Source organism: Telluria sp. LT1R51-2 (assembly GCF_059685775.1).
Genome location: NZ_JCASIM010000001.1, coordinates 225,123 through 282,793 on the forward strand (window position 1 = coordinate 225,123; position 57,671 = coordinate 282,793).

Annotated in this window: 50 protein-coding genes and 1 other RNA gene (2 of these 51 cut by a window edge); 32 read left to right on the forward strand and 19 right to left on the reverse strand. The window is 64.9% G+C overall.

The features are described 5' to 3' along the window. Positions 1-2,351 carry the 3' portion of a PAS domain-containing protein gene (locus AC56LH_RS01095; protein WP_499643286.1) on the forward strand. The gene continues 496 nt to the left of window position 1, outside the view, so 2,351 of the gene's 2,847 nt are visible here — the last part of the coding sequence; its start codon lies beyond the left edge, outside the window; the stop codon is at positions 2,349-2,351. A gap of 292 nt (positions 2,352-2,643) precedes the next feature. Here AC56LH_RS01095 and ggt read toward each other — a convergent pair whose 3' ends face one another. Beyond that, the gene (ggt, locus tag AC56LH_RS01100) at positions 2,644-4,410 is read right to left on the reverse strand and encodes a gamma-glutamyltransferase (protein WP_499643288.1); all 1,767 of its coding nucleotides are present in this window, start codon (positions 4,408-4,410) and stop codon (positions 2,644-2,646) included. Positions 4,411-4,412: 2 nt separating this feature from the next. Next, entirely contained in the window at positions 4,413-4,841 is a 429-nt protein-coding gene (locus tag AC56LH_RS01105) for a hypothetical protein (protein ID WP_499643290.1), read from the reverse strand. A gap of 177 nt (positions 4,842-5,018) precedes the next feature. Between AC56LH_RS01105 and pstS the strand changes: the two genes are divergently transcribed. From pstS to AC56LH_RS01135, 6 genes are all read left to right on the forward strand, one after another. After that, positions 5,019-6,047, forward strand: coding sequence for a phosphate ABC transporter substrate-binding protein PstS (gene pstS, locus AC56LH_RS01110; RefSeq protein WP_183557097.1), 1,029 nt, complete (start codon positions 5,019-5,021; stop codon positions 6,045-6,047). A gap of 90 nt (positions 6,048-6,137) precedes the next feature. Continuing rightward, positions 6,138-6,800 carry a winged helix-turn-helix transcriptional regulator gene (locus AC56LH_RS01115; protein WP_499575730.1) on the forward strand — a complete coding sequence of 221 codons (663 nt, stop codon included), beginning with the start codon at positions 6,138-6,140 and terminating at the stop codon, positions 6,798-6,800. Positions 6,801-6,821: 21 nt separating this feature from the next. Beyond that, positions 6,822-9,515 carry a bifunctional diguanylate cyclase/phosphodiesterase gene (locus AC56LH_RS01120; RefSeq protein WP_499643291.1) on the forward strand — a complete coding sequence of 898 codons (2,694 nt, stop codon included), beginning with the start codon at positions 6,822-6,824 and terminating at the stop codon, positions 9,513-9,515. A 108-nt stretch (positions 9,516-9,623) separates the two neighbouring features. After that, positions 9,624-10,193 carry a hypothetical protein gene (locus tag AC56LH_RS01125; RefSeq protein ID WP_499643293.1) on the forward strand — a complete coding sequence of 190 codons (570 nt, stop codon included), beginning with the start codon at positions 9,624-9,626 and terminating at the stop codon, positions 10,191-10,193. A 5-nt stretch (positions 10,194-10,198) separates the two neighbouring features. Next, positions 10,199-11,647, forward strand: a complete 1,449-nt coding sequence (locus AC56LH_RS01130) for a hypothetical protein (protein WP_499643295.1) — start codon at positions 10,199-10,201, stop codon at positions 11,645-11,647. After that, the gene (locus AC56LH_RS01135) at positions 11,641-12,186 is read left to right on the forward strand and encodes a hypothetical protein (protein WP_499643297.1); all 546 of its coding nucleotides are present in this window, start codon (positions 11,641-11,643) and stop codon (positions 12,184-12,186) included. Before AC56LH_RS01130 ends, AC56LH_RS01135 begins: the two co-directional genes overlap by 7 nt. A 53-nt stretch (positions 12,187-12,239) precedes the next feature. Here the strand turns inward: AC56LH_RS01135 and yghU are convergent, their stop codons facing one another. From yghU to AC56LH_RS01170, 7 genes are all read right to left on the reverse strand, one after another. Continuing rightward, positions 12,240-13,082, reverse strand: coding sequence for a glutathione-dependent disulfide-bond oxidoreductase (gene yghU / locus AC56LH_RS01140; RefSeq protein ID WP_499643298.1), 843 nt, complete (start codon positions 13,080-13,082; stop codon positions 12,240-12,242). A 267-nt stretch (positions 13,083-13,349) separates the two neighbouring features. Further along, complete coding sequence (gene rpoH, locus AC56LH_RS01145) at positions 13,350-14,240, reverse strand: RNA polymerase sigma factor RpoH (protein WP_499643300.1); 891 nt, start codon at positions 14,238-14,240, stop codon at positions 13,350-13,352. Between the two features lie 599 nt (positions 14,241-14,839). Further along, on the reverse strand, positions 14,840-15,760 hold the full coding sequence (gene ftsX / locus AC56LH_RS01150) for a permease-like cell division protein FtsX (RefSeq protein ID WP_499643302.1): 921 nt from the start codon (positions 15,758-15,760) through the stop codon (positions 14,840-14,842). Further along, complete coding sequence (locus AC56LH_RS01155) at positions 15,757-16,428, reverse strand: cell division ATP-binding protein FtsE (protein WP_499643304.1); 672 nt, start codon at positions 16,426-16,428, stop codon at positions 15,757-15,759. Before AC56LH_RS01155 ends, ftsX begins: the two co-directional genes overlap by 4 nt. Before the next feature lie 23 nt (positions 16,429-16,451). Continuing rightward, on the reverse strand, positions 16,452-17,594 hold the full coding sequence (gene ftsY, locus AC56LH_RS01160; protein WP_499643306.1) for a signal recognition particle-docking protein FtsY: 1,143 nt from the start codon (positions 17,592-17,594) through the stop codon (positions 16,452-16,454). A gap of 99 nt (positions 17,595-17,693) precedes the next feature. Then, a complete protein-coding gene (locus AC56LH_RS01165; protein WP_499643307.1) occupies positions 17,694-19,391 on the reverse strand; it encodes a thiamine pyrophosphate-binding protein in 1,698 nt (565 codons plus the stop codon). A gap of 158 nt (positions 19,392-19,549) precedes the next feature. Further along, complete coding sequence (locus tag AC56LH_RS01170; RefSeq protein WP_499643309.1) at positions 19,550-20,305, reverse strand: PEP-CTERM sorting domain-containing protein; 756 nt, start codon at positions 20,303-20,305, stop codon at positions 19,550-19,552. Between the two features lie 186 nt (positions 20,306-20,491). Here AC56LH_RS01170 and rnpB point away from each other — a divergent pair. The 6 genes from rnpB (at position 20,492) to AC56LH_RS01200 (ending at position 27,317) form a co-directional block, all read left to right on the forward strand. Beyond that, an RNA gene (gene rnpB / locus AC56LH_RS01175) (RNase P RNA component class A) lies at positions 20,492-20,839 on the forward strand. Between the two features lie 59 nt (positions 20,840-20,898). Next, entirely contained in the window at positions 20,899-22,392 is a 1,494-nt protein-coding gene (glpK, locus tag AC56LH_RS01180; RefSeq protein WP_499643310.1) for a glycerol kinase GlpK, read from the forward strand. A 176-nt stretch (positions 22,393-22,568) separates the two neighbouring features. Continuing rightward, positions 22,569-23,081, forward strand: coding sequence for a Csu type fimbrial protein (locus AC56LH_RS01185; protein WP_499648337.1), 513 nt, complete (start codon positions 22,569-22,571; stop codon positions 23,079-23,081). A 12-nt stretch (positions 23,082-23,093) separates the two neighbouring features. Continuing rightward, complete coding sequence (locus AC56LH_RS01190; RefSeq protein ID WP_499643312.1) at positions 23,094-23,825, forward strand: fimbrial biogenesis chaperone; 732 nt, start codon at positions 23,094-23,096, stop codon at positions 23,823-23,825. A gap of 14 nt (positions 23,826-23,839) precedes the next feature. Next, entirely contained in the window at positions 23,840-26,299 is a 2,460-nt protein-coding gene (locus AC56LH_RS01195; protein ID WP_499643314.1) for a fimbria/pilus outer membrane usher protein, read from the forward strand. Positions 26,300-26,303: 4 nt separating this feature from the next. After that, on the forward strand, positions 26,304-27,317 hold the full coding sequence (locus AC56LH_RS01200; RefSeq protein ID WP_499643316.1) for a Csu type fimbrial protein: 1,014 nt from the start codon (positions 26,304-26,306) through the stop codon (positions 27,315-27,317). Between the two features lie 19 nt (positions 27,318-27,336). Here the strand turns inward: AC56LH_RS01200 and AC56LH_RS01205 are convergent, their stop codons facing one another. Next, positions 27,337-29,631: a putative bifunctional diguanylate cyclase/phosphodiesterase gene (locus tag AC56LH_RS01205; protein ID WP_499643318.1), complete on the reverse strand. Its 2,295-nt coding sequence runs from the start codon at positions 29,629-29,631 to the stop codon at positions 27,337-27,339. Positions 29,632-29,903: 272 nt separating this feature from the next. On the opposite strand from AC56LH_RS01205, the gene AC56LH_RS01210 reads away from it, so the two are divergent. Further along, a complete protein-coding gene (locus AC56LH_RS01210) occupies positions 29,904-31,463 on the forward strand; it encodes a sensor domain-containing diguanylate cyclase (protein ID WP_499643320.1) in 1,560 nt (519 codons plus the stop codon). 155 nt (positions 31,464-31,618) lie between these two features. Further along, positions 31,619-32,026 carry a response regulator gene (locus AC56LH_RS01215; protein ID WP_499643322.1) on the forward strand — a complete coding sequence of 136 codons (408 nt, stop codon included), beginning with the start codon at positions 31,619-31,621 and terminating at the stop codon, positions 32,024-32,026. 48 nt (positions 32,027-32,074) lie between these two features. Here AC56LH_RS01215 and udk read toward each other — a convergent pair whose 3' ends face one another. The 9 genes from udk to AC56LH_RS01260 form a co-directional block, all read right to left on the reverse strand. Further along, complete coding sequence (gene udk / locus AC56LH_RS01220) at positions 32,075-32,716, reverse strand: uridine kinase (protein WP_499643324.1); 642 nt, start codon at positions 32,714-32,716, stop codon at positions 32,075-32,077. Between the two features lie 88 nt (positions 32,717-32,804). Next, a complete protein-coding gene (locus AC56LH_RS01225) occupies positions 32,805-33,572 on the reverse strand; it encodes an ABC transporter permease (RefSeq protein ID WP_499643326.1) in 768 nt (255 codons plus the stop codon). A 2-nt stretch (positions 33,573-33,574) separates the two neighbouring features. Then, entirely contained in the window at positions 33,575-34,801 is a 1,227-nt protein-coding gene (locus AC56LH_RS01230; protein ID WP_499643328.1) for an ABC transporter substrate-binding protein, read from the reverse strand. A 21-nt stretch (positions 34,802-34,822) separates the two neighbouring features. Continuing rightward, a complete protein-coding gene (locus AC56LH_RS01235) occupies positions 34,823-35,605 on the reverse strand; it encodes an ABC transporter ATP-binding protein (protein WP_499643330.1) in 783 nt (260 codons plus the stop codon). Beyond that, complete coding sequence (locus tag AC56LH_RS01240) at positions 35,602-36,735, reverse strand: acyl-CoA dehydrogenase family protein (protein ID WP_499643332.1); 1,134 nt, start codon at positions 36,733-36,735, stop codon at positions 35,602-35,604. The genes AC56LH_RS01235 and AC56LH_RS01240 overlap by 4 nt, the downstream gene beginning before the upstream one ends. After that, positions 36,735-37,289 (reverse strand): carboxymuconolactone decarboxylase family protein, encoded by a 555-nt coding sequence (locus tag AC56LH_RS01245; protein WP_499643334.1) that lies wholly within the window; start codon positions 37,287-37,289, stop codon positions 36,735-36,737. The genes AC56LH_RS01240 and AC56LH_RS01245 overlap by 1 nt, the downstream gene beginning before the upstream one ends. Positions 37,290-37,494: 205 nt before the next feature. Further along, positions 37,495-37,752 (reverse strand): hypothetical protein, encoded by a 258-nt coding sequence (locus AC56LH_RS01250; protein ID WP_499643336.1) that lies wholly within the window; start codon positions 37,750-37,752, stop codon positions 37,495-37,497. Between the two features lie 283 nt (positions 37,753-38,035). Then, complete coding sequence (locus tag AC56LH_RS01255) at positions 38,036-38,425, reverse strand: response regulator transcription factor (protein WP_499643338.1); 390 nt, start codon at positions 38,423-38,425, stop codon at positions 38,036-38,038. Between the two features lie 151 nt (positions 38,426-38,576). Then, positions 38,577-39,212 (reverse strand): response regulator, encoded by a 636-nt coding sequence (locus AC56LH_RS01260; protein ID WP_499643340.1) that lies wholly within the window; start codon positions 39,210-39,212, stop codon positions 38,577-38,579. Between the two features lie 504 nt (positions 39,213-39,716). On the opposite strand from AC56LH_RS01260, the gene mraZ reads away from it, so the two are divergent. The 17 genes from mraZ to AC56LH_RS01345 form a co-directional block, all read left to right on the forward strand. Further along, positions 39,717-40,145 carry a division/cell wall cluster transcriptional repressor MraZ gene (gene mraZ / locus AC56LH_RS01265; protein WP_499648339.1) on the forward strand — a complete coding sequence of 143 codons (429 nt, stop codon included), beginning with the start codon at positions 39,717-39,719 and terminating at the stop codon, positions 40,143-40,145. A 7-nt stretch (positions 40,146-40,152) separates the two neighbouring features. Then, positions 40,153-41,112, forward strand: a complete 960-nt coding sequence (rsmH, locus tag AC56LH_RS01270) for a 16S rRNA (cytosine(1402)-N(4))-methyltransferase RsmH (protein ID WP_499648341.1) — start codon at positions 40,153-40,155, stop codon at positions 41,110-41,112. Continuing rightward, a complete protein-coding gene (ftsL, locus tag AC56LH_RS01275; protein WP_499575782.1) occupies positions 41,109-41,381 on the forward strand; it encodes a cell division protein FtsL in 273 nt (90 codons plus the stop codon). Before rsmH ends, ftsL begins: the two co-directional genes overlap by 4 nt. Beyond that, complete coding sequence (locus tag AC56LH_RS01280; RefSeq protein WP_499643342.1) at positions 41,378-43,153, forward strand: peptidoglycan D,D-transpeptidase FtsI family protein; 1,776 nt, start codon at positions 41,378-41,380, stop codon at positions 43,151-43,153. The genes ftsL and AC56LH_RS01280 overlap by 4 nt, the downstream gene beginning before the upstream one ends. Further along, positions 43,153-44,685: a UDP-N-acetylmuramoyl-L-alanyl-D-glutamate--2,6-diaminopimelate ligase gene (locus AC56LH_RS01285; protein WP_499643344.1), complete on the forward strand. Its 1,533-nt coding sequence runs from the start codon at positions 43,153-43,155 to the stop codon at positions 44,683-44,685. Before AC56LH_RS01280 ends, AC56LH_RS01285 begins: the two co-directional genes overlap by 1 nt. Then, on the forward strand, positions 44,685-46,055 hold the full coding sequence (locus AC56LH_RS01290) for a UDP-N-acetylmuramoyl-tripeptide--D-alanyl-D-alanine ligase (protein ID WP_499643346.1): 1,371 nt from the start codon (positions 44,685-44,687) through the stop codon (positions 46,053-46,055). The genes AC56LH_RS01285 and AC56LH_RS01290 overlap by 1 nt, the downstream gene beginning before the upstream one ends. Before the next feature lies 1 nt (position 46,056). After that, on the forward strand, positions 46,057-47,226 hold the full coding sequence (gene mraY / locus AC56LH_RS01295; protein ID WP_499643348.1) for a phospho-N-acetylmuramoyl-pentapeptide-transferase: 1,170 nt from the start codon (positions 46,057-46,059) through the stop codon (positions 47,224-47,226). Continuing rightward, the gene (gene murD, locus AC56LH_RS01300) at positions 47,226-48,719 is read left to right on the forward strand and encodes a UDP-N-acetylmuramoyl-L-alanine--D-glutamate ligase (protein WP_499643350.1); all 1,494 of its coding nucleotides are present in this window, start codon (positions 47,226-47,228) and stop codon (positions 48,717-48,719) included. Before mraY ends, murD begins: the two co-directional genes overlap by 1 nt. Then, on the forward strand, positions 48,719-49,936 hold the full coding sequence (gene ftsW, locus AC56LH_RS01305; protein WP_499643352.1) for a putative lipid II flippase FtsW: 1,218 nt from the start codon (positions 48,719-48,721) through the stop codon (positions 49,934-49,936). The genes murD and ftsW overlap by 1 nt, the downstream gene beginning before the upstream one ends. Continuing rightward, the gene (murG, locus tag AC56LH_RS01310) at positions 49,933-51,018 is read left to right on the forward strand and encodes an undecaprenyldiphospho-muramoylpentapeptide beta-N-acetylglucosaminyltransferase (RefSeq protein ID WP_499643354.1); all 1,086 of its coding nucleotides are present in this window, start codon (positions 49,933-49,935) and stop codon (positions 51,016-51,018) included. Before ftsW ends, murG begins: the two co-directional genes overlap by 4 nt. Next, on the forward strand, positions 51,015-52,403 hold the full coding sequence (gene murC, locus AC56LH_RS01315; RefSeq protein WP_499643356.1) for a UDP-N-acetylmuramate--L-alanine ligase: 1,389 nt from the start codon (positions 51,015-51,017) through the stop codon (positions 52,401-52,403). Before murG ends, murC begins: the two co-directional genes overlap by 4 nt. Before the next feature lie 2 nt (positions 52,404-52,405). Beyond that, complete coding sequence (locus AC56LH_RS01320; RefSeq protein ID WP_499643358.1) at positions 52,406-53,395, forward strand: D-alanine--D-alanine ligase; 990 nt, start codon at positions 52,406-52,408, stop codon at positions 53,393-53,395. 5 nt (positions 53,396-53,400) lie between these two features. Next, complete coding sequence (locus AC56LH_RS01325; RefSeq protein WP_183557221.1) at positions 53,401-54,237, forward strand: cell division protein FtsQ/DivIB; 837 nt, start codon at positions 53,401-53,403, stop codon at positions 54,235-54,237. Positions 54,238-54,250: 13 nt separating this feature from the next. Beyond that, complete coding sequence (ftsA, locus tag AC56LH_RS01330; RefSeq protein WP_183557224.1) at positions 54,251-55,483, forward strand: cell division protein FtsA; 1,233 nt, start codon at positions 54,251-54,253, stop codon at positions 55,481-55,483. 163 nt (positions 55,484-55,646) lie between these two features. After that, the gene (ftsZ, locus tag AC56LH_RS01335; protein WP_499643360.1) at positions 55,647-56,846 is read left to right on the forward strand and encodes a cell division protein FtsZ; all 1,200 of its coding nucleotides are present in this window, start codon (positions 55,647-55,649) and stop codon (positions 56,844-56,846) included. A gap of 126 nt (positions 56,847-56,972) precedes the next feature. Next, entirely contained in the window at positions 56,973-57,476 is a 504-nt protein-coding gene (locus AC56LH_RS01340) for a peroxiredoxin (protein WP_183557230.1), read from the forward strand. 112 nt (positions 57,477-57,588) lie between these two features. After that, positions 57,589-57,671 carry the 5' portion of a DMT family transporter gene (locus tag AC56LH_RS01345; protein WP_499648343.1) on the forward strand. Its footprint extends 760 nt past the window's final position, so 83 of the gene's 843 nt are visible here — the first part of the coding sequence; it begins with the start codon at positions 57,589-57,591; its stop codon lies off the right edge, out of view.

Sequence of the window (57,671 nt, forward strand, 5' to 3'; positions counted from 1 at the left end):
ACGAGGCCGTGTTGCGCGAGCACGAAAGCAATTCGCGCATCGATGCCGAACGGGTGCAGCTGGCGCTGTCCGCCGGCGCCATCATCGGCACCTGGTTCTGGGATTTGCCGACCGACCGCTTTACGGTCGATGAAGCGTTCGCACGCGCCTTCGGTCTCGACCCGGCGCTCGGGCGCGTCGGCCTGAGCCTGGCGCAGATCGTCGCCACGGTCCACCCGGACGACCAGGCCGGTCTGGCACAGGCGATCAACACCGTCATCGCGCGCGGTGGCCATTATGCCCACCAGTACCGCGTGCGGCGCACCGACGGGCGCTACTACTGGATCGAGGCCAACGGCCGGGTCGACCTGGCGCCGGATGGCAGCGGGCTGTCGTTTCCGGGCGTGCTGATCGACGTCGAGGGCCGGCGCGCAGTCGAGGCCGAACGCGACCAGGCGATCCTGAAACTGCGGGCCCTCAACGAGCAGCTCGAGCAGAAAGTCATTGCCCAGGCGCTGGCACGTGGCCGCACCTGGCAGGTCAGCCCGGACATCCTGGGCGTGCTCAATGCCGACGGTTTCGTCGAGACATCGAACCCCGCCTGGCAAACCACGCTGGGCTGGACCGAGGAGGAAATCGCCAGCACGCACTTCATGGAGTTCGTTCATCCGGACGACCGGGCGCTGACCCAGGCCGTGTGGCGCGATGCACTCGAGCGCGACATCCCGGCGCTGCGCTTTGAAAACCGCCACTGTCACAAGGCCGGCGGCTGGCGCTGGCTATCGTGGGTGGCGGTCCCGGACGACGGCAAGGTGTATTGCTCGGCGCGCGACGTGACCCACGAAAAGGAAGCCCAGGCCGAACGTGACCGCATGTGGGACACGTCGCCCGACCTGTTGCTGACGATCGATTTCAATGGCGTGTTCCGGCGCGTGAATCCGGCCTGGACCCACTTGCTCGGTTACACGCCCGACGAACTCGTCGGGCATCACGCCAATGAATTCGTCGTGGCCGAGGACCATGCCCGGACGGTCGACAGCTACCTGTCGGCGGCCGCGGGTGAGCAGCCGCGCCTGGTCAACCGCTATCGCCACAAGGATGGTTCGATACGCTGGATTTCGTGGGCCGCTGCGCCGGCGGGCAGCGTGACGTATGCGACCGGCCGCGATATCACGGTCGAACGCGAGCGCCAGGCCGAACTCGAACGCGCCCAGGAGCAGTTGCGCCACTCGCAAAAGATGGAAGCGGTCGGCCAGCTCACCGGCGGTCTGGCGCACGACTTCAACAATCTGCTGGCCGGCATCGCGGGCAGCCTGGACCTGGTCAAGATCCGCATCGCGCAAGACCGCGTGGGCGAGGTCGACCGCTACATCGGCGTGGCGCAGGGCGCGACCCGGCGCGCTGCGGCGCTGACCCACCGCCTGCTGGCGTTTTCGCGCCGCCAGACGCTCGCGCCCACGGCCATCTGTGTCAATGCCATGATCGAGGGCATGCTCGACATGATCCGGCGCACGGTCGGCCCCGGCGTGCAGGTGGAGCCGCGCGCCGAGCGCACGCTGTGGGCCGCGCTGGTGGACCAGTCACAGCTTGAAAATGCGCTGCTGAACCTGTGCATCAACGCGCGCGACGCCATGCCGGCCGGCGGCTGCATCACCATCGAAACGGCCAATCGCCAGCTCGATCCCGCTGATGCATGCGTACTGGAACTGCCACCCGGCGACTACCTGATGCTGTCGGTGTCCGACGCCGGCACCGGCATGGCGCCGGACGTGGTGGCCAAGGCATTCGATCCGTTCTTCACGACCAAGCCGATCGGGCAGGGCACGGGGCTGGGCCTGTCGATGATCTACGGCTTCGCCAAGCAGTCCGGCGGCCAGGTGCACATCGATTCGGCGGTAGGGCGGGGCACCACGGTGGGCATCTACCTGCCGCGCCATCGCGGCCAGGCCGACGACGTCGATGCCGTACAGCCCGTGGCGCTGGCGTCACCCGACGGCCGGGGCGAGACGATCCTGGTGGTCGACGACGAACCGAGCGTGCGCATGCTGGTCGTCGATTTGCTGGAAGACCTGGGCTACCGCGTGCTGGATGCCGAGGACGGCGCCAGCGGCCTGAAGGTGCTGCAATCCACCGCGCGCATCGATCTCCTGATCACCGACGTCGGCTTGCCCGGGATGATGAACGGGCGGCAGATGGCCGACGCCGCGCGCGTGGCGCGGCCCGAGCTGAAGGTGCTGTTCATTACCGGCTATGCCGAAACAGCCCTGCTCGACAACGGGCAACTGGGACCTGACATGGCGATCCTGACCAAACCGTTTTCCATCGACACGATGGCGCAGCAGGTGCGCGACATGGTAGCGCGGCACGGGTGATAACCGTTCGCCTCAGCCGGGGTCACACAGCCGGGGTCAGGTCACACAGCCGGGGTCAGGTCTGACATTCGGACACGATCACATCAGCACAGCCGGGGTCAGGTCTGACATTCGGACACGGCCTCTACATTAGTTCGCCATTTCCCTCGCGTCGAATGTCACGGCTGCCTTTCCGTTCTACTGCTGTGATCGTGTCCGAATGTCAGACCTGACCCCGGCTTTTGAATGTCAGCCCCGCCGTGGCTACTGCTGTGATCGTGTCTGAATGTCAGACCTGACCCCGGCTTTTGCGTCAGTGCCCGCGCCGCTGCACCAGCGCCGTACCCGCGCCGTGGCGCTTGCTTTCGCTGACTGCGGTCACGGTGCCGTCGGCATTGAATACCAGGGCATTGGCGGCGCCGATTTCTTCGGGTGGTGATTCCCAGCGCTGGCCGAAGCGCGCGAGCGCCGTTGCCTGCGCGCTGCCGGCGAAGCCTGGCTCGACCGATGTGTCGGGCGCATTGCGCTGGCTGATGCGCGGGGCATCCAGCGCCCGGTTCATCGGCATGTCGAAGTCGACGTAGTTGACGATCGTTTGCAGCACGGTCGTGATGATGGTCGCGCCGCCCGGGCTGCCCACTGAAAACGCCGGCTTGCCATCCTTGAGCGCAATCGTCGGCGCCATGCTGGAGCGGGGCCGCTTGCCGGCTTCGGGCACGTTCGGGTGCGGGCCGGCGAAGTCGAAGTCGGTCATCTCGTTATTGAGCAGGAAGCCGTAGCCCGGCACGACGATGCCGCTGCCGCCCCACGATTCGATCGTGAACGTGTACGCAACCACGTTGCCATCCTTGTCTGACACCGTCAGGTGTGTTGTGTGCAGGCTCTCCGGTGGAGGGCGGATGCTGGCGCGCACGGGTGGCAGCAGCGGCACGCTGGGATCATTCTGGAATGCATACGGATTGCCGGCCGCCACCATGCCCGGCGCGGCCTGCTGCAGCGAGATCAGCGCGCGGCGCGTGGCGGCGAAGTCCTTCGACAGGAAGCCGGCCAGCGGTGCATCGATGTATTCGGGATCGGCCAGATACGCGTTGCGGTCGGCAAACGCGAAGCGGCTCGCTTCGATGTACAGGTGCTCGGCCTGCGCGCGCGGCATGGCTTTGAGATCATAGCCTTCGAGGATGTTGAGCGCATGCGCGACCGTTGCGCCGCCACTGCTGGGCAGCGGCATGCCATACAGCTCGTAGCCCCGGTAGGTGCTGCGCAGGGCAGGGCGGATGCGCGCTTCGTAGTTGGCCAGGTCGGCCAGTGTCATGGTGCCGGCGCGCACGCTGACGCCCTTGGCCACAGGCGGGCGGTTGACGGTATCGACGATCGCGCGCGCCATCGGGCCTTCATAGAATGCCTTGACGCCGCCCGACGCGATGGTGCGGTAGGCCCGCGCCATATCGGGATTGCGCAGCAGCGTGCCGGTGGGGATGGCTTTACCGTTGTGCAGGTATAGCGCGCTGGTGGGTGTGAACTGGCGAAACTTGGCCAGGTTCTGGTCGACTAGGCCATTGAACGTGGCATTGACCCGGAAGCCCGTGTCGGCCACCGCAATGGCCGGTGCCAGCACCTGCGCGAAGCGCATGCTGCCGTAGCGTTCGAGCGCCTCGTGCCAGCCGCGCACCGTGCCCGGCACGCCCACTGCCGCGCCGCTGGCGACAGCGGTGTCGAAGTCGACCGGCTTGCCATCGCGCTCGAACAGCGTGGGGCCAGCCTTGGCCGGCGCCGTCTCGCGGTGGTCGATCGTGATCACGCGTTTGTCCTTGGCCAGGTAGATGACCATGAAGCCGCCGCCACCGATACCGCAGCTGAACGGATCCGTCACGCCCAGCGTGGCGGCCGCAGCGACGGCCGCATCGACCGCGTTGCCGCCGTTGTTCAGGATGGTCAGTGCCGCTTGCGAGGCCTGCGCGCTGATGGTGGCGACGGCGCCGCCGTGACCCGTCGCGACAGGCGCGCCGGTGGCGGGCGCAATGACAATCGACAGGACCAGGCCGCAGGCCAGGGCGACGTGCAACGGCGGGCGGGCCGGCACGATTACGTACCGTACATATTGAGCACCACCGGATACGACGCCGGTTTCGCCTCGATCATGCCGCGCGCCGGCGGCTCGAACGAACGGTCGAGCTCGACGCGCGCGCCACGCAGCGCCGGCGACGTGAAGCCCGGCTTGCCCGGCACCAGCCAAAACGCCTGCGCCACGTTCTGAATGCGCAGCGTGAAGCGGTAGGCCACGCGCCCGGCCACGATGCAGCGTGCATTGTCCGGGCAGCGGGTGTCGTCGGCGCCTTCGTAGGTCAGGCTCAGGCGCTGTTCGGGCGCCAGCAGCAGGCTCTGGCTCTCGCTGAGGTTGTATTGCGCATCCGGCAGGCGCTCGGGCGCGGCGCAGCCGGACAACAGGCCAGCGCCGACGCAGACGGCAGCGATGCAGAAGACGCGGGCCGGACGGAAGATCGAGGGGCGCATGGTGTCATCCAGTGTTTGGCAGGGAAAACCCATGATAGCAAAAGCGCAAGCGCAGCGGCGCGGCATGATGCTTCCGGGCGTCATGAACGCGGCGATTGTGAAGTCATAAACAGGTCATATTCGCAGGCTATTCTCTGTCCCGTAGTGCAAAACATATCCCTCAACTAAGGAATAACAATGTTCAAAAAGATCCTCGCCGGCGCCGCTGCCGCACTCGTGATGACGACCTCGTTTGCCGCCGACATGACCGGTGCAGGCGCTACCTTCCCGTACCCGATCTACGCCAAGTGGGCCGAGGGTTACAAGGCAGCGACCGGCAATGGTCTGAACTACCAGTCGGTGGGTTCGGGCGCCGGTATCAAGCAGATCAAGGCCAAGACCGTCGACTTCGGCGCGTCGGACATGCCACTGAAAGCAGATGAGCTGGACAAAGAAGGCCTGATGCAGTTCCCGGCCATCATGGGTGGCGTGGTTGCCGTGGTCAACGTCGACGGCGTGACCCCAGGTCAGCTGAAGATGACCGGTCCAGTGCTGGCCGACATCTACATGGGCAAGATCACCAAGTGGAACGCTGCGCCGATCGCTGCACTGAACCCGGGCGTCAAGCTGCCGGATACCGACATCACCGTCGTGCACCGCGCCGACAGCTCGGGCACCTCGTTCCTGTGGACCGACTTCCTGGCAAAAACCAGCCCGGCCTGGAAAGAAAGCATCGGTTCGGGCACCACCGTGAAGTGGGCCGTGGGCGTGGGCGGCAAGGGCAACGAAGGCGTCGCCGCCAACGTGCAGCGTATCAAGGGTTCGATCGGTTACGTCGAGTGGGCTTACGCCAAGAAGAACAAGCTGTCGCACACCCAGCTGCGCAACAAGGAAGGCGTCGATCTGCAACCTAGCGACGACGTGTTCAAGGCAGCTGCCGCGAACGCCGAGTGGAACAAGACCCCAGGCTTCGGCGTGGTCCTGACCGACGGCGCCGGCAAGCAAAGCTGGCCAGTCACTGGCGTGTCGTACATCCTGATGCACAAGGAACAGGCTGATGCCAACAAGGGCAAGGAAGTCGTCAAGTTCTTCGACTGGGCCTTCAAGAACGGCGCGCCAGCAGCAGCTGAACTGGACTATGTCCCGATGCCAGCGAGCGTCGTCAAGCAAGTGCAGGATGCCTGGAAAGCCAACCTGAAAGATGCATCGGGCAAGGCGATCATGTAATCAGGCAGGTGATGTAACCATCCGGCAGCTTGACTGCCGGATTTTTTTATCAGCACATCCAACCTCGGCATCTCACAGACTGGGTATCCCATGACAATGGCGAACACGATCGTCCTGGTGATTGACGACAAGCCGGCCATCGCCGAATTGCTCAAATTTTCACTGCACGAGGACGAATGGGTCTGGCATAACGTGCCGAGTCTGGCGCAAGCCTGGGACTTCATCGGCCGCGAACGGCCCGCACTCCTGCTGCAGGAATCGATGCTGCGCAACGAAGGCGGCATGCGCCTGCTGGCGCGCCTGCGTGGCGACCGGCGCCTGCGCGAGCAGCCCGTGATCCTGCTGGCGGCCGAATGTGCCGAAGGCGAGCGTCCGCCGGCATTGCCGGCAGCGGTCACGCATCCCGAATTCATCCCGCAGCCGCCGATTGGCGATGCGCGCGAACTGTCGCCCGAATCGCGCCTGCTGCGCTCGGGCCGCCTGGTGCTCGATCCGCTCAGCTGCAGCGTCAAGGTCGGCAACAGCCGGGTCGAAGTACGCCATGCCGAATATCGTCTGCTGCGTTTTCTGCTGTGCCATCCGGGCCAGGTCTTTTCGCGCTCACAATTACTTGAACAACTCTGGGACGCGCACCAGTCGCTCGACCAGCGCACTGTCGACGTCCACGTGCTGCGCCTGCGCAAGGCGCTGGGCCGCGCCAAATCGCTGATCAAGACCGTGCGCGGCGCCGGTTACATGCTGGCACCGACCTGACATGCAGCGTTCTCTGGCAGCATGAATCACCACCCTCGTATCGCCCCTTCCGTCACGCCACACCGCAGCAAGCGCTATCTGGTGCTGGCATGGCCGCTGCTTGCCGTATTGCTCTGCATTGCGCTGTGGGGCGCGACCCTGGCGCGGGTGGACGCCGAGCAGGATCGCGTTGCCGGCCAGATCCGCAAGGACGCCGCTGCCTACGCCGAAGCCTACGAGCAGTACATCACGCGCTCGGTCGCGCAGATGGACCAGATCACGATGCAGCTCAAGTTCAGTTGGGAGAACTCGCGCAAGCCGGAACTCCTGGCGGACATGCGGCGCGACGGTATGTTTACCGACAGCGCCTTCCACGTGGTCGCCGTGCTCGACCGCCGCGGCGTCGTGCGTTCGAGCACGCGCCCCGGGCTGGTTGGCGCCGATCTGGCGGACGGCCCGTATTTTTCGCACCACCGCGACAACAACTCGACGGCACTGCGGGTCGGCGCCACACCGGCGCAGTTCGGTGCAGCCGACGACGTGGTGCTGTTCACGCGCCGGCTCGATGACCGCGACGATGAATTCGACGGCGTCATCATGATGGCAGTGGATGCGCGCTATTTCACATCGTTTGTCAGCCCGGCCACGCTTGGCGCCGGCGGCATCGTGGCGCTGGCCGGCAGCGAAGGACGGCTGCGCGTCGAGCAGCGCAGCGACGGCGCTGCGTTCTTCGACACGGCCACGCTGCCGCGTCGCGGCGCCGCCTGGTCGGGCGAGCAGGGCGTGCGCGAGATCGACGGCGCCGATGGGTTTGCCGATGGTCAGTCGCGCGTGCTTGGCTGGCGCCAGTCGCCGGTCTATCCACTGGTCGCGCTCGTCGGCCTGCCAAGCCCCGCCACGCTGGCCGCGAGCAATCGTTACTGGACCGACAGCCGCGACCGCGCGATTGCCGCCACGCTGTGCCTGATGCTGCTGGGTGCGGTCGGGGCCGTGCTGGCGCAGCGCGCGCTGCAGCGCGGCAAGGAGCAGGACGATGTGCGGCGCGCCTACCGCACCGCCACCGAAAGCGGCAACGACGGCTTCTACATGGCGGCCGCCATGCGCGGCCGCGACGGGCAGATCGTCGACTTTCGCATCGTCGATTGCAATGAGCGGGGCGCCTTCTTCTACGGCATGACACGTGACGACCTGGTCGGCGCGAGCCTGGCCGAGATCGACGCGGGCCTGTTCGGCGAAGACCTGCTGGCCACCTACCGCAAGGCGATGGAAACGGGTTTCCATGAAGACGACCGCAGGATGCCGAGCGACAATCGCCTGAACATCAGCTGGGGCCGGCGCCGCCTGGTGCGGGTCGGTCATGGCCTGGCCGTCACGCTGCAGGACATCAGCGAACGCAAGGCCCACGAGTCGCAGCTCGAGCGCCTGGCCAACGAGGATACATTGACGGGCCTGGCCACCCGCCACGCTTTCCTGGAACGCATGCCCGCGATGCTGACGCAGGCGCAAGGGGCCAGCATGGGCGCCGCGCTGCTGTTCATCGACTTGGACGAATTCAAGCACGTCAACGATTCGCACGGCCACGCCACCGGCGACGCAGTGCTCAAGTGCGCGGCCCAGCGCCTGCTGTCGCTGCTGCGGCCGTCGGACCAGGTGGCGCGTTTCGGCGGCGACGAATTCGTCGTCCTGCTCACGCCGTGCGATGGCGAGCGCCAGGCAGCATCGGTCGCGGCGCGCATCGTCGACGCGTTCGGCGTGCCGTTCCTGCTGGGCGACGAGCTGCACGCAGTGGGCGCGTCGATCGGCATCAGCATGTACCCGCGCGATGGCACCGATGCCGAGACGCTGGTGCGCCACAGCGACATCGCCATGTATGTCGGCAAGAACGACGGCAAGGGGCAATACCGCTTCTTCGATCCGTCATTGTCGACGACGCTCAATTCGCGCGCGCGGCTCAAGCAGAGCATGCTCGAGGCGCTTGAAGGCGACCAGTTCGTGCTGCACTACCAGCCGCGCGTCGACGCCCGCAGTGGCGAGTTGCTGAGCATGGAGGCACTGGTGCGCTGGCGTCATCCGACGTTGGGGATGGTGGCACCCGGTGACTTCATTCCGCTGGCCGAAGCGACGGGCCTGATCATCCGCATCGGCGAGGCCGTGATCGACAAGGCGTGTGCGCAACTGGCGGCCTGGCGCGAGGCCGGCGTGCCGCTCGTGCCCGTGTCGATCAATGTCTCTCCCAAGCAGTTCATGCGTGGCGGCGTGCAGCGGCAATTGCATGCGGCCCTGGTGCGCTACCGCGTGCCGGCCAGCCTGATCGAGGTGGAAATCACCGAGTCGGCGATGATGGGCGACCAGGACGACATCCTGGCCGAACTGGCGGCGCTGCGCGCGCTGGGCGTGAAGCTGCATGTGGATGACTTCGGCACCGGCTACTCGTCGCTGTCGCAATTGCAGCGCCTGAAAATGGACGTGCTCAAGGTCGACCGCGCGTTCACCAACGAGCTGGCCAGGTCGAGAGAGGGCAAGGTGTTTTTCCAGGCGATCGTGTCGATGGCGCACGCACTGGGCATGTCGGTCGTGGCCGAGGGCGTTGAAACCGCCGAGCAACTGGCCATCCTGCGCGGGCTGGACTGCAATGAAGTGCAGGGCTACTTCATTGCGCGCCCGATGCCGGCGCACGAGATGGCGCTGCTGATGGCGCAGCGCTTCCTGCTCGAGGTCGCGGCGGCGGCGTTGTGAGCAAGGCTGTCAGCAAAGTTCCGTGGCGACGCTTGAGCGGCATTGGTGCGGGCATGCAGGGGCGGCCTACAGTGGCTGCACCGGACATGCCCGGTGCGAAAGGATCCCATGCCGAACCTTCAAGACGTCGCCGACCAGATCAACGCGCGGCTCGACCAGATCTCGACCAACACCGTCAACACGGCGAACAACACGGCCGACATCCGCAGCGAGCTGGTGCAGACCAACAGCCGCCTGCTGCAGATCGATGCCACGCTGGCGGCGGGTTTTGCCAATCTGTCGCAAGGCTTGTTCGCGCTGATCCAGGTCCAGGTCATTGCAGCCAGCCTGCTCGATCATAACCGCAAGCAGAACGACACGATCATCTGCGAGCTTGCCAACAGCAACACGCTGCTGTGCAGCATCCTGCGCAAGCTGGCGCGGCAGCTACACATTGACGAGGCGCTGCAGGCATCATTTGCACGCATCGAAGGCATCAGCGAGCGCGTGCATGCGCCCGAAGCCGGCGATGTCGACCGTCAGCGCGAACTCCTCGAGCAGGTGCAGGCCTGCTGCCCGCCCGCGCCCCCGCCGCAAGAGCACTGCCCCGAGGCATGCCCGCCACCGGTGTACCGCGAGCGCCAGCCGACGGGCCAGGACTGGAAGCCGCTGCCGCCGCCACACCGGCCGATCGGGTAGCCGCCATGGCCACGTTCATCCTGCAGGATGCGACCGGCATCGGGTCGGACGACCTCGATCCGGCGCGAGGCTTCATCGACATGGCGATCATCGCCAACGACACCGGTCTCGGCATGGCCGATCCGGCCGCCGGCAAGCAACGCCTGGTCTACGCCCGCACCGGCAACGGTCCACCCCGGCTGCGTCTCGACGCAATGATCAACACGGCGTTTTCGCCAAATTACGGCAGCGGCGCGAACAACGTCGACACGATCGTCGTTGCCGGCCTCAAGTCGCTGGTGCTCGACGATGGCACGCCGATGGCCGACAATGGCACTGCCTTGCCGCCCAAGTCGAGCGGCTTGCCCGGCGCCAGCCTCAACCCCACCGAGCAGTGCCTCGTCATCTACGATACCCAGCTGGCCATCTGCGTGGCCAGAGACGGCTCGGGCGGCGTACTCGATTTGCCCGTATCCCCACCTGTCGCGCTGTACCACGAGTTTTCCCATGCCTTTCGCATCGTCAATAACACCTTGCTGGCGCTGACCGTTGCCTGCGATCCGTCGTCACCCGAAGAACGCGTCGCCATCATCGACGAGAACGATCTGCGCACCGACCTGGCCACCCGGGCGGGTGTCAGCGCGACGCTGCGCGACCCCGGCATCCATTGCGGCAGGCTCGCATCTGACGGTGAAGAATGCTGCTGCATCATCGCCACGCTCGTGTCCAAATCGCCCCGGTCGCAGCAAGTACAGAGGCTGCGCTGCGCGCGCGACCACTTCGTGCGCGGGACCGAGGTCGGGCATGCATTCTTCGACCATTTTTTTCGCGACTATTACGCGTTTTCACCACAGGCCTGCACGCTCATGGCAGGCGATCAGTCGCTCCGGCATCAGCTGCTCGAAGGCTTCGTCGAGCCCTTGCTCGACTTCTGGAACATGATGGTCGAGCGGGGCCGCTGCGTCATGGGCAGCACGCAGCTGGGCGCTGCATTCATCGCGCTGCACGCCGATCGCGGTCACGCCGAGCAGCGTCGCGCCGCCTTGCAACGTACCAGCGCCTATTGGGAAAGCGGGGACGGGCAGTCCGCCGAGGCGCCGGCGCAGTTGATGGCATTGCTGCGCGAACGTGCCTGGCCCAGCCCTTACATGCAGTGGGCGCTCGTTGCGCCGGTCAGGCTGATGCAGGCGCTGCTGACCCGGTATCTGGCTGGCGCCGACGCCCCGGCGCTCGGCCGCGCCTTCACCGAGGCGCTCGATGCATGGGCGCCCGAAGTGCCGATCAGCACATTGTGGGCGGGGTTGCCGGCCGCGCAAGTACGGCGCGAGCTGGGGTTCTGCGAGCGCGCGCTATTGCAGACAACGAAGAGTAAAACCCGCTTCCGGCAGCGATTGGGCGAGCGGTTTCCCGATATCACGGCCGTGGCTGGCGTGCTGGGCCGATTGCAGACGATCCACCAGGGGGATACATGGTGAGCGACCACAGCAAACCCGGCGACCTGACCGCAGCCATCCAGTCGGTGGCGCCGGTAGATACGCGCCTCCAGGTCGTCGTGCGGCTGCAGAACAAGACGGAACGGGCGCTGCATTATGTGGCCGACGTGCGCGCGATGCGCTACGATCCGACCACGCGCACGCTGACGCTGGCGCTGTCCGACGAAGGCCGCGAAGTCATTCCTAGTCTTGCTGGCAAGTTACCCCTGTTTCGGCATGTCGATCCCGGCAGCGAAGCCGAGATCCACCTGAGTGTGCCCGACAGGATCGTCAAACTGTCGCGCTCTGTCGGGTCAGCCGGGTCAGCCGGGTCTGCTGAATCTGACGAGCTCGCGTTCGAGACGCAGCAACTGTCTGACGTGCGTGAAGTCGTGGTCGAAGTAGCGTGGGCCGACGTGCCGTATTACCACGACACGCGTGCCAGCGCGTTGCAGGATGCACGTCTGCCGGCTGCGCGCTGGGAGCAGCACAAGGCGCGCGCGACGAAGCGCCAGGACAAGAAGCGCGCGCCCAAATCATGAGGCAGGGCGTGTCGTGGCTGGGCGTGCAGCGGAGCACGCCCAGGGCAGGGCGGTCAGTCGAGATCAGCCGCGCTGTGGCGTTCCAGCACCTGGTCTTCCGCCGGTCCGAACGACCGGTTGACCTTGCGCCCACGCACGACGGCCGGGCGCGCTGCGATCGCATCGGCCCAGCGCTTGACGTGCTTGTACTCGTGCACGGACAAGAACGTGGCCGCGTCGTACAGCTGTCCCAGCACCATGCCGCCATACCATGGCCAGATGGCCATATCGGCGATCGTGTAGTCGTCGCCGGCCATGTAGCGGTTATCGGCCAGATGGCGGTCGAGCACGTCGAGCTGGCGCTTGGTTTCCATCGCGTAGCGGTCGATCGGGTATTGCAGCTTTTCCGGCGCATACGCATAGAAATGGCCGAAGCCGCCGCCCATGAATGGCGCCGAGCCCATCTGCCAGAACAGCCAGTTCATCGTCTCGGTGCGCGCCACGCCGTCCTTCGGCAGGAAGGCCCCGAATTTTTCGGCCAGGTACACCAGGATCGCGCCGGATTCGAACACGCGCACCGGCTCGGCCCCACTGCGGTCGACCAGGGCCGGTATCTTCGAATTCGGGTTGGCATCGACGAAGCCGCTCGAGAACTGCATGCCTTCGTTAATGCGGATCAGCCAGGCATCGTACTCGGCACCCGCATGGCCGGCGGCCAGCAGCTCTTCGAGCATGATCGACACCTTCACGCCATTGGGCGTGGCCAGCGAATACAGCTGCAGTGGGTGTTCACCCACCGGCAGCGTCGCCTCGTGGGTCGATCCGGCGACCGGGCGATTGATATTGGCAAAGGCGCCGCCCGGGGTGGCGGGTGGGGTCCAGACGGTTGGCGGAACATACGGCGTTGAATCAGGCATGGCTTTTCCTTGAGCTGACGTGTCAGAAGAACCATTCTAGCCAATGGACGGCAAACGTGTTGGCGGCTGCTTTAATGGGCCGGGGCCACGATGCTGTGCATTCGTTCAACGCACGTGACGATCCAACGCTGACGCGGAAAACACCGGTGGGTTCGAACGCGTGGACGGAAACCCGTCCACCCTACAGCTGAACCAGAGAGTGGCGTCGAAGAAAACGACGCCGAAAAAAAACCCCGCCGAGGCGGGGTTGCAGAGAGCAGGGCGGCTTTAAACAAACGCCGTCAGCGTACCCTTCATTTTCTTCAGTGCAGCCGATTCGATCTGACGAATCCGCTCCGCCGACACGCTGAATTCTTCCGCCAGCGTATGCAGCGTTGCACCCGAACCGTCGTCATTCGCCAGCCAGCGCGCTTCGATGATGCGGCGCGAACGCGGGTCCAGCTTGCCAAGTGCCGATTCCAGGCCTTCGGACTGCAGGCGCGTGACTTGCTGCGCTTCGATGACCTTGGTCGGCTCCTGCTGTTCCGACGACAGGTAAGCGATCGGTGAGAACTTGTCGTCTTCGTCATCGGTCGGCGACTCGAGCGCGATATCGCGGCCCGACAGACGGGTTTCCATCTCGATCACTTCTTCGCGCTTGACGCCCAGCAGTTTCGCCAGATCGTCGACCTGACCTGGCGACATCGCGTCCAGACCAGTCTTGTTGCTGCGCAGGTTGAAGAACAGCTTGCGCTGCGCCTTCGTCGTCGCAACTTTTACCAGACGCCAGTTCTTGAGAATGTACTCATGCATCTCGGCCTTGATCCAGTGCATCGCGTACGACACCAAGCGCACGCCCTGGTTCGGGTCGAAACGCTTGACTGCCTTCATCAGGCCGATATTGCCTTCCTGGATCAGGTCGGCGTGCGGCAGGCCGTAGCCCAGATAGCCACGTGCGATCGACACCACCAGGCGCAGGTGCGACAGCACCATTTTTTGCGCTGCGTCGAGATCGTTATCGTCGCGCAGCCGCTTTGCCAGCGACATCTCTTCTTCGTGCGTGAGCATCGGCAGGCGGTTCACCGCCGAGATGTACGCATCGATATTGCCGAGATTGCCGGTGAAACCTAGTCCCAGAGCACGATTGCTGGTCGGGACCAATGCGGATTGTGCGGACATGTTTATTTCCCTTTTAATAATCTTGCTGCATCCTGACGGGCCTCGGCCTCATGCCGGTGACGCCATCGCGAAGCGCATGTCGCTTCGTCTTGTACGGATACTTTTGCTTGAAATTCGATTGCCTTGGACCATATATTAGCACTCCCCCAAAGAGAGTGCCAGAACGTGGCCAGAACTTAAGACTGTCCAAAGTATTGCCCATGGGAATTAATTCCGCAAGCAATCCACTTTAGAACAGCGTTTGAGTATTCGTTTGATCCAGCTCAGAATCGTGCTCATGATCGAGCCGATCAACACTGGACATCGCGTACAGGTTCAGAGTACGGCGCACGGGAAAAGCTCTCTGTTGGATGGCGCACGTACGACTGGGGAGGCCTGTAGGAGTTCTACGCAAGACAGCGTAGGTCAGTGCCAGTTGACCGTAGGAGTATTCGCGCTCTGCGGCGCATTCCAACATCCAGGTAATTGGGGAGGCAGCGCAACGGCCGCCTCGCCCTGCACTGGAAATGGTGCCGCTTCAGGCATTTTCAATACCCTCAGCCCATCTTTTTTATCCAGCAATATTGTAGGAGTGCCGCTGTCAGCACTCCGGTAGCCCGTCAGCGCGCCCGCGCCAGGTGACGCCGCACCGACAGCAGTGCGCCGATCAGGCCAAGTCCGGCACTCACTGCCAGCAAGCCGGCAATGGCCAGCCCGCCCAGTGGCATCAGCTGGAACTGCGAACCGTACAGCCGCGCGAACTCGGCAATGGCGCCATTGAGCGGGTGCAATGCCAGCATGACGACGCCCAGCGCCACGCCGCCAGCGCACAGGCCCAGCAGTGCGCCGGTATAGAAGAACGGGCGGTGAATGAAGTCATTGGTCGCGCCGAGCAATTGCGAGACGGAGATTTCTTCTTTCTGCGTCAGCACCTGCAGGCGGATGGTATTGAACACCACCGCGATGACGACGATGCCCAGGGTGCCAGCCAGCAGCAAGAGGGCCAGGCGCAGGATGCCGAGCAGGGCAGCCAGGCGCTTGACCCAGGCGGAGTCGACCTGCACCGTCTCGACGCCCGGCAGGGCGCGCAGGCGCTCTGTGATGGCGTCGACCTGCGCGGCGGCGCCGGCGCTGGCAAAGCCGTCCAGCTTCATCACGTAGCTGTCCGGCAGCGGATTCTCGCCCAGTGTTTCCAGCACGCCGCCCAGGCTGCTGCGTTCCTTCAGCGACTCCAGTGCTTCTTCGCGCGGCACGAAGGTGACCTCGCCCTTGCCCTGCGCAACGATCTGGCGAATCTGCGGCAGTAACGCCTGCGCATCGGGGCGGCTGACATTCTCGCGCATGAACAGGCTGATCTCGGGGTCGACCGATAACTGCTCGGACAGCGGCCGTACATTGTCGAGCAAGGTCAGGCCCGCAAACGGCAGCGTCAGCGCCAGTGCGACGACGAGCACGTTGAACAGGAAGCTGCCGGGCGACTTGCGCACGGTCGACAGCGCGGCCACCAGGGCGAAACGGTGCTGGCGCAACCACGGGCTCATACTGCACCTCCGACCAGTTGGCCATTTTCCAGGCGGATGACGCGCTCGGCGCGCTCCAGCACGTAATCGTCGTGGGTCGAGATCACGCACGTGACGCCCACTGCATGGAACGAGCGCAGCGCGTCGAGCACCTTGTCGGCCGCGACGCGGTCGAGGTTGGCGGTGGGTTCGTCGGCCAGGATGATCTGCGGCCGGTTCACGATCGCCCGGGCCACGGCCACGCGCTGCTGTTCGCCACCGGACAGTTCGAGCGGCATCGCGCGCGCGCGGTCGAGCAGGCCGACCTTGTCGAGCGCGGCGCGGGCGCGCTGCTCGGCTTCGGCCGTGCGCGCACCGGTCACCAGCATCGGCAGCATCGTATTGGCCAGGATATTGCGGTCGTTGAGCAGGCGTTGCTGCTGGAAGATGATGCCGATATTGCGGCGCAGGAAAGGGATGCCGGCCGGCTTGATGCGCCCGACGTCATGCCCGCTGACGATCACCTTGCCGCTGGTTGGCCGCTCGACGCCGGCGACCATTTTCATCAGGGTCGACTTGCCGGCGCCCGACGGCCCGGCCAGGTAGACCAGCTCGCCCTTGCCGATGGCGAGCGTGACGTCGTGCAGCGCGTAGCTGCCCTGTGCGTCGCCGTACGTGTACTGCTTCGATACTGACTGGAATGCAATCATGGGGTCCTTGTTCGATCAGCCGCTCAGCCGAGCAGCGCGTCGACGAATTCTTCGGCATTGAATGGCTGCAGATCTTCCAGCTTTTCGCCCACGCCGATGAAGTACACGGGAATCGGGCGGTTCTGCGCGATCGCGGCCAGCACGCCACCCTTGGCGGTGCCGTCGAGCTTGGTAACGACCAGGCCTGTCAGGCCCAGCGCATCGTCGAACGCCTTGACTTGTGCCAGCGCGTTCTGGCCCGTGTTGCCGTCGATGACGAGCAGGATTTCATGGGGCGCACCCGCCATGCCCTTGCCGATCACGCGCTTGATCTTTTTCAGCTCTTCCATCAGGTGCAGCTGCGTCGGCAGGCGGCCGGCCGTGTCGATCATGACGACGTCGGTGCCGCGCGCCTTGCCCGACTGCACCGCATCGAACGCGACAGCGGCCGGATCGCCCGACTGCTGCGAAATCACGGTGACGTTGTTGCGCTGGCCCCAGACCATCAATTGCTCGCGCGCGGCGGCGCGGAACGTGTCGCCCGCAGCCAGCAGCACCGACTGGTCGAAGCTTTGCATGTGCTTGGCCAGCTTGCCGATGGTGGTGGTCTTGCCGGCGCCGTTCACGCCCGCGATCATCATCACCAACGGGTCGTGGCGGCCCAGTTCGAGGGGCTTTTGCAGCGGCAGCAGCATCTCGATCATCAGGCCCTTGAGCGCCGTCTTGACGGCGGGCGCGTCGAGCAGCTTGTCTTCCTTAACCTTGCGGCGCAGCTCGGTAAGCAGGTGCTCGGTGGCGGCGATGCCGGCGTCGGACATCAGCAGCGCCGCTTCAAGTTCTTCGTACAGGTCTTCGTCGATGCGCGCGCCAACGAACAGCAGCGACAGATTGCTCGAAGTCTTGGACAGGCCGGCCTTCAGACGCGCCATCCACGAGTGTTTCTTTTCCTGCTCGGTGGTGGGGCGCTCGGCGGTTTCCGGGAACAGGTTGCCGCCTTCGTGCAGCACGCTGACCTCGGTCTTGAGGTCAGGCTTGATTTCGGGCTTGGCGTCCGGTTTGATGGCGGGCTTGGCCACGGCGGGCGCCGGTGGCGCGGGCCTGGTGGCAGGCGCCGCGGGTGCAGCAGGTACAACAGGTTCCGGCGCCGGGGTATCGGGCGCTTTCTTTCTTTTGAAGAAGCTGAACATAGTGTCTGGTGGGGGACTTCGTGCGAACGCCGGCGGGGCCGGCGATGAAAAAACGTGCGAATATTTTACCAGAGCAGCAATACGTTCCCGCTTTGCGCGCTAGCGTGCTCCTTTTGCGGCCTCGGCCTGCGCCCGCATCATCTCGAGCGTGGCGTTGGGCGTGATCAGATTGCCGTCGTAGCGCAGCTCGATCACGGCCGGCAAATGTTCCTGCGCCGTGTAGGCCAGCGCGCGCGCCAGGGCCGGTGCGAAGTCGGCGGTCTGGTCGACCACTTCCCCATGGCCGCCATAGGCGCGTGCCAGCGCCGCGAAATCCGGATTGTGCAGGTTCGTGCCCGACACGCGGCCCGGATACGTGCGCTCCTGGTGCATGCGGATCGTGCCGAACATATTGTTGTTGAAGACCAGGATCACGACGCCGGCGCCGTACTGCACGGCGGTGGCCAGTTCCTGGCCGGTCATCATGAATTCGCCGTCGCCGGCAAAGGTCACCACGGCGCGCTCGGGATGCACGATCTTGGCTGCGACGCCACCCGGCACCGCATACCCCATCGCGCCATTGGTCGGCGCCAGTTGCGTGCGCATGCCGCCATAACGGTAGAAGCGGTGCGCCCACGACGCGTAATTGCCGGCGCCGTTGGTGATGATCGCATCCGCCGGCAGCGCACTTTGCAGATCCTGCACCACTTGCCACAGGTCGAGCGGGACGCCTTCGCGCAGCAGGGCAGGCTGCGCCTGCCACTCACTCAGCTCAATCCTGGCCTGCGCCACGCTGTCCTGCCAGGTGGCCTCGACCGGTTCCATTGCGGCGAGCATGGCGCACGCTTGCGGCATGCCAGCCGCGATCATCAGTTCGCCCTGGTACACGCTGCCCAGTTCTTCGGGGTCGGGATGGATGTGCACCAGGCGCTGGGCCGGCACGGGCGCGGCCAGCAAGGTGTAGCCGCCGGTCGTCATTTCGCCCAGGCGCGGACCGATGGCGATCACCAGATCGGCGTCTTTCACGCGCGCGGCCAGCTTCGGATTGATGCCGATGCCCACGTCGCCGATGTAGTTCGGGTGCGCATTGTCGAGCAGGTCCTGGAAGCGGAACGTGCAGCCCACCGGCAGGTGATTGCGCTCGGCGAACTGCGCCAGATCGGCGCAGGCTTGCGCGGTCCAGGTGCCGCCGCCGAGCAGCACGACCGGGCGCTTGGCCCCGGCCAGCATCGTGCGCAGTTGCGCGATCTGGTCTGCTGACGGCGCGCCATGCGCAGGCGTATAGGCGCGCGTGTCGGCGACCTCCGCCAGCGACACCAGCATGTCTTCGGGCAGCGCCAGCACCACCGGACCGGGACGGCCACTGGTGGCGACCTGGAACGCACGCGCCAGGTATTCGGGGATGCGGTCGGCGCGGTCGATCTGGGCGACCCACTTGGCCATCTGGCCGTACATGCGGCGGTAGTCGATTTCCTGGAACGCTTCGCGGTCGACGAAGTCGTTACCCACCTGGCCGATGAACAGGATCATCGGCGTGGAATCCTGGTACGCCGTGTGCACGCCGATCGACGCATTGGTCGCGCCCGGCCCGCGCGTGACGAAGCAGATGCCCGGCTTGCCGGTGAGCTTGCCGTAGGCCTCGGCCATGAACGCCGCGCCCCCTTCCTGGCGGTTGATCACGAACCGGATGTTTGAATCATGCAGCGCGTCGAGCACATCCAGGTAGCTTTCACCCGGGACACCGAAGGCGGTATCGACGCCGTGAACGGAGAGGGCATCGACCAGGATCTGGCCGCCGGTGCGGGAAGGGTGCGTCATGGGGATCATCCTTGAAATGGCTTTCGAGGCATTTTATGTGACCAGTACGAACACGGCTTTTGAAATGGCGACATGAAATTTCATAAACAGCGGAACTGGCACTGTGATCCATCATCGCAGAGCGACCCCGCAAGGCCGCTGGAATCCTGATTCGGGCATCAAGCCCGGGCTTGACTGGCTTGATCCTCACTTGTTGAGCGCCGTGAACGTCCTGACACGAGACCAAGCAAGCCCAAACCCACCAACGCCAGAGTGCCCGGCTCCGGGACTTGGTAGCCAGGGATGTCTGCCCCCAATGCCCATTGAGTGGCTGGCGCCGTCAGATTGCCGAAGTTGATGGTATCGATTGCTGCGTTCGGCTCGAATGTGAAGCCGGCGAGCACAGTGCCAATCTCCTGGATTCGTGCACCGACGAAAAGGCAAAACTGCCCAGGCAGAGTCTCGCAATAACCTGTCCCGGTATTGCCAAGAAACTGTGTGCCATTAACGTTGTTCTGCGTCGACCAGTAGTCAGCTGAAAAATCTCCGTCACCATAGTGATTGCCGGGAGGCTGACGTGTCGAATAGTTGAACGATACCCCGTCAGCGAAGCCGCCTGCCACAAGAATTTTTTTCACCCCTGTGAGGTAGGTAAGCCCGTTCTCGATCCTGATGGTACCGCCCTCGAAAGTAACGCCGTAGTCGCCACCACGATTTCCCAAACTGTCCGTGCCGCCGTTGTAGAAGTTTTGCACCAGGGCGCCGTCTTGTGAGCCTTCGAAGTTCAGTACAGGAATGGCGGATGCTGTGCTGCTGAGAGAAATCAGGACTGCAGTCAGCATGCTCGATACGTTGAATTTCACGATAATTTCCCAGGATTTGAATGACACGAGGCCATTAGCAATATCCACACCATGAAGCAATATGCTTTTCATTCAACGACTTGGAAAAATGCTTCTTGAGCGTTTGAAAAAAGTGTAATAAATGCCGACATGCAAATAGGGTAAATATGGGAAAAGGTCGTGAAATGAAAGCGATGCGCTACGCATACTGGCAGCGTAGTGCCAGGCTTGCTGAAGCCTGCGAAATCCCTATCGGATATCGGGTACAATACCCCCCGTGAAGCAGGCCAGGCAGTCGCTGGTCCACGCCGCAAGGTCGTGGACGGGAGGAAGGTCCGGACTCCATAGAGCAGGGTGACGGTTAACGGCCGTCCGCCGAAATCCGCTGGCGCAAGCCAGTGGTACAAGGCGAGGAACAGGGCCACAGAGACGAGCGTATTTAGTTACGGTGAAACGCGGTAACCTCCACTCGGAGCAATTCCAAATAGGCACGCGTTGATGTTGCTCGCGGAGCGTGCGGGTAGGAAGCTTGAGCGCTGGAGTAATTCAGCGCCTAGAGGAATGATTGTCCAAGTGTCGCCGCAAGGTGGCATTACACAGAATCCGGCCTATCGGCCTGCTTTACACATAATTCATGACGCGCACCGCTCGGTGCGCGTTTTCCCCGGTCGTTCCGGAGACCGTCAGTGACCCACTACATCCTTGCCCTCGACCAGGGCACCACCAGTTCGCGCGCGATCGTGTTCGACGATGCCGGCGTGGCCGTGGCCAGCTGCCAGCGCGAATTTCCCCAGCATTTCCCGCAGCCCGGCTGGGTCGAGCACGATCCGGCGGACATCTGGGCCAGCCAGCTCGCCTGCGCGCGCGCCGCGCTGACCGACAGCGGCGTCGACCCTGCGCGGATCGCCGCGATCGGCATTGCCAACCAGCGCGAAACGACACTCCTGTGGGACCGCGCCACGGGCGAACCCGTGGCCAATGCCATCGTCTGGCAAGACCGGCGCACGGCTGGCGCCTGCGACCGGCTGCGCGAAGCAGGCAGGGCGGCCATGATCGCCGAACTGACGGGACTGGAACTCGACGCGTATTTTTCGGCCACCAAGCTGCAATGGTTGCTCGACCATGTCCCGGGCGCGCGCCAGCGGGCCGAGCGGGGCATGCTGGCGTTCGGCACCGTCGACAGCTATCTGGTGTACCGCCTGTGCGGGCGCCACGTGACCGATGCCAGCAATGCGGCGCGCACGATGCTGTTCAACATCCACACGCTGGCCTGGGATGACGCCTTGCTGGCGCTGTTCGATATCCCGCGCGCAGTGCTGCCCGAGATCGTGCCCAGCAGCGGCCTGGTCGGGCATGCCGCCGCCGAATGGTTCGGCCACGCCATCCCGATTGCCGGCATCGCCGGCGACCAGCAGGCGGCCACCTTCGGCCAGGCGTGCCATCGCAAGGGGATGGCCAAGAATACCTATGGCACCGGCTGCTTCATGCTGATGCATGCCGGCGCCGCGTCACCGGTATCGCATCACCGGCTGCTGTCGACCGTCGGCTGGACGATCGACGGGCGCACCGACTACCTGCTCGAAGGCAGCGTCTTCATGGGGGGCGCCACGGTGCAATGGTTGCGCGATGGGCTGGGCATCATCCGCCAGTCGCGCGACGTCGAGGCGCTGTCCACGAGCGTGCCCGACAGCGGTGGCGTACTGCTGGTACCGGCCTTCACCGGCCTGGGCGCGCCGCACTGGGATCCCTACGCACGCGCCACCATCCTCGGCATGACGCGTGGCACCACCGGGGCCCATATCGCGCGCGCCGCGCTCGAAGCCATCGCCTACCAGAGCGCCGAACTGCTGACGGCGATGCAGAAGGACGCCGCGTGCGCCGTCACCGAACTGCGCGCCGATGGCGGGGCGGCGCGCAATGACCTGTTGATGCAGTTCCAGGCCGACCTGCTTGGCATTCCGGTGGTGCGCCCGCGCGTGACCGAAACCACGGCGCTGGGCGCCGCCTGGCTTGCCGGTCTGGCATGCGGCATCTGGGAATCGCCCGCAGCACTCGAACACCAGTGGCAGGTCGATACCTGTTTCGAGCCTCGCATGGACGCAGAACGCCGCGCGGCGCTGATGGCGCGCTGGGCGCGTGCGGTTGCGCATGCACGCTCATGGACCGAACCGGCAGCGTAATCCGGACACACATGCCAAGGATGCAACGACTGTTGTAAAAAATCAGCAAAGCGCGCATATTCAGCAGAATCGAATCATTCTCTTTGATTCCGCGTGGAAACACATGTATCATATTTTCTGAGTTGAGCAAGACGATGCGCGTCGCGGTGACAGCGCCCTTGAATCTGGAGAAGATGATGATGACCACCCCGAAACGTATCCGTGTCCTGGCCGCCGTACTCGTTGCCGTGATGCCGTTCACCACGGGCGCTGCGGTGTATTCCAAGAGCAAGAGCAGCAGCTTCGATGTCACCATGCGTGTCGTGGCCGACTGCACCATCGCCGCCAACGGCATCGACTTTGGCCAGACCGGCGTGATCACCTCCGCAATCACGGGTTCCTCGAACATCAATGTGACGTGTACCAATACCACGCCCTACAACGTGGGTCTGGACGCCGGCACCGGCGCCGGTTCGGCCGGTACCACGCGCTTTTTGAACGGCACCGGCGCGAACGTCGACACGGTCGCCGTCAACCTGTACCGCAACGCCGGCTCTGGCCTGTGGGGCAATACCCAGGGCACCGACACGCTGGCCGGCACTGGCACCGGCAACGCGCAGACGCTGACCGTGTACGGTGAAATCCCGGTCCAGAAGTCGCCGACGCCGGACAACTACAAATCAACGATCACTGCGACCATCTACTTCTGATCGGAATCGTGCATGCGGGGTTACTTCTCCATCGTGCTGGCGGCGGCACTGTGTTCCGGAACGGCGGCGCAGGGCGCCAATCTGCAGATTTCGCCGGTGTCGATCAGCTTCCAGCCGGGGCAGAATGCGGCCGGCATCCAGTTGCAGAACAATGGCGACACGCCGCTGTACGGCCAGGTCCGGGTGTATGCCTGGGACCAGCGTGACGGCGTCGATGCCTTGACCCCGACCACGCAGCTCGTGGCCAGCCCGCCGATCATCGAGATCGCGGGCAAGAGCGCGCAGACGATCCGCCTCGTGCGCCGCGGCGTGGCTGGCACCCCGGTGATGCCGGGCGGCGCCGAACAGACCTACCGCATCCTGATCGACGAACTGCCGCGCGGCGACACCCAGCAGGGCAATGTCGCGATCCGCCTGCAGTATTCGGTGCCGGCCTTCGTGCTGCCCGTTGACACCCAGGCCGCACCGCAACTCGAATGGAGCACCTTCCAGCGCGCCGGTGCCTGGCACCTGCGCGCCCGCAACACCGGCGCGCTGCATGCGCAGATCGGCGCCACCAGCGTGACGGTCGACAGCCGCGACGTCGTGCTCAGCAAAGGCCTGCTGGGCTACGCGCTGCCGGGCCGCACGCGCGAATGGGCGCTGCCCGCCGACGTCGCCGGCGCACTGCCGGCGCCGCTCGCCATCGACACCACCGTCAACGCCAAGTCGCAGTCCGCCAGGGCGGCCGTCGTGCGCGACTGACGACCGGGGCAGCCATGCACACGCGCCACCGGGCGTGGCGGGGCCTGCGGTCGTCGTCCCTGTCCACCTGCCTGCTGGCCCTCACCATCACACCTGTCACGCCCATCGCTGCGGCGGCTGCCATGGTCGCTGCCTCGCCCGCTGCGCCCGAAGCGCAGACCGGTATCGTTGCCGCCCAACCCAATGAACTGTATCTGGACGTCTCGATCGACGGCCAGCCCACGGGGCTGCTCGTCTCGGTACTGCAACAGGGTGCCAGCCTGCGCATGACGGTCGAGAGTCTGCGCGAACTGGGCCTGGATCCGGCGCGCTTTGGCGTGGCCGACCGCACCGATTTTCTGCTCGACGAGATCGACGGCATGACCTGGCGCTACGACAGCGCTGCCCAGACGCTGGCGCTGACCCTGGCGGATCGCCTGCGCGTCGCGCGTGTGCTCAGCGCGCGCACGGTGCGCGCCAGCGGCGCCGGTCAGGCCAGCCGAGGCATGCTCCTGAATTACAACGTGTTCGCCCAGAGCAGCGGCGGCTCGGTCGCCAGCAACCTCGATCTGCGTTATTTCGACCCGCGCGGCAGCTTGAGCAGCACCGGCGCGGCCATCCTGCGCGGCGAGGAGCGCGGCTACACGCGCTACGACACCACCTGGACCCACGCCGACCAGGACCGTTTGAGCACCGTGCAACTGGGCGATACCGTCACCCCGGCTTTGAACTGGTCGCGCGCGCTGCGCCTGGGCGGCATCGAGTGGCGCCGCAACTTCGAGCTGCGCCCGGACCTGGTGACGTATCCGGTGGCCTCGATTGCCGGTTCGGCCGTCGTGCCAACCAGCGTGGACCTGTTCGTCAACAACGTGCGCCAGTTCAGCACCAGCGTGCCGACCGGGCCGTTCGTGGTCGACCAGGTGGCGGGCCTGAACGGCGCCGGCCAGGCCACCGTCATCACGCGCGATGCGCTCGGGCGCGAAGTTGCCACCACGCTGCCGCTGTATGTCGACACCCGGTTGCTGGCCCGCGGGCTGACCGATTTCGCTGTCTCGCTCGGCGCGCTGCGGCGCGACTACGGCGTGCACTCGTTCCGCTACGGCGGGCCGGCGGCAGTGGGCTCGGTGCGCCACGGCTGGACCGACCGCCTGACACTGGAAGGGCATGCCGAGGCCGGCAAGGGCCAGGTGCTGGTGGGCGGCGGCGTGCTCGCGCGCATACCCGGCGCCGGTGTGGTCAGTGGCGCGCTGGCGGCCAGCGCCGGCCGCTATCGTGGCTGGCAAGCCACGCTTGGTTACCAGTATGTATCGCCGCGCTTTGCGCTCGACCTGCAATCGATCCGCGCCAGCGCCGGCTTCGGCGACCTGGGCACGCTCGAAGGCACGCCGGTGCCGCGCGCGCTTGACCGGGCCAGCATCAGCACCGCATTCGGCGGCAACAGCTTCAGCATCAACCTGATCGGGCTGCGCACACCGCTGGCGGCCAGCCTCGTGCCGCTGCTCGACCCGTTCGGCAACCCGCTGGGCGGGCTGACCGCGCTGGCCCAGACCCCGGCCCTGGCCCCGGCCGCATCCCAGGTGACGCGCACCGTGTCGCTGGCCTGGTCGCGCAGCGTCGGCCAGCGCGGCTACTTCAGCCTGGGGGCATTCCAGGACCTCGAGCGGCGTGCCGAACGCGGCATCACGGCCACGTTCAGCATGGCGTTCGATTCGCGCGTGGCCGTCAATGCCAATGCAGGGCGCCAGCGCGGCGAGCAGGTGGCGTCGCTGTCGATGGGGCGCGCGCCGGACTTCGATGGCGGCCTCGGCTGGGCCCTGCAGACTGGCAAGACCGGCCCGCAGCGCTACGACCAGGCCCAGGTGCAATACCTGGGTTCGCACGGTCGCGCGATCGTCTCGACCCAGCGCGTCGGCGACAGCCGCAACACGAGTCTGGATGTCAGCGGCGCCATCGTCGCGATGGACGGCGCCGTGCTCACGGCGCGCAATGTCGGCCGCGGCTTTGCGCTCGTCTCGAGCGGCGTGCCCGGTCTGCCGGTGTTGCAGGACAATCGCCCGATCGGCCGCACCGACCGCAACGGGCGTCTGCTGGTACCCAACCTGCAACCGTATGCCGCCAGCCGGATCGCGATCGATCCGTCGTCGCTGCCGTCCGATACCCGCATCCCGCAAACACTGCTCGAGATCGTCCCGCGCCAGAACGCCGGCGTGGTGGCGCGCTTCGCGATCGAGCGCTACGCGGCCGCAATGCTCACGCTGATGCGCGCCGATGGCACCGTGCCCGATGTCGGCACGCTGGCGCGGCTGGACGGCAGCGAACTGACGGCAATGGTCGGTTACGATGGCGTGCTGTTCGTCGAAGGCTTGCGCGCACACAACCGGGTGCGCATCGGCAGCGGCAAGGACCTGTGCGAAGTGCGTTTCGAGTACACGCCGGTGGCGGGCGAACTGCCCGTGATCGGACCGCTGGTTTGCCAGCCACTGCAAGGAGAATGACCTCATGACCCTATTTCGTCGCCCGCTCGCGCCATGCCTGTGCCGCCTGATCCTGATGACCCTGACCTTGATGCTGTGGTTGCTGGCCGCCACCGCGGCGCGCGCCGACAACTGCGTGGCCGCGATGACCGACGTCGACCTTGGCGTGGTCAGTCCGATCGTGGGCAGCGACGTCACGGCCAGCGGCACGCTGACCGTGACCTGTTACTGGACCATTGGGACCAATCAACTGCTGCTGCCGGCGGCGAACGTGTGCGTCAACCTGGGCCCGGGCCCGGGGGGCGGCACCGGCGCCCCGCGCTATCTGCTCAATGGCAGCAACCGCCTGGCCTTCAATCTGTATACCGACAGCTCGTACACGGCGGCCAAGATCTGGGGCAGTACCGCCAGTACCATCGGCGCCAAGCCGGTGACGACAACGCTGACGGGCTTGCTGGGGTTGGGCGGCGTGACGCAAAGCTTCACGGTGTACGGCAAAATTGCGGCGGCGAGCCTGGTGGGCGTGCCCACGGTGGGCAATGCCGATACCGTCTATGGCGCCAGCTTCGCGGGCCACGGCACCATCCAGTACGGCTTTGGCAGCGTGCCGTGCTCGGCCGGCGCCAGTGCGGCATTCTCGTTCCAGGCACGTGCCACGGCGGTCAACAATTGCCTGATCAGCACCAGCAACCTGGCCTTTGCCAGCGGCAGCCCGATCACCGACCAGCGCATCAGTGCGCCGCTCAGCGTGGCCTGCACCGCCAACAGCACGTACCAGATCGTGCTGAACGGCGGTGTGTCGAACAATCCGGCGGCGCGCACGATGAAGAACAGCGTGACCGGGGAAACGCTGACCTACCGGATCTCGGCCACGCCCGACGGCCCGGCGTGGGGCGACGGACTGGTGGGCACCACGGTCTACAGCGGCATCGGCACCGGCAGTGTGCAGGCCGTCATGATGCACGGCATCGTGCCGCGCCAGCGCGCTCCGACACCGGGCGATTACCGCGATACGGTGACGGTGTTGCTGATGTTCTGATGAAAGGTTGCCGCGCTACTCAAGCAGCGGCTTCGAGTTGGCTGATCAGTTCGCCCAGCGGCATCGGGCGGCAGAACAGGAAGCCCTGCATGCAGGGTTTGCCGTGCGACGCGAGGAACTGCGCCTGCTCCCGGGTTTCGATGCCTTCGGCGACGACCCGCAGGCCGAGCTGGCCGGCCATCGCGAGGATCGATTTGACCAGTGCCGTACCATTGACGTCGTGCGGCATGTCGCGCATGAAGCCCTTGTCGATCTTCAGTTCGTAGAGCGGCATTTTCTGCAGATAGGCCAGGCTCGAGTAGCCGGTGCCGAAGTCGTCGATCGAGAACCGGATGCCCATCCCGGCCAGGATGTTCATCCGCACGACGGTCGCGTCCATGTTCTCGACCAGCAGGCCTTCGGTCAGTTCGAAGATCAGCTGGCTGGCGGGCACGCCCGTCTCGTCAAGCACCGAGCGCACCACATCGACGAAGTCGGCTTGCTGGAACTGGCGCGGGCTGACGTTGATCGACAGCGGCAGCGCGTGGCCGGCATGCGACAGGCGCAGCCAGGACAGGCATGCCTGACGCAGCACCCAGGTGCCCAGCGGTACGATCAGCCCGGTTTTTTCGGCAATTGGAATGAACACATCGGGCGGGACCAGCACGCCGTCGGCACGGCGCCAGCGCAGCAGCGACTCGGCACCGATCGGCTGGCCGTCGGGACTGACCTGCAGCTGCAGATGGAGGGCGAACTCGTCGTTGTCGAGTGCATTGCCCAGATCGCGTTCGAGCATCAGCGTATTTTCGGCAGCAGCCAGCATGGTCGTCTCGAACAGCGCGGCCCCGTTGCGGCCTGCGGCCTTGGCATGGTACATCGCCGTGTCGGCTTCGCGCAGCAGGTCCTGGGCGGTGTGTTCGGGGCGGGTGGGCAGCGAAATGCCGACGCTTCCCGAAGACTGGTACACCTGGCCATCGATGTCGACGGGGCGGCGCAGGGCGGTGCCGACGCGCTCGGCCAGCGCCAGTGCGGCCGCAGTGGCCGCACCGGGGTCGTCGCCAAGATGCTCGGCCAGCACGACGAATTCGTCGCCACCCAGGCGCGCCACGGTGTCGCGCCGGTGGACGGTATCGCGCAGGATGCCGGCCACGTGTTTCAGCAAGGCGTCGCCGGTCGCATGGCCGCGCGCGTCGTTGACGCTCTTGAAATTGTCGAGGTCCAGGTACAGCACGGCGCCGATCCCTTCGCCGCGCTGCGCCTTGTCGGTCAGGGCGCTCAGGCGCTCCATCAGCAGGCGCCGGTTCGGCAGTTCGGTCAGCACGTCGTAGAACGCCAGCTTGCGGATCGATTCGGCGGACTGCCGCTTTTCGGTGATGTCGCGGCCGACGGCAACCCAGTGCGTGATGGGCCCGCCCTCACTGGCGAACGGCACGATATCGACTTCCACCCAGCGCGGTTCGCCGGCTTTCGTGTAATTGACCAGTTGCGCCGACGCCGGTTCGTACCGCCCCATCGCATCGGCCAGCGCAGCAACGGTGTCGGTGCAGGTTTCCGGCCCGTGCAGCGCATACAGACTGTGCCCGATGATTTCATCGACGCGATACCCGCTGTGGCGCTCGAACGCGGCGTTGGCGAAAATGATCGGTTGGTGCGAGGCTTTGCCTGGAATCGCCTGGACGATCAGCACCATGTCGTGCAGGCCCGCGAGTGCGGCCGAGGTCAGGCGCCATTCCTGGTTCACACGGCGCAGTGCGCTGCGTTCCTGTTCGAGGGACTCCGACACGACGTCGGCCTTGTTCAACGAGCGCGACAAGCCCTTGAGCACGCTGCCCGCCGTCAGCGTGCCCAGGGTGCCTACGCACACATAGTTCAGCGCGAAAATCAGCACGCCCACGGGCGAGTCAGGTGCGAGATTGCCAAGGGTCAGCTCGCTGTAGCCGGCCAGGCCAAGGACGACCATCGCGAGCGCGCCGGCCCCGATCGTGACATACGCAGCGCGCTGGCCCAGCAGGATCACGGCGATGACAGGGGTTGCGAGAAGGTAGCAAAGGCCGACCGCGCCAACCGTCACCATCGAACCGACCGCCACGAAAAACATCATGGCAAGGAAGCTGACGACCCTGGTCGTGTGCGACAAGCGGTCCAGACGCCAGATCGCCAGGATCCAGGCCAGTGCAAGGGTGTCCATCAGGGCGACCTGCGGGTAGCCCCGGTAGGCGGCAACCAGGGCACTTGGTACGGCAACGACCAGCGCCAGCACCAGCACAGCCGACATCAGCCGGGCAAACGCGCGGACGCGCCACCGGAACAGTTCGCGATTGATTCTATGAGGCATCCAAGCTGTCCATGACGAAAATCGTTATCATTTTAATTTCATATGAGAAACATTCTATCACTTTGTATCCGGATTCAATTGACCGCCCGGCACCTGTTGCTGTCCCTGTTGCGCATTTGCGACCAGTGCCGCCAAGTCGTCATGCTCGTCGGTCATGCAAGCGTTGTAAGTCATGAACAGAGCACGAATTTACATTCTTCTCAGCAATACATTTCTCGCGATAACTATTAAGCTGTCGGGAAACAATCTCACCTGCTGTCTTGCACCTGACCATGCCGCCTACTGCCGACCTCGATTTGCTTCGCCTGCAACACCTCGATGCGCGGCGCACGCCGCTGGTCGTGCGGTCGATTATTCTCATGGCGGGCTTTTGCCTGTTGCTGATCGGCTTGCACGCGTGGAGCTTGTGGGCGTCGCGCCAGGGCGAACTGGACCAGACTGCGATCAGCACCGAAAACATGGCGCGTGCGCTGGCGTCCCACGCCGAGCGCTCGCTGACGGTGGCCGACTCGGTTCTGGCAGAGATGGTGGAACGGGTCGAGCAGTCAGCAACCAGGCCGATCGACGTCCAGCGCCTGCATGCGCGGATGGCGCGCATTACCCGCACCAGCGAAGAGGTGCGCGAGCTGTTCATCTATGACGCCGATGGCAAGCGTCTGGCGACCTCGCTGCCATCGGTGCTACCGGGCAGCAATATGGACCGCGAGTTTTTCCGTTACCACATGACCCATACCGACCTGGGCACGCGGATCGGCAAGCCGATCTTCAGCCGCTCCACCGGCGTCCAGACGATTCCCGTGTCGCGCCGGATCAACCGCCCGGATGGCAGTTTCGGCGGCGTCGCGATGGCCTCGCTCAATCTCGATTACTTCGGCAAGTTCTATGACAGCTTCGACGTCGGCCGCACCGGGACGATCATCCTGGCCATCGATGACGGCACCTTGCTGTACCGCCGCCCGTTCAATGCCGTGATGGTGGGAACGAGCATCAGCAACGGCCCCGTGTTCCAGACGTATGCCAAATCGGGGCCGGTCGGCACGGCGATGATGACCTCGAGGATCGATGGCGTCGAACGCCTGTACAGCTACCGTCACCTGGACGGCTTTCCGCTGCTGGTAGCGACGGCCCAGTCGAAGGACGAAATCCTGGACGGCTGGTGGATGGCGGTGATCAAGATGAGCTGCGTGGTCGTGTTCGCGGTGTGCATGCTCGGCTGGGGAGGGCACCGCATGATCAGCCAGTTGCGCCTGCGCGAGGCACTGGAGTCCGAACTGCGTGCGGCGCGCAGCGCGCTCGAATTGCACAATGTATCGCTGCGCCACCTGGCCGACATCGACGCCATGACCGGGCTGGCCAACCGGCGCCGCTTCGATGAAGTGCTCGCCGTGGAATACGAACGCGGGCGGCGTAGCGGGCTGCCGTTTTCACTGATCCTGCTCGATGTCGACCATTTCAAGAAGTTCAACGACCTGTATGGTCACGTCGCCGGCGATGACTGCCTGCGCCGGGTAGCAGGGGCAATCGCCTCGGGGCCCCGGCGCCCCACCGACCTGACGGCGCGCTACGGTGGCGAAGAATTCGCGATCATCCTGCCGGACACCGACAATGAGGGCGCCCGCGCGGTGGCCGAGAACATCCGCTCTGCCGTGCAGGGACTCGGCATGGCGCACGAGGGGAGTGCCTACGGCCACGTCTCCATCAGTCTTGGCGTGCACACCTGCAATCAGGCCGAGCCCACCTGCGGGACGCCGCTGGCCTGCATCGAAGCTGCCGACCGCCTGCTGTACCAAGCCAAGATGGACGGGCGCAATCGCCTGGTCGCAGCGGCCTAGGCGCCGGATCGGGGAAGCGGAATGACTGCCGCAGATTGTCGGGACAGCCACTGGACATCGCACGGCACCAGGGCAATCGCTCGTCTATACTGTATCGATGAAACCGATGCCCGGCAGGACCTCATGAAGCGACGCACCCGACGTCGAACCATGCGATGACCAATACAGACAATGTTGCCAAAAAAGTGATCCTGGTGGTCGACGATCTCGCGTTCGACGCCGAATTCACGCTGCAGGCATTGGGAAAGTACGCAGGCCGGTTCGAGGTCGATATCGCGCGCGACGGCTGGGATGCGCTGGTACTGATGAAAGACCGTCATTTCGACCTGATCCTGATGGACCTGAAGATGCCGCGGATGGACGGATTCGAGACGATGATCCTGATGCGGGGCTACCAGTTGCAGTACAAGGTACCGTTGATCATCCTGACCAACTCGGATATCGACGCCGATCGCGCGCGCGCGCGCCAGCTCGGCGCCGCCGACTATGTCCACAAGTCGGCCGATCTGGCGCAGTACAAAGCCCTGCTGCAGGCCACTGTCGAAAAGCACGTGCACATCTGACGCTTGCCGGCGCGACCGGCGCGGCCGGCGCCGTCGGCGCCGCCAGGTTCAGGGCCGCTTCAGGCGGCCGACGATGCTCGCGACCTTGGTGGTGATCATGTCCACTGCCGGGCCGTTCGCGCCATGAGGCAGGATCACGTCGGCATTGCGCTTGGTGGGCTCGATGAACTGCTTGTGCATCGGGCGGACCGTGTCCAGATACTGGCCGACGATGCTCTCCAGCGTACGCCCGCGTTCGGCGATATCGCGCTGCATGCGGCGGATGAAGCGCACGTCCGACGCCGTATCGACAAAAATCTTCAGCGACATCATGTCGCGCAGGTCGGCGTCATACAGGGCAAACAACCCTTCGACAACGATCACCGGCGCCGGTTTGACGGGGATGGTCTTGTCCGAGCGGTTGTCGATCGTGAAATCGTATTCGGGCATCGCGATCGCTTCGCCACTACGCAGGGCCTGGACGTGCTGGATCAGCAATGGCCAGTCGAACGCGTGCGGATGATCGTAGTTCTGCTTGCGGCGTACTTCAGGAGGCAGGTCGGACTGGTCGCGGTAGTAATCGTCCTGCATCACGATCGAGACCATGTCGGCGCCGAACGAGGCCAGGACTTGCTGGGACACCGTGGACTTGCCACTGCCGCTGCCGCCGGCGACACCGATGACGAACGGCGTAAAGGGAATGGGATTCATCCCCGCATGATACCGGAGTGCCGGGACGCTGGCAGCATACCGGCGATGGGCGGCTGGACGTCCCCACCGCGCCAGGGTGGGGGGCAGATCACTTCAGTGGATTGGCCGGCTGCGCATGCAACCAGCGCGCATGCACGAAGCGCGCCGTGTAATCGAGCGCATAGCCCAGGATGCCGATCAGGATGATGGCCGCCATCAGTTCCGAATACGCGAGCCGGTCGCGCGTGTCGAGAATGAAGTAACCGAGGCCGGCCGACACGCCCAGCATCTCGGCGGGCACCAGCACGATCCAGATGATGCCGATCGCCAGCCGGATACCGGTGAGGATCTGCGCCGTGATCCCCGGCAGCACGAGGCGCCAGATCACTTCCCATCGGGTGGCCGACAGCGAGCGCGCCAGCAGCATCCAGTTCGGGTCGAGCTGGGCCACGCCGGCGGCGGTGCTGAGCATCAGTGGCCAGACGGCGGCAAAGGCCAGCAGGAAGTACACGGGCGCGTCGCCCACACCCAGTACCATCACCGCCAGCGGCATCCACGACAGCGGGGACACCATGCGCAGCAGCTGGAACAGCGGCGTGCTCGCCTGCGAGAAGGCTTTCGACATGCCCACGAGGATCCCCAGCGGTACCCCGAACAGGATTGCAAAGCCCAGCCCCACGGCCACGCGCGTGAGGCTCGTGCTAACGTGCAGCCAGATATCCGGCCCGGTGACCATGACCTGGAACGCGCGCATGGTCTCGAGCGGCGCGAACATCGCGGCGATCGGGGTGCGCTGCTCGAGCGCCTGCACGCCCAGCGACCACAGCACCACGGCCAGCGCAAAGCCGAGCAGCGGCCACAGAAAACGACCCGCCATCGTCAGACCGCGATCGTTTCGGTGCGCAGCAGATTCGCCGGCAGGCCGAACACGCCAGGACCGCCCGCCAGAGCGATCGACTTGCGCACAAAGCGGTCGTCGATCAGGTCGCGCGCGACGAACTTTGGATCGAGTTTGGCCAGGAAAGCCGTGTCGCCTTCGACCTTGGTCTGGCCGATGGCGCGCACCAGTTCTTCGGTGTATGACGCAAACGGGAACGGCTGGAAGTCGATGCGGCGCTGTTTCCAGGCCGGGTGCGCGACGATGCCGCGCTTTTCATAGTCGGTGTAGTCGGTGGTGGCCAGCACCTTGGTCAGCGCCTGTAACTGGTGCGGCGTGTAGCGGTTCGGGCCGGCGCTCGAGAGCAGCTTGGCCGTCTCGATCTGATTCGAGCGCGACCAGAGTTGGGCATTGACGATGGCGTTGGTGACGCGCTGCGACCATTCGGGTTTGTCGTTCAGGTCGCGCTCGGCCAGGAACGTCACGCAGCAGGCGTGGTTTTTCCAGACGTCGCCCGAGAAGCGCAGCACCTTGCCGATGCGCGCGTTCTCGGCCGCTGCATTGAATGGCTCGGCCACGATGAAGCCGGCAATCGATTTGGTCGCCAGCGCCGACACCATCTCGGACGGGGCCAGCACGATCAGATTGACTTCGTTGGGCTTGAGGGCCGCGCCGCGCGCGCGCGTGACCACGGTGAGCTTGTTCGCAGTAAGGATTTTCTGCAGCAGGATATTGTGGATCGAGTACCAGAACGGAATCGCCACCGTCTTGCCGCCAAGCTCGGCAACCGAGTTGATCTCGTTCTGCACCGTCAGGGCCGAGCCGTTGATGTGGTTCCAGGCCACGACCTTGGCCGGGAATTTCGCGCCGTAGCGCACGAACAGCGTGGCCGGCGAGAGCAGGTGAATCACATTGACCTGGCCGGCCACGAACGCTTCGATGATCTGGGCCCAGCTGCGAAACAGCCGCGGCGTCTCGACCTTCAGGCCCTGCGCCTCGAACAGCTTGCGGCCATGCGCCACCAAGAGCGGCGCCGCATCGGTGATCGGCAGGTAGCCGATCTTCACCGGCTGGTCATCGCCCTTGAAGTTCTGCGCCATGGCGTCGCCCGCGAACAGCAGCGGTGAAGCAGCGGCAGCGCCCGACAGGGCCGACATGCGCAGGAAGTCGCGCCGGGTCATGCCGCAATCGCAGTCGGAAGTAACGCAGATGTGGATCGGGTTGGTCATGGATTGTCCTTGTTATGGTGTTCAGGCGGGACTGCTGGCGGGGACGCCGGTACGCAGCGCCTGCAGGATGTCGAGGCGCAGCGCGACCACGCCGGCGGCATGCTCTTCGCGCGGGCGCGGCAGGTCGACGCGCCATTCGCGCACGATGCGCCCTGGCTGTCCGGCCATCAGCAGGATGCGGTCGGCGACCAGGATCGCTTCATCGATATCGTGCGTGACCAGCAGTACGGCAGTGTGCCAGCGGTGCACCAGTTCGACCAGCAGCGTCTGCATTTCGGCACGGGTGATGGCGTCGAGCGCCGAGAACGGCTCGTCGGCGAACAGCAGTTCGGGTTCGCGCGCCAGCGCGCGGGCCAGGGCCACGCGCTGGGCCTGGCCACCCGAGAGCTGCGCCGGGTAGGCGCTGGCGCGCCCGGCCAGGCCCACGGCATCGATCGCTTCCTGCACCCGCGTCTTGCGGGCGTCGCGCGCGATGGCGGGCTGGCGTGCGAAATCCAGGCCGAAGCCGACGTTGCCCTCGACGTTCAGCCAGGGCAGCAGGCTCGGTTGCTGGAACACGAGCGCGGCGCGCGGGTGCGGCTGCAGCAAGGGTTGGCCAAGAAAGGTGACGCTGCCCGATTGTGGCGCGCTCAGGCCCGCCAGGCCGCGCAGCAGCGTCGACTTGCCGCAGCCGCTGCCGCCAAGCAGGCACACGATCTCGCGCTTGTCGACCGAGAGCGTGATGGCGTCGACGACCGTGCGCCCGCCATAGCCAATGCGCAGGTCGGTGGCCGCCAATGCGACCGGGGAAACGGGTTCGCTCATGCCGCGGCGTGCTTGTGCAGCTCGGCCTGCAACTGGGTCAGGCTGGGCGTGATGATCGGCACGAATGCCGACTCGCGCCAGCGACGCGCGAAGCTGCGGTCGCGATCGACCAGATAGGCGCGGCCACCGCTGGCCTGCAGCTCGAGCATGACCGCCTGCGCGACGTTCCCTGCCAGCGCGATGCGCAGCCGGAACATCGGCGCAGCCGCCGTCTTGAAGCGGCCATCGGCCACGCCGGCCTTCAATGCGCGCACGTTTTCTTCGAGCGCGGCTTGTTCGGTCTCGATCTGCGCCAGCAGCGGGCCGCGCGCGGCGCCCGCCAGTGCGTGCGCTGCGCGCAGACTGGCGCGCGCCAGGCCGATCGACATCCCGCATTGCAGGCCGAGGAACGACGGCCGCACGCCCGGCAACCAGGCGCGCGCGTTCGGGTGCAGCACGTCATCGGCGCCGATCTGGACGGCGTCGAGCTTCACCGCCGCCGTATTGCTACCGCGCAGGGCCATCAATTCCAGGTCGCTGCTGCGGGCCACGCCAGCGCGATCGCTGATGAACGCGACCACTGCCGGCGGCAGGTCGCCCGCCGAATTGACAGCCGCGGCAGCGATGAAACCTTCCTTGCGCAGGTTGGTGATCCAGGCCAGGGCGCCATCGAGCTGCCAGCCGTCGTTATTGGGCGTGGCGGTAATTTGCAGCGACTCGATCCCGGACAGAAATTTCATGGCATTCGACAGACCCGTGGCGCCGGCACATTCACCGCGCATCAACGGGCCGAGCCAGCGCGCGCGCAGCGCCTCGTTGGGACTTTGCAGCAGGTATTCGATGAAGGTGCGCTGGCCCCAGAACACGAACGAGGCAGCCAGCGAATGCCCGGCCACGGCGGCGATGGCTTCGATCGCATCGGTCGTGGTGCCGCCCTTGCCACCGAGCGATGCCGGCACGCCGATGGCGAACAGGCCGGCGCCGGCCAGGCGTGGCACGATCTCGGACGCCAGGTCCGGCGTCGTGTCGAGTGCATCGGCACTGGCCTGCAGCCAGGCCAGCAGGTCGGCTGGCAGGTTCGCTGGCCGATTTGCTGGCACATTCGCAGACAGGTCAGCCTGCAGCGCGGTGGCGTGTTCGCCGCCGCCCATCAGATCGCTCCGCTGGCGAAGGGTTGCAGTTGCGGGTTGATCGCGCTGCCGGCCAGCGAATTGGCAAAGTTGCACAGCGTGGCCAGGCTGATACCCAGTACCACCTCGAGCGCCTGCTGTTCGTTGTAGCCGGCAGCCTGGAACGCGCGCCAGGCAGCGTCGTCGACGGCGCCGCGGGTGGCAATCACGGCGTCTGCGAACACGCGCACGGCGTCCAGCCGGGCGTCGCCGGTGTCGGCGCCTTGCTGCAGCGCGCGCACGGTCTCCACGGGCAGCTGGGCTTTCTTGAGCGCGATGGCAGTGTGGCCGGCGATGCAGAAATCGCAGCCGTGGATGCGCGCGGCGGTGATCTGCACCACTTCGCGTTCGGCCAGCGTCAGGCTCGTTTCGGCATTGATGCCCGAGACGGTCATGTAGGTTTGCAGCGCTTGCGGCGAATTGGCCAGCACGCCGATCAGGTTCGGCAGAAAGCCGTTGTTCGCAACGGCCTTGTCGACGAATGGGCGGCTGCCTTCGGGTGCGGTTTCTTGGGTGTGCAGGGTCAGACGGGACATGGCGGCTCTCTTGGGTAGACGTTGGGTCACTGATTTTAACGCGATCGGCGTGCGTGCTGGGCAGGCCGGTGGGGTCTGGTTACCGCTGGCGCGGCATGACGTATTCAGCTGGCATTATCCGGCGGACAGCAATTGTGTCCTACGAACAAAAGCTGATAAGCAAATAACAAAAGAATCTGGCGCAGGCAAGGCCGCGCAGAGTGCGTCAGAAGTAGACGGTAACGCGGCTGGCGTCGGGGCCGGCGCTGTGCAGCATTGGTGCAGCCGGGGCATCGAGAAGATACGGCGTGGCCGGGCTGGCGCACTGGACCTGCACTGCAGCGCCGGCATTGATCGAGCAGGTTGCCACCACCGTCAGGCGCGCTTCGAAGCTTGCCGAGACCACGTGCGCATCCGCGCCGACCGACAGGGTCAGGGTAGCGGTGGCCAGGAGAGCAGCAAGGAAACGGAAGGAGCGCGACATGCTTTGTGTTCGGGGCAGGTAGCCGGTAGATGATCGATGAAGACCATCATAGCCACTTTGGCGGCGGCGCGCGCGAACGCAGAGCAGGAGGATGCGTCAGGCACAGGTAGCGGTATTTCGGGTTTGACGGTATTTACTTGCCGGTTCGGCGGGATGCGTTTCACTGGCCAGCGATTAGCGCCCGAACAGTTGCAATAAAAATAAAAATGGTTGTCGGTTTTGCTGCTTTGTAGAAAATTAGAGAATAGTCTCTAAAGGCAATATTAGTTTCAAAAAAGAAATATCAAGCCGTATTTTCAGGGATATCTGCCAGCAAACCCGTTACCGCGTCGATCAATTCGATCGGGCTGAAGGGCTTGACGATGTACAGGTCGGCGCCGGCGTCCATGCCGGCGGCAACGTCGCTCTGCTGGCCGCAGGCCGAGAGAAGCACGATCTTGACGCCCGCGTTGGCCGGATCCTGCCGCAGCCGCGCGCAGACGTCGAGGCCGCTCTCGCCGGGCCCAAGCCAGATGTCGAGCATGACGACATCGGGCCGTTCGGTCGCGAACAGGGCCAGCGCCTGTTCGGCGCTGGCCGCTTCGACGATGCGGCCCAGTGCTTGCAGGCTCAGCGAGATCAGCAGGCGCAGTTCGTCCTGGTCATCGACGACAAGAATGGTGTTAGCGGGCATCGGCATGCTCCCAGCGGCGATACCGGATGCATGCGCCAACGCGGGCGGGTAGCAGCGTCGGAAGGGCGGGCAGGAGGGCCTGGAGGACGGTCATGGGTAGGCTGGCATGGAAGGCGCGTCGGTGCGCCGAGCATAGCAGTTCAGTTCGCGATCAAGCGCGCGCCAGGCCGTGTTCGACAGCGGCGCGCAGTTCGCCGAAGGGCACCGGTTTCGGGAAGACCGGGATATCGGCCGGCAAGCCCATGGCCTTGATCGTTGCGCGGTCCAGGCCGCTGACCACGATCATGCTCATGCCGGCGCTGCCGCTGTCTTCACGCAGCGTGCGGATCATGCGGAACCCATCCATGCCCGGCATGTTCAGATCGCTGACCAGGAGGTCGGGGCGTTCTTCGCCGATGCGAATCAGGGCCTCGAAGCCATTGTTGGCCTTGACGACGTCCAGGTCCATGCCCCAGCCGGCCATCTCGAGTTCGTACAGGCGCAGCATCAGGGGATCATCGTCCACCACCAGCACGCGGCGCGTCGTCGACACGGGGGTAACCGGCGTGGCCGGACGCGGTGCGTGGGCGGCGATGGCGATGCGGCGCCCGTCGACCAGACGGTTGACCGATTCGAGCGTGATGCGGCGATGACCGCCTGCCGTGCGCCACGCCTGCAGCGTGCCGTTCTCGACCCACAGTTGCACCGTGCGGTGCGACACGCCAAGGACAGCAGCCGCTTCCTTGGTCGAGCAATACTCGGCGGCGTTGTACGGTACGGCCGGCTGCAGGTCGGGTGAATTTTTCATATTTACCGATGTTACGTTTTAAGTTTCCCAAAGTCAAAATAGTTAACCTGGAAACTGACAAATTTTCCAAACCAAAAGTCGTTATCTGCTGCCGTTATCGCCGAGCATAGCGCATTGGCAAGTTCTTGGGGTGCATGAGAGTGCTGGATGCCCGTACAGTGCTTTCAGGCAGGGCTCGGTTGTTACTTTACGTCAATATTATTCTTTGCCTTGCGCCGGCACAAACGTAACGACAGTGTTTCCAAATGAGGCCTGACCTTCACTGTTACTGCTAAGTCCCTAATTTAAAGGGAGATTTTGAATTGTCGAGTACCCTTAAGATGCGCCTAAGTCATTGGTTTCATTGGCAAAATTAGAAATGCACGGTTGGGATTTCGCTTGACCGTCAACATTGCTTCCACTAAAGTGGGAAACAGTGTGAAAAAGTGTCGATTTGTGGGAAGAAATCCAGATCCCGGCGCCAGACAACAACGACCAACCGAATTCTCCAAGCTAGGCATTTACGTGTTCCAGGGCGCGTCAGCGATCAACCTCGATGCAAAAGGGCGGATGTCCATTCCAGCCAAGCATCGTGACGCCCTGACACTTCAGTGCGAAGGTCGCGTCACGCTGACCAAGCACCCACAGGGCTGCCTGTTGTTCTTTCCGCGCCCGGTGTGGGAAGAGCATCGCAAGCAGATCGCTGCCTGGCCGATGTCGGCCCGCGCATGGCAGCGTATTTTCCTTGGCAATGCCGTCGATGTCGAGCTTGACAGCGCCGGCCGGATCCTGATCTCTCCCGAGCTGCGCGCTGCCGTCGGGCTCGAGAAGGAAGTGATGATGCTCGGTATGGGCAGCCACTTCGAAATCTGGAACGCCGCCAAATTGGCCGAGGACGAGGCCGCAGCTGTGGCTGGCGGCATGCCGGATGTACTTTCCAATTTTTCTTTCTGAGGCGCCGATGACGGATTCTTTGACGGTGCCTGATTATCAGCATCGCACGGTGCTACTTGACGAAGCAGTCGATGCGCTCGAGCTGACCGGCGCACGTGCTGCCGGTACGTATATAGACGGGACGTTCGGTCGCGGCGGTCATAGCCGCCTACTGCTGTCGCGCCTGGCGCCGGAAGGGCGCCTGATCGCATTCGACAAGGACCCGCAAGCCATTGCAACCGCGGAGCAGATCAACGATCCGCGCTTCTGCATTGTTCACGACAGCTTTGCCACGATGGCCGACGCGCTTGCCGCGCGCGGCATTCATCAGGTCGACGGCATCCTGCTCGACCTGGGCATTTCGTCGCCCCAGGTCGATGACGCCAGCCGCGGCTTCAGCTTCCGCCAGGACGGTCCCCTCGACATGCGCATGGACACCACGCGCGGCATGTCGGCGGCCGAATGGGTCGCGACGGCAGAGCAAAACCATTTGGAAAAGGTGATACGCAACTATGGAGAAGAGCGGTTTGCTTTTCAGATTGCAAAGGCGATTGTTGCTCGCCGCGCAGTCGAACCAATTTCAAGCACACGACAGCTTGCCGCAATCGTGGCAAACACGGTCAAAAGCAGGGAAAAAGGCAAGGATCCGGCAACCAGGACCTTTCAGGCTATCCGGATTTTCATCAATCAAGAGCTTGAAGACCTCGAAGCGGGGTTGACCGCTGCCTACAGCATGCTCGCGCCCGGCGCGCGCATGTCGGTGATCAGCTTTCACTCGCTGGAAGACCGCATGGTCAAGCAGTTCTTTGCATCGAAGGCCAATGTCGAGCAACCGGACCGGCGCCTGCCGATCCGCGCGGTCGACCTGCCGCAGCCTTTGATGAAGCTGATTACAAAGACCAAGCCATCGGACGCTGAAGTAGCGGACAACCCGCGCTCGCGCTCGGCCGTGCTGCGCGTCGCTGAACGTCTGGGAACGCCGACATGAGCGTGAAGGTCAACGTGTTTCTTACCACGCTGCTGGTCGGCTGCGCGCTGTCGGTCGTCAACGCCCGCTACCAGGCACGTCACCTCCTGATCGAACTCGAACGCCTGCAGCAGCACGCGCACCAGCTCGACGTCGACTGGGACCAGCTCCAGCTCGACCAGTCGCGCCTGGCCAAGAACGACCGTATCGAACAGATCGCCCGCGCCGAGTTGAACATGGCGCCGGTGACACCGGCCCGTACCCAATACCTGACTGAAGGCGCCCCATGACGCGCGGTGCTTCCAAATCCGGCGCACGCGTTGCGGCCTCGAAGGGCGTTGCATTCACCAAGAGCCCGGTGCTCGCCGTGCGCCTGCCCGACTGGCGCTCGCGCATGGTGCTGTTCGTCCTGTTCGCGTCGTTTGCCGCGCTGGGCGCGCGCGCCGTCTGGCTGCAGGGCGTGTCGAACCAGTTCCTGCAAAGCCAGGGCAAGAGCCGCTACGAGCGCACGCTCGAACTGCCGGCCACCCGTGGCCGCATCCTTGACCGCAACGGCGCCGTGCTGGCCACGTCGCTGCCGGTGCGCGCCGTGTGGGCGATCCCCGAAGACGTACTGGCCTCGCCGCCGGAGAAAATCACGGCACTGGCCAAGCTGCTGGACATGCCCGAAGCCGACATTCGCAAGAAGCTCGACTCGGACCGCACCTTCGTCTACCTGAAACGCCAGGTCGAGATGCCGGTGATCGCCGAAATCGAAAAGCTCAAGATCAATGGCCTCGACACGCGCAAGGAATACAAGCGCTTCTACCCGCAGGGCGAAGTCGTCACCCACCTGGTCGGTTTCACCAACGTGGAAGACAAGGGCCAGGAAGGCATGGAGCTGCAACACCAGAAAACGCTGATGGGCGTGCCTGGCAGCCGCCGGGTGATCAAGGACCGCCTGGGGCACATCGCCGAAGATCTGGGCATGTTCCGCGAACCGCACCAGGGGCGCGACCTGACGCTGTCGGTCGACAGCAAGCTGCAATACATCGCCTTTACCAGTATCAAGAACGCGGTCGAGAAGTTCAATGCAAAGGCCGGCGCCGCCGTGGTGCTCGACGTCCATACGGGCGAGGTGCTGGCGCTGGCGAACTACCCGACCTACAACCCGAACGACCGCTCCAAGCTGACCGGCGAGCAGCTGCGCAACCGCGTCATCACCGACACGTTCGAGCCGGGTTCGACGATCAAGCCGATCACCATCGGCCTGGGCCTGGATACAGGCCGCATCACGCCCGACACGGTGTTCGACAACAACCCGGGCTGGATGACGATTACCGGCAAGCGCATTCGCGATACCCACAACTACGGCGTGCAGACGGTCAGCGGCATCATCCAGAAGTCGTCGAATATCGGCGCCGTCAAGGTGTCGCAGCGCATCCCGGCGCAGGAAATGTGGGAGATGTACACCAAGGTCGGCTACGGCCAGGCGCCGCGCTTCGGCTTCCCGGGCGCCACTGCCGGCCGCGTGCGGCCATGGAAATCGTGGCGTCCGATCGAGTACGCGAACATGGCCTTCGGCCACGGCCTGTCGGTCTCGCTGCTGCAGATGGCGCGCTCGTACATGATCTTCGCGCGCAACGGCGACATCATTCCGCTGTCGTTCGTGAAGATCAACGAAGAGCCGGTCGGCCAGCAGGTGATTTCGCCAAAGACCGCAGCACAGGTGCGCACGATGCTCGAATCGGTGGTCGGCCCGCAAGGTACGGCATCCAAAGCACAGGTGGCCGGCTACCGCATCGGCGGCAAGACCGGTACGGCCGAGAAGATCGTCAATGGCCGCTACTCGCGCACCAACAACATCGGCTATTTCGCCGGCATCGGGCCGATGTCCAAGCCGCGCTTCATCATCGCGGTGATGGTCGACGATCCGAGCGGCGCCCTGCGCACCGGCGGCAGCGTGGCCGCACCGACGGCCGCCGACCTGTTTGCCAGCGCACTGCGCGCGGCGAACGTGCCGCCCGATTCCTCCATCACGGACATCATCATTCCGGAAGTCCCACTCGAGGAGAGCATGTGATGCGCCCCAGCCTGAACGACATCCGCAGCTGGATTGCCGCCGCCGCACCGGGCGGTCGTCTCGTTTCCGACTCGCGCCGCGTGCAGCCGGGCGACGTGTTCTTTGCCTATCCGGGCGACGCGCAGGATGGCCGCCGCTTCATCGGCGCGGCTGCCGACGCGGGCGCCGCCGCCATCGTCTATGACGACGTGGACTTCGCATGGGACGATGCGATCGCCACCCCACGGCTGGCCGTGGCAGGCCTCAAGCAACTGGCCGGTCCGATCGCGCATGCGGTGCTGGGCCAGCCGGACAGCGCGATGTTTACCGTCGCCGTCACCGGCACCAACGGCAAGACCTCGTGCGCGTTGTGGACCGCGCAAGCGCTGGCGCGCCTGGGCGAGACCGCCGGCGTGATCGGCACGCTGGGCGTGGGCGTCATCGCGCCCAAGGCAAAAACCGAAGCGCAGTTCGATGTCACCGGCTACACGACGCCGGACGCCGTGCTGCTGGCGCAGACGCTGGCGGACCTGAACGGCAAGGGCGTCACGGCGCTGGCCATCGAAGCCTCGTCCATCGGCCTGGTGCAGGAACGTACCGCCGGCATGCATGTCGACGTGGCGATCTTCACGAATCTGACGCGCGACCACCTCGACTTCCATGGCGACATGGCCCGCTACGAGGCGGCCAAAGTCAAGCTGTTCGAGTGGCCGGGGCTGAAGCATGCAATCGTGAACCTCGACGACGCAGCCGGGCAGCGCCTGGTAGCGCATCTGCGCGCGCACTTCCCGGCGCTGGCTGTTACCGGCTACACGCTGGATGCGGCGGCAGCGCCGGATGGCGTGGCCGTCCTGCGCGCGAGCGGCATGCGCAGCAAGAATGCCGGCACCGAATGCCAGGTCGAAACGCCAGCGGGCAGCGCGACCATCCGCAGCCGCCTGGTGGGCAACTACAACGTGAGCAACACGCTGGCGGTCCTGGGCGCCTTGCTGGCGCGCGGCGTGGCGCTCAAAAGCGCGGTCGAGGCGATCGAAGCGCTGGTGCCGGCGCCGGGGCGCATGCAGCAGATGGGCGGGCAGGATGCACCGATGGTCGTGATCGACTACGCGCACACGCCGGATGCACTGGAAAAAACCCTGGACGCGCTGCGCCAGGTGGCGGCTGACCGCGGCGGCCAGCTGTGGTGCGTGTTCGGCTGCGGGGGCGATCGCGATCCGGGCAAGCGTCCGCAGATGGGCCGCATCGCGCAGGCCGCCGACCAGGTGCTCGTCACCAGCGACAACCCGCGCAGCGAAGAACCGGCCGCCATCATCGCCCAGATCGTGGCGGGGATGGATGCCAATGCCCCGGGCTCGCGCCTGCAGACGGTGGAAGACCGCGCGTCGGCCATTCTGCTGGCCGTGAAACAGGCGGCCAAACAGGACGTGATCCTGCTGGCCGGGAAGGGCCATGAGCCCTACCAGGAAATCAAGGGACGCAAGATGCCGTTTTCGGATACGGACCACGCTTCGCTCGCATTGACGGCGCGGCTTACCATGTTGAGGACGCATTGATGCAGGGTACGCTGGCAAAACTCGTGGCGGCCATTCCCGGCGCACACCTGGTCGGCGCGGATGTCGCCTTTGGCGGCGTGTCGACCGACAGCCGCAAGGTCGATGCCGGCGCGCTGTTTGTCGCGCTGCGCGGTGAGTCGTTCGACGCCCACGATTTCCTCGACCAGGTCGCGGCGCGTGACGTCGCGGCCGTCGTGGTGTCGGCGCTGCCGCACGGCTGGACGCTGCCGGCCATCGTCGTGCCGGACACGCTGGTTGCGCTGGGCCGCATCGCGCATGCCTGGCGCACCGGGTTCGAGCTGCCCGTGATCGGCGTCACCGGCAGCAACGGCAAGACGACGGTCAAGGAAATGATCGCATCGATCCTGGCGGCGGCGGTGGGCGAGAGCGCGCGCCTGGCCACGCAGGGCAATCTGAACAACGAGATCGGCGTGCCACTCACGCTGTTCCGCCTGACGGCAGCCCATCGCGCCGCAGTGGTGGAGCTGGGCATGAACCATCCGGGCGAGATCGCGCGCCTCGCGGCCATCGCTGCGCCGACGGTCGCTCTGGTGAATAATGCGCAGCGCGAGCACCAGGAATTCATGCACACCGTGGAAGCGGTGGCGCGCGAAAATGGCGCGGTGCTGCAGGCCCTGGGCCCGCACGGCGTGGCCGTGTTCCCGGGCGACGACCTGTATACTGCGCTGTGGCGCGGCCTGGCCGCGTGTGACGTCATCACGTTTGGCCTCTCTGACGCCTGCGACGTGCGCGCCGATTACACGAGCAATGGCTTTGGCAGCGACCTGCAGGTGCGTGCGCGCAGTGTGCACTTCACCGTCAGGCTGGCCGCGGCTGGCGAGCACAATGTGCGCAACGCGCTGGCGGCGATCGCCTGTGCGCTGGGCGCCGGCATCGACCAGGACGCGATCGTACGCGGCCTCGAAGCCTTCGCACCGGTCGGCGGGCGCCTGCAGCGCAAGCAGGCCGCCGGCGGCGCGACCGTCGTCGACGACACCTACAACGCCAATCCCGATTCGATGCGCGCTGCCATTGACGTGCTGGCCGCGTACCCGGCGCCGCGCATCCTGGTGGTGGGCGACATGGGCGAAGTCGGCGCGCAGGGCAAAGAATTTCACGAAGAAATCGGGGCTTACGCAAAAACGCGTGGCATCGACACCGTGCTCGCGACGGGCGAGCTGGCGCGCCATCTGGCCGCGTCGGGAGCACAGCATTACGAGCAGTTCGACGAGTTATTGGCAGCACTGGATAAAAAACTGGGCAGCAATACGGACGCGACTGTGCTGGTGAAGGGCTCGCGTTTCATGAAAATGGAACGCGTGGTCCTGCACCTGACCGGATCAACACCCCTTGGCAAGGACGCCCACTAATATGCTTCTCTGGCTCGCACAATACTTTCAGGACTATCTCGGTCCGCTGCGCGTGTTTAACTACCTCACGTTCCGCGCGGTGTTCGCCACCATCACGGCCATCACCATCGGCCTCGTGGCCGGCCCGATCGTCATCCGCAAACTGACCGAACTGAAAGTCGGCCAGGCCGTGCGTACCTACGGTCCGCAAAGCCACCTGACCAAGCACGGCACCCCGACGATGGGTGGCGTGCTGGTTCTGATCGCGATCGGCATCTCGACGCTGCTGTGGTGCGACCTGTCGAACCGCCTGATCTGGCCGGTGCTGGTCGTGACGATGGGCTTTGGCGCCGTCGGCTGGGTCGACGACTACCGCAAGGTGGTCTACAAGGACCCGGAAGGCATGCGCTCGCGCGAAAAATACTTCTGGATGTCGCTGATCGGCATCGCTTCGGCCCTCTACCTGGCGTTCTCGGTCTCGGCCGCCAATCCGTGGGAAGTCGCGCAACTGTTCTACGCCTGGGTGCAGTCGGGCTTTTCGATGACGCTGCCGCCAAAGGCTGACCTGATCGTCCCGTTCTTCAAGACCATCAGCTATCCGCTGGGCGTCTGGGGCTTCATCGCGCTGACCTATTGCGTGATCGTGGGCGCGTCCAATGCCGTGAACTTCACCGATGGCCTGGATGGCCTGGCGATCATGCCGACCGTGATGGTCGGCGCGGCCCTGGGCCTGTTCGCGTATCTCACCGGTAGCGTGACGTTCTCGAAATACCTGTTGATCCCGTACATCCCGGGCGCTGGCGAACTGCTGATCTTCTGCGGCGCGATGGCCGGCGCGGGCCTGGCCTTTTTGTGGTTCAACGCGCACCCGGCCCAGATGTTCATGGGCGACGTCGGCGCGCTGGCCCTCGGCGGCGCGCTCGGCACCATCGCCGTCATCGTGCGCCAGGAAATCGTCCTGTTCATCATGGGCGGCGTGTTCGTCGCTGAAACGCTGTCCGTGATCATCCAGGTGACCTGGTTCAAGTACACGAAGAAGCGCTATGGCACCGGCCGCCGCGTGTTCCTCATGGCGCCGCTGCACCACCACTTTGAACAAAAGGGCTGGAACGAAACCAAGGTCGTGGTCCGCTTCTGGATCGTGACCATCGTGCTGATCCTGGTTGGTCTCTCTACACTGAAGCTTCGTTAATGAACTACGACGGCAAACTCGCACTGGTACTGGGCCTCGGTGAATCCGGGCTCGCGATGGCGCACTGGCTCGCGCGGGGCGGCGCACGCGTGCGCGTGGCCGATACGCGGCTTGAGCCGCAACGCCTGCCGGCGCTGCGCGCGGCCGCGCCGGATGCGCAGTTCGTCGCCGGCGAATTTGGCGCCGACCTGCTCGACGGCGTCGACTTCGTCGCTGTCAGCCCGGGCCTGGCCCCGGAGCGCGAGCTGGCCGCCATCATTCCTGCCGCTGCCGAGCGCGACATCCCCGTCTGGGGCGAGATCGAACTGTTTGCCCAGGCGCTGGCGCACCTGCGCGAGAGCAGCGGCTATGCGCCGAAAGTCATCGCGATCACGGGCACCAACGGCAAGACAACGGTGACAAGCCTGACCGGTCTGCTGTGCCGCCGCGCGGGTTTAAGCACGCGCGTGGCCGGCAATATCAGCCCGGCCGCGCTGGATGTGCTGCGCGAGTCGATCGACGCGAACGAGCTGCCGCAAGCCTGGGTGCTGGAATTGTCCAGCTTCCAGTTGCATACAACGTTCAGTCTCCAGGCCGACGCTGCGACGGTGCTGAACCTGACCCAGGATCACCTCGACTGGCACGGCACGATGGATGCCTATGCGGCCGACAAGGCGCGCATCTTCGGCCCGGATACCGTGCGCGTCCTGAATCGCGACGATGCGCGCGTGATGCGCATGGCGGTCGATGCGCCGCTGTTCACCTTTGGTACCGACGAACCGGTCGACGCCGACAGCTTCGGCCTGATCGACGAGCGCGGCGTGCTGTGGCTGGCCAATGCCGTGGCGGGCGAAGCGAGTGACAAAAAACTCAAACGCGGCGAAATCCGCGAACAGGTCGACGCGATCGTGGGCCGCCTGATGCCGGCCGATGCGCTGAAGATTCGCGGCCTGCACAATGCGGCCAACGCGCTGGCCGCGCTGGCCCTGTGCCGCGCCTGCGGTTTGCCGCTCGCGCCGCTGCTGCACGGCTTGCGCGAGTATGCGGGCGAACCGCACCGCGTCGAGCTGGTGGCCACCATCGACGGCGTCGACTATTACGACGACAGCAAGGGCACCAATGTCGGCGCCACCGTCGCTGCACTGCAGGGCCTGGGTAAGGCCTTTGCCGGCGCCGACCAGCAGATCCTGTTGATCGCCGGTGGCGACGGCAAGGGGCAGGACTTTGCGCCGCTGGCCCAGCCGGTGGCGGCGTATGCCCGCGCCGTGTTGCTGATCGGCCGCGATGCGCCCGCCGTGCGCGCCGCGATCGATGCGACCGGCGTGCCGGCGTTCGACCTCGACGACTTGCCGCAGGCCGTGCGCCGCGCGGCGGGTCTGGCGCGTTCCGGGGACGCAGTGCTCCTGTCCCCTGCATGCGCCAGCCTGGACATGTTCACCAATTACGCGCACCGCGCGCAGGTGTTCGTCGAAACCGTGCGCGACATCGCACTGGATAAAGGGCAGGAGATCTAATGGCCTTCCAGCTGCCCTTCAAGTTTTCCGGCAATGCTGTCGACGCCACCGTCGACGGGCGCAGCCGGCCGTCCAAAATGATGGATTACGACCAGCCGCTGGTCTGGGTCACGCTGCTCCTGATGCTGTTCGGGATGGTGATGGTGTACTCGGCGTCGATTGCGCTGCCCGATTCGCCGAAATTCCGCTATCTGCAGGACCGCAACGAATACTTCCTGTACCGCCAGGCGGTCTACATCCTCGTCTCGATGGTGGCCGCGGCCATTGTGTTCCGCGTGCCGATCGCGGTCTGGCAGCGGCATGCGCCGATGATCTTCATCGGCACGCTGGTGCTGCTGGTGCTGGTGCTGATTCCGGGCCTGGGCGTGTCGGTCAACGGCGCGCGCCGCTGGCTGTCGCTCAAGGTGTTCATGGTGCAGCCATCCGAAATCATGAAGATTGCCGTGGTGCTGTACGCGGCCGACTTCACGGTGAGGAAGCAAGAGTACATGCACAAGCTGACCAAGGGCTTCGTGCCGATGGTCGTGGCCATTGGCCTGGTAGGTGGCCTCTTGCTGATGGAGCCGGATCTGGGCGCCTTCGGCGTGATCGTCTGCATCGCGATGGGCATCCTGTTCCTGGGCGGGATCAACATCATCTGGTTCGGCGGCATCGGCGCGCTGCTGGTCGTGATCTTCAGTGCGATCATCGCGCTCTCGCCGTTCCGCCGTGCGCGCATGTTCGCTTACCTGAACCCGTGGGAAGAGGGCAATGCCCTGGACAAGGCGTACCAGCTGACGCACTCGCTGATCGCGTTCGGGCGCGGCGAGATCTTTGGCGTGGGCCTGGGTGGCTCGGTCGAGAAACTGTTCTACCTGCCCGAAGCGCACACCGACTTCATCATGGCCGTCATCGGCGAAGAACTGGGCCTGGCCGGCGTGCTGGTCGTGGTGGCGATGTTCTACTGGCTCGTCAAGCGCGCTTTCGACATCGGCCGCCAGGCGATCGCGCTCGAACAGGTGTTCGCCGGACTGGCCGCGAAAGGCATCGGCATCTGGATCGGCGTGCAGACCTTCATCAATATGGGCGTGAACCTGGGCCTGTTGCCAACCAAGGGTCTGACCTTGCCGTTGATGAGCTTTGGCGGTTCGGGCGTGCTGTTCAACTGCGTCGGCCTGGCGATCCTGCTGCGCATCGATTACGAAAATCGCGTGCGCATGCGCGGAGGCCGCACATGACCAAAAAGCTGATGATCATGGCCGCCGGCACCGGTGGCCACATCTTCCCCGGCATCGCGATTGCGCAGACGATGCGCGCGCGCGGCTGGGAAGTAAGCTGGCTGGGCACCGCCCACGGCATGGAAACTGATCTGGTGCCGAAAGCCGGCATCGCGATGGACACGATCGACTTCGCCGGCCTGCGCGGCAAGGGCCTGGCGCACACTGTCAAGGGCGCGTTCAAGATGGCGGCCGCGTTTGCGACCTGCCGGCGCTACCTGGCCGCGCGCCGGCCCGACGTGGTACTGGGCATGGGCGGTTACGTGACGGTGCCGGGCGGCGTGATGGCGCGCGCCGCCGGCGTTCCGCTGGCCCTGATCAATGCCGACGCCGCGCTGCTGCTGTCGAACAAGACGCTCACGCCACTGGCGCAGCGCGTGCTGTTTGGCTTCCCGGCCGATTTCGGCAAGGCGGCCGGCAAGGCCGTCGTTACCGGCAACCCGGTACGCCAGCAGATTCTCGATCTGCCAGCGCCCGCTGAGCGCTTCGCCGGTCGCACGGGCGTGCTGCGCGTGCTGGTCGTCGGCGGCAGCCTGGGCGCCAAGGTGCTCAACGATGGCGTGCCGGCAGCCCTGGCCCTGATCGACCCGGTGGCACGGCCGGTTGTCACGCACCAGTCGGGCAAGAAGAACATCGATGCGCTGCGCACCGCGTATGCGCAGGCTGGCGTACAGGCCAATGTGGTCGACTTCATCGACAATATGGCGGCGGCGTATGCCGACGCCGATCTGGTGATCTGCCGCGCCGGTGCGATCACGGTGTCCGAACTGACGGCGGCCGGCGTGGCCAGCGTGCTGGTGCCGTTCGTGGCCAGCACCACCAGCCACCAGCGCGACAACGCGATCTGGATGGACGGGCAGGGCGCGGCCGTGCACCTGACGCAGGGTGAACTGAATCCACAGCGACTGAAAAGTCTGCTGCAAACGACGCGCGAACAGTGCCTGGCCATGGCGCAGGCAGCAGCGCGCGTCGGCCAGCGCGACGCCAACGAAGCGATCGCGCGCGAACTCGAACAACTGGCAGCAAGGGTAAAAGCAGCATGAAACACAAGATCAAGAACATCCACTTCGTGGGCATCGGCGGCAGCGGCATGAGCGGCATCGCCGAAGTGCTGCTCAATCTCGGCTATCAGGTGTCGGGCTCGGACCTGGGCAGCAATGCCGCCAGCCAGCGTCTGGCCGACCTGGGCGCCAAGGTGTATCTAGGCCATCACGAAGACCACGTGGCGGGCGCCGACGTGGTCGTGACCTCGACCGCCGTGAACGAAGCCAACCCGGAAGTGGTGGCCGCGCGTACCAACAAGGTGCCAGTGGTGCCGCGCGCGATCATGCTGGGCGAATTGATGCGCTTAAAGCGCGGCATCGCGATTGCGGGCACGCACGGCAAGACGACGACCACCAGCCTGGTCGCGTCAGTGCTGGCGCAGGGCGGGCTCGATCCGACCTTCGTCATCGGTGGCCGCCTGACCGCCGCCGGCGCCAATGCGGCGCTGGGCAGCGGCGACTACATCGTGGCCGAAGCCGATGAATCGGACGCGTCGTTCCTGAACCTGTCGCCGATGATCGAAGTGATCACGAACATCGACGCCGATCACATGGAAACCTACGAGCACGACTTCGAGAAACTCAAGGCCGCGTTCGTGCACTTCACGCACCGCCTGCCGTTCTACGGCCGCGTCATGCTGTGCATCGACGACAAGCACGTGCGCGAGATCCTGCCGCAGGTGACCAAGCCGGTCACCACCTACGGTTTTTCGATCGATGCCGAAGTGCGCGCGCTGGATGCCTACGCCGACGGCACGCATATGCACTTCACCGTGCGCCAGGAAGGCTATGCCGACACGAAGTTCGTGCTGAACCAGCCCGGCATGCACAATGTGCTCAATGCCTGCTCGGCAATCGCGATCGCGCGCGAAATCGGCATCGACGACGCGGCCACTGCCCAGGGCCTGCTGGAGTTCCGTGGCGTGGGCCGCCGCTTCACGCGCTACGGCGACGTGGCGCTGGCGTCCGGCGGCAGCTTCACGCTGGTCGACGACTTCGGCCACCACCCGGTGGAAACCGAAGTCACGCTGGCCGCCGCGCGCGCCGCCTACCCGGGCCGGCGCCTCGTGCTGGCCTTCCAGCCGCACCGCTACAGCCGTACGCGCGACCTGTTCGAAGACTTCGTCAAGGTGCTCGCCACGCCGGACGTGCTGCTGCTGGCCGACGTGTATCCGGCCGGTGAGGCGCCGATCGTGGCCGCCGACGGGCGCGCGCTGGCGCGCGCACTGCGCACCTCCAGCAAGATCGAGCCGATCTTCGTCGAGTCGATCGCCGACATGCGCGACGCCATCCTGAACGTGGCGCGCGACGGCGACGTCGTGCTGACGATGGGCGCTGGCTCGATCAGCGGCATTCCGCAACAACTGACCACAGCGAAAGGCTGAGCATGACGACGACCATTCAACTTCTCGATGCCACCGTCTTCGGCAAGGTCGGCGTCCTGTTCGGCGGCCGCTCGGCCGAGCGCGAAATCTCGCTCATTTCCGGCAACGGCGTGCTGCAGGCGCTGAAAAGCCGCGGCATCGACGCGCACCCGTTCGATCCGGGCACCCACAGCCTGGCCGACCTGGCGGCGCAGGGTTTTGATCGCGTGTTCATCGCGCTGCACGGCCGCTACGGCGAAGATGGGAGCCTGCAGGGCGCGCTCGAGCAGCTGGGCATTCCGTACACCGGCAGCGGCGTGATGGCATCGAGCGTCGGCATGGACAAGATCACCACCAAGAAACTGTGGCTGATGGAAGGCGTGCCGACGCCGAAGTACGCAACGGTCGATGCCGACACCGACCTGGATGCGCTGGTGGCCGAACTGGGCCTGCCGCTGATCGTCAAGCCGCCGCTCGAAGGCTCGAGCATCGGCATCACCAAGGTCACCGACCGCAATCAGCTGGCGGACGCGATCGCGCTCGTGGCCAGCATGGACGACGCGGTGCTGGCCGAGCAGTTCGTGACCGGCCGCGAATTCACGGTCGCCGTGCTGGGGCAGGGCGCCGCCGCCCGCGCGCTGCCGATCGTCGAGATCGTCGCGCCCGAAGGCAAGTACGACTACCAGAACAAGTACTTCACAGACGACACGCAATACCACTGCCCGGCGCCGCTGCCCGACGAACTGACGCAGGAGATCCAGCGTCACGCGGTGAATGCCTACCGCGCACTGGGCTGCGAAGGCTGGGGCCGCGTGGACGTGCTGGTGCGCGAGAGCGACATGCGTCCGTTCCTGCTCGAGGTGAACACGTCCCCGGGCATGACGACGCACTCGCTGGTGCCGATGGCGGCGCGCGCGGTGGGCATCGGTTATGAAGACCTGTGCGTCGAGATCCTGCGCTCGGCGCGGCTCAAGATGGGCAACCGGGGTGCGAAACCCGAAGCGAAGGACTGAGCGCAATGTGGCATGACGTCCGCTCCCTCAATGCAACCGCCAGCTTCCTGACGGCGCTGACGGTGCTCGCCGCGCTGGTGACCGGCGTCTGGTGGCTGTCGCAGCGCCCGATGTTCGCACTGGGCTCGGTGACGGTGGAGAGCATGTACGGGATCGACCTGAAACACGTGAACGAACTGACCGTGCGTAACGGCGTGGTCGGTAAAATTCGCGGCAACTTCTTTACCGCCGACCTGGAACAGGTACGCGCGACGTTCGAGACGGTGCCCTGGGTCCGCCGCGCCACGGTGCGCCGCGAATGGCCCAACGCGCTGGTGGTCGAAGTCGAAGAGCACGAGGCACTCGGCACTTGGGGCGACGAAGGCCGCCTGCTGTCGGTCAAGGGCGACGTGTTTACGGCCAATATCGCCGAAGCCGACGATGAACAGACGCTGCCGGAATTCGATGGACCGGTGGGCAGCGAGAAGGATGTGCTGGCGCGCTTCAATGAATTGCGCACGGCGTTTGCCAAGGTGGCGCTGGTGCCGCACGCGTTGTCGCTATCGAATCGCTATGCATGGACCGTGAAGCTGGATAATGGCATGAGCGTCGAACTGGGACGCGAACAGGATCGCAACACGTTGAACAAGCGCGTCGCGCGCCTGGTCGGCGTGTACCCGCAGCTGGTGGCCCGGCTGCAGGAAGGCCGTATCGACACGATCGATATGCGCTATCCGAACGGACTGGCCTTGTCGTCGGCGGCGCTGAACGTGCCGCTGGATGCGACCAAGCCGGTCAAGGCAGCCAAGAAGCCCAAAGCCGCACCGAATACAAAAACCAATACAACAACCAAGCAAATCTGAGCAGGCTACAGCAATGACAAAAGACGCGAAAAACCTGATCGTCGGTCTCGACATCGGCACATCCAAGGTGGTGGCCGTGGTCGCCGAAGTGATGTCCGACGGACGCCACGAGGTGATCGGGCTGGGTCAGCACGAGTCCAGGGGATTGAAGAAAGGCGTGGTCGTCAACATCGAGGCCACCGTCGAATCGATCCAGCGCGCGCTGGAAGAGGCCGAGCTGATGGCGGATTGCAAGATCCGTAACGTCTACGCGGGCATCGCCGGCAGCCATATCCGCTCGTTCAATTCGAGCGGGATGGTGGCGATCAAGGAGAAAGAAGTCACGGCGACCGATGTGGCGCGCGTGATCGAGACGGCCAAGGCGGTGAACATCCCGACCGACCAGCAATTGCTGCACACGGTGCCGCAGGAATTCATCGTCGACAACCAGGAAGACGTGCGCGAGCCGATCGGCATGAGCGGCATCCGCCTCGAAGTGCGGGTGCACATCGTCACCGGTGCGGTCTCCGCAGTACAAAACATTGTAAAGTGCGTGCGCCGCTGCGGTCTCGAGGTCTCGGACCTGATCCTGCAGCCGATGGCGTCTGCCGATGCGGTGCTGACGGTCGACGAAAAGGAACTGGGCGTGGTGCTGATCGACATCGGCGGTGGCACCACCGACATCGCGGTGTTCTCGGACGGCGCGATCCGCCACACCGCCGTGATCCCGATCGCGGGCGACCAGATCACCAGCGACATCGCGATGGCACTGCGCACGCCGACCGGCGAAGCCGAAGATATCAAGATCCGCTACGGCGTGGCCAAGCAGGTGCTGGCCGACCCGGGCGAGACACTCGAAGTGCCAGGTCTCGGTGACCGCGGCCCGCGCGCCCTGTCGCGCCAGGCGCTGGCGGCCGTGATCGAGCCCCGGGTGGAGGAGCTGTTCGCGATGGTGCACCAGGCCGTGCGCGAATCGGGCTACGAAGGCGTGCTGTCGTCCGGCATTGTCCTGACTGGCGGCAGCGCGATCATGCCCGGCATGATCGAAATGGCGGAAGACATCTTCCTCAAACCGGCACGCCTCGGCACGCCGGACTACCGCGGGCAATTGGCCGATGTGGTGCGCAGCCCCCGCTACGCCACCGTGCTTGGCTTGCTGCTCGAAGCAAAGAAACAGTACCTGCGCGGACACATCGTCACGCGCCAGGATGGTTCGGTGAAGGCAGTCTGGCAGCGCATGAAGGAGTGGATCGCGGGGAACTTCTGACGCACATGCAATCGCACTAGCACTTGGTAACAAATTAGGTAGCGAAATTTCATCACCAATTACAGTTTTTTACATACAATCGCAGATACCGGTTTGAGGCGGCGAACCAGATACGCACAGGCCTCGTTCCCGGAACTGCACTTTGAAAATTAGGGAGCACATCATGGAGTTCGATATGGTCGATAACGCAGCACTGGGGACCGTGATCAAGGTCGTGGGCGTCGGTGGCGCCGGCGGCAACGCGGTTCAGCACATGATCAATAAAGGTGTATCCGGTGTCGAGTTCATCGCCGCGAACACGGACGCTCAGGCGCTGGCGGTATCGGGCGCGAACAACATCATCCAGATCGGTGACTCGGGCCTGGGCGCAGGGATGCGTCCTGAAGTCGGTCGCCAGCTCGCCGAACAATCGCGCTCGCGCATCGAAGACGCACTGCGCGGCGCGCACATGGTCTTCATCGCTGCCGGCATGGGCGGCGGCACCGGCACCGGCGCTGCACCGATCGTGGCCGAAGTGGCCAAGTCGCTGGGCGCGCTGACCGTCGCCGTTGTCTCCAAGCCGTTCTCGTACGAAGGCCAGAAGTGCATGGACGTGGCCGAAGCGGGCCTCGAAGAACTGACCAAGCACGTCGACTCCCTGATCGTCATCCTGAATGAAAAACTGGAAGACATCTACGAAGACGAAAGCATGCTCGACTGGATGCAGCACGCCGACGATGTGCTGAACAACGCGGTTGCCGGTATCGCCGAGATCATCAACGTGCCGGGCCATATCAACGTCGACTTCAACGACGTGAAAACGATCATGGGCGAGCAGGGCAAGGCCATGATGGGCACCGCGACCGCCGCCGGCGTCGACCGCGCGCGCATCGCCGCCGAACAGGCTGTCGCTTCGCCGCTGCTGGACGGTATCGACCTGTCGGGCGCCAAGGGCGTGCTGGTCAACGTGACCGCAAGCCGTGGCCTGAAAGGTAAAGAGATCAAGGAAGTCATGGCCGCTGTGCGCGCCTTCGCCGCGCCGGACGCGTCGATCGCACAGGGTATCGCCTACGACGACGCGATGGGCGACGAGATCCGCGTGACCGTGGTCGCCACTGGCTTAGGCAAGAACAAGAAGTCGATCCAGCTGGTCCAGCCGCAGCAAGTCATGCGCACCGGTACCTACGATGTGCCAGTGATGCAGGGCGCGGCAGCCGTGCCAGGCGGCCTGACCGCCGGCAAGGCCAGCCCCGACGCGCTGGGCGGCATGAAGCAGCCAGCCGTGTGGCGCCGCGAGCAGGCATCGGAGCAGGTGCAGGCGATGCAGCGCAATGGTGTCGAGACCTACGACATTCCGGCGTTCCTGCGCAAGCAGGCGGACTGAGTTTTGACATGACGGCTGGCGCGAGCCAGCTGCCGTTGAAAGGGCCGGCGTGAGCTGGCCCTTTTTACGTCCGGGGCCCGGATCGGCGATAATGGCCGGATTCACACAACCTTCACAGGAGCGAACATGAGCATCCAGATTGGCGAACGCCTGCCCGACGGCACGCTGGCCGAATTCATCGAGAACGAAACCGCAGGCTGCAGCCTGGGCCCGAACACGTTCCAGGTCGCCGATCTGGTCAAGGGCAAGAAGATCGTCATCTTCGGCCTGCCGGGCGCGTTCACGCCGGGTTGCTCGGTGCAGCACGTGCCGGGTTACGTCAAGCACGCTGACGCGCTCAAAGCCAAGGGCATCGATGAAATCTGGTGCATCTCGGTCAACGACGCGTTCGTGATGGGCGCCTGGGGCCGCGACCAGAAAGCCACCGGCATCGTGCGCATGATGGCGGACGGTAACGCCACGTTCACCAAGGCGCTGGGCCTGGACAACGATTACTCGGCCCACGGCATGGGCGTGCGCTCGAAGCGCTACGCGATGCTGGTCGACGATGGCGTGGTCAAGACGCTGGACCTCGATGCCAAGGGCGTCGAAGCGTCGAGCGCCGAAGCGATGCTGGAAAAGCTGGGCTGATGTCGCCCATACCTGCATGACGAACGGCGCTGCGGCGCCGTTTTTTTTCACTGCCAACAAGGAACGCCGCACCGTGAAGCGCCCATCCGGAAACCTGTACAGCATCTACGCGATGCTGCTTGCCGTCTTCATGTTCGCGCTGATGGATACGACCATGAAGCTGCTGTCGGCGCGTTATCCGGCGCTGCAGGTCGC

Excerpts from the sequence above, each read along its gene's own strand:
- AC56LH_RS01105 (WP_499643290.1), bottom strand. The coding sequence starts at position 4,841 with ATGCGCCCCTCGATCTTCCGTCCGGCCCGCGTCTTCTGCATCGCTGCC.
- pstS (WP_183557097.1), top strand. The coding sequence starts at position 5,019 with ATGTTCAAAAAGATCCTCGCCGGCGCCGCTGCCGCACTCGTGATGACG.
- AC56LH_RS01115 (WP_499575730.1), top strand. The coding sequence starts at position 6,138 with ATGACAATGGCGAACACGATCGTCCTGGTGATTGACGACAAGCCGGCC.
- AC56LH_RS01120 (WP_499643291.1), top strand. The coding sequence starts at position 6,822 with ATGAATCACCACCCTCGTATCGCCCCTTCCGTCACGCCACACCGCAGC.
- AC56LH_RS01125 (WP_499643293.1), top strand. The coding sequence starts at position 9,624 with ATGCCGAACCTTCAAGACGTCGCCGACCAGATCAACGCGCGGCTCGAC.
- AC56LH_RS01130 (WP_499643295.1), top strand. The coding sequence starts at position 10,199 with ATGGCCACGTTCATCCTGCAGGATGCGACCGGCATCGGGTCGGACGAC.
- AC56LH_RS01135 (WP_499643297.1), top strand. The coding sequence starts at position 11,641 with ATGGTGAGCGACCACAGCAAACCCGGCGACCTGACCGCAGCCATCCAG.
- yghU (WP_499643298.1), bottom strand. The coding sequence starts at position 13,082 with ATGCCTGATTCAACGCCGTATGTTCCGCCAACCGTCTGGACCCCACCC.
- rpoH (WP_499643300.1), bottom strand. The coding sequence starts at position 14,240 with ATGTCCGCACAATCCGCATTGGTCCCGACCAGCAATCGTGCTCTGGGA.
- ftsX (WP_499643302.1), bottom strand. The coding sequence starts at position 15,760 with ATGAGCCCGTGGTTGCGCCAGCACCGTTTCGCCCTGGTGGCCGCGCTG.
- AC56LH_RS01155 (WP_499643304.1), bottom strand. The coding sequence starts at position 16,428 with ATGATTGCATTCCAGTCAGTATCGAAGCAGTACACGTACGGCGACGCA.
- ftsY (WP_499643306.1), bottom strand. The coding sequence starts at position 17,594 with ATGTTCAGCTTCTTCAAAAGAAAGAAAGCGCCCGATACCCCGGCGCCG.
- AC56LH_RS01165 (WP_499643307.1), bottom strand. The coding sequence starts at position 19,391 with ATGACGCACCCTTCCCGCACCGGCGGCCAGATCCTGGTCGATGCCCTC.
- AC56LH_RS01170 (WP_499643309.1), bottom strand. The coding sequence starts at position 20,305 with ATGAAAAGCATATTGCTTCATGGTGTGGATATTGCTAATGGCCTCGTG.
- AC56LH_RS01185 (WP_499648337.1), top strand. The coding sequence starts at position 22,569 with ATGATGACCACCCCGAAACGTATCCGTGTCCTGGCCGCCGTACTCGTT.
- AC56LH_RS01190 (WP_499643312.1), top strand. The coding sequence starts at position 23,094 with ATGCGGGGTTACTTCTCCATCGTGCTGGCGGCGGCACTGTGTTCCGGA.
- AC56LH_RS01195 (WP_499643314.1), top strand. The coding sequence starts at position 23,840 with ATGCACACGCGCCACCGGGCGTGGCGGGGCCTGCGGTCGTCGTCCCTG.
- AC56LH_RS01200 (WP_499643316.1), top strand. The coding sequence starts at position 26,304 with ATGACCCTATTTCGTCGCCCGCTCGCGCCATGCCTGTGCCGCCTGATC.
- AC56LH_RS01205 (WP_499643318.1), bottom strand. The coding sequence starts at position 29,631 with ATGCCTCATAGAATCAATCGCGAACTGTTCCGGTGGCGCGTCCGCGCG.
- AC56LH_RS01210 (WP_499643320.1), top strand. The coding sequence starts at position 29,904 with ATGCCGCCTACTGCCGACCTCGATTTGCTTCGCCTGCAACACCTCGAT.
- AC56LH_RS01215 (WP_499643322.1), top strand. The coding sequence starts at position 31,619 with ATGACCAATACAGACAATGTTGCCAAAAAAGTGATCCTGGTGGTCGAC.
- udk (WP_499643324.1), bottom strand. The coding sequence starts at position 32,716 with ATGAATCCCATTCCCTTTACGCCGTTCGTCATCGGTGTCGCCGGCGGC.
- AC56LH_RS01225 (WP_499643326.1), bottom strand. The coding sequence starts at position 33,572 with ATGGCGGGTCGTTTTCTGTGGCCGCTGCTCGGCTTTGCGCTGGCCGTG.
- AC56LH_RS01230 (WP_499643328.1), bottom strand. The coding sequence starts at position 34,801 with ATGACCAACCCGATCCACATCTGCGTTACTTCCGACTGCGATTGCGGC.
- AC56LH_RS01235 (WP_499643330.1), bottom strand. The coding sequence starts at position 35,605 with ATGAGCGAACCCGTTTCCCCGGTCGCATTGGCGGCCACCGACCTGCGC.
- AC56LH_RS01240 (WP_499643332.1), bottom strand. The coding sequence starts at position 36,735 with ATGGGCGGCGGCGAACACGCCACCGCGCTGCAGGCTGACCTGTCTGCG.
- AC56LH_RS01245 (WP_499643334.1), bottom strand. The coding sequence starts at position 37,289 with ATGTCCCGTCTGACCCTGCACACCCAAGAAACCGCACCCGAAGGCAGC.
- AC56LH_RS01250 (WP_499643336.1), bottom strand. The coding sequence starts at position 37,752 with ATGTCGCGCTCCTTCCGTTTCCTTGCTGCTCTCCTGGCCACCGCTACC.
- AC56LH_RS01255 (WP_499643338.1), bottom strand. The coding sequence starts at position 38,425 with ATGCCCGCTAACACCATTCTTGTCGTCGATGACCAGGACGAACTGCGC.
- AC56LH_RS01260 (WP_499643340.1), bottom strand. The coding sequence starts at position 39,212 with ATGAAAAATTCACCCGACCTGCAGCCGGCCGTACCGTACAACGCCGCC.
- rsmH (WP_499648341.1), top strand. The coding sequence starts at position 40,153 with ATGACGGATTCTTTGACGGTGCCTGATTATCAGCATCGCACGGTGCTA.
- ftsL (WP_499575782.1), top strand. The coding sequence starts at position 41,109 with ATGAGCGTGAAGGTCAACGTGTTTCTTACCACGCTGCTGGTCGGCTGC.
- AC56LH_RS01280 (WP_499643342.1), top strand. The coding sequence starts at position 41,378 with ATGACGCGCGGTGCTTCCAAATCCGGCGCACGCGTTGCGGCCTCGAAG.
- AC56LH_RS01285 (WP_499643344.1), top strand. The coding sequence starts at position 43,153 with ATGCGCCCCAGCCTGAACGACATCCGCAGCTGGATTGCCGCCGCCGCA.
- AC56LH_RS01290 (WP_499643346.1), top strand. The coding sequence starts at position 44,685 with ATGCAGGGTACGCTGGCAAAACTCGTGGCGGCCATTCCCGGCGCACAC.
- mraY (WP_499643348.1), top strand. The coding sequence starts at position 46,057 with ATGCTTCTCTGGCTCGCACAATACTTTCAGGACTATCTCGGTCCGCTG.
- murD (WP_499643350.1), top strand. The coding sequence starts at position 47,226 with ATGAACTACGACGGCAAACTCGCACTGGTACTGGGCCTCGGTGAATCC.
- ftsW (WP_499643352.1), top strand. The coding sequence starts at position 48,719 with ATGGCCTTCCAGCTGCCCTTCAAGTTTTCCGGCAATGCTGTCGACGCC.
- murG (WP_499643354.1), top strand. The coding sequence starts at position 49,933 with ATGACCAAAAAGCTGATGATCATGGCCGCCGGCACCGGTGGCCACATC.
- murC (WP_499643356.1), top strand. The coding sequence starts at position 51,015 with ATGAAACACAAGATCAAGAACATCCACTTCGTGGGCATCGGCGGCAGC.
- AC56LH_RS01320 (WP_499643358.1), top strand. The coding sequence starts at position 52,406 with ATGACGACGACCATTCAACTTCTCGATGCCACCGTCTTCGGCAAGGTC.
- AC56LH_RS01325 (WP_183557221.1), top strand. The coding sequence starts at position 53,401 with ATGTGGCATGACGTCCGCTCCCTCAATGCAACCGCCAGCTTCCTGACG.
- ftsA (WP_183557224.1), top strand. The coding sequence starts at position 54,251 with ATGACAAAAGACGCGAAAAACCTGATCGTCGGTCTCGACATCGGCACA.
- ftsZ (WP_499643360.1), top strand. The coding sequence starts at position 55,647 with ATGGAGTTCGATATGGTCGATAACGCAGCACTGGGGACCGTGATCAAG.
- AC56LH_RS01340 (WP_183557230.1), top strand. The coding sequence starts at position 56,973 with ATGAGCATCCAGATTGGCGAACGCCTGCCCGACGGCACGCTGGCCGAA.